We start from the raw sequence: 57,671 nt of genomic DNA on the forward strand, positions 1-57,671 counted from the left end.
AGACCTCGGCGAACTTCCCGAGGAATCCAAGTGGCTCATCAGGATATTGATTGGCGCCTGGGTACTGATCGGCGCGTACTTCTTCTATTCGAGGAAAAGTGGCAAGATTTCGAAAGAATAGTTTTTTCACCAATAGAGTGATATAATAGTCGGCGATAACAGATAACGGCAGTGAGCCAAGTGCGCATATAACAGCACAAACCCGGCAGCTGACCATTACAGGAGGAAAAAAAATTATGAAAAAGAAGACTATCGCAACATTATTAACACTTGCATTTGCTGTAAGCATGATCGGATGCGGACAGGCTAAGACAGAAGCTCCCGCAGAGACAGCTACAGAGGCTGAGAGCACAGAAGCAGCTGATACAGCAGAGACTGAAGAGAGTGCAGAAGAGACAACAGAAGAAGCAGCAGAAGAGACAACAGAAGCAACAGAAGAAACAGCAGAAGAGACAACAGAAGAAGCAACAGACGCAGCAGAAGACACAGAAGCTGCAGACGATGCAGAAGCTGCAACAGGCGATGTTATGAGCCATGATGATTTTGCTGCTGCTGATCTTGATGCAGAGGTTACAGTTGAGACCTATGTACAGGCTAAGCAGGGCTGGTGGGAGAAAGACGGCGTAGGCGTTGCTACTTTCTACACACAGGCTGAAGATGGTGCATACTTCCTTTACAACATGCCTTGCTCTGAGGAAGACTACGCTAAGCTTGAGCAGGGAACCAAGATCAAGGTTACCGGTTACAAGACAGAGTGGGAAGGCGAAGTTGAGATCATCGATGCAACTTACGAGATCGAGGACGGAAGCTTTGTTGCTGAGGCAGAAGATGTAACAGCTGACCTTGCAAGCGACTCTATCATCGACCACCAGAACGAGTTCGTATCTTTCACAGACATGACTGTAGAAGCAAGCAAAGATGCTGATGGAAACGAAGTTGCTTTCCTTTACAACTATGACGGATCAGGCTCTCAGGGCGACGACCTTTACTTCAACGTATCTGCTGATGGAAATACCTACACCTTCACAGTTGAGTCCTACCTTTGCGACAAGGACTCCGACGTTTACAAGGCTGTTGAGGCACTTAACGTTGGCGACAAGGTTGACATGGAGGGCTTCCTCTACTGGTACCAGGGCGTTAACCCCCACATCACCAAGGTTACTGTTAAGTAATAAAAAACCGAGACATGCAAATCGCTCAGACTTTGCAGTATTTTGAGGAATTTTTAATAGAAATTAAATAGTATTGGCATATATAAGGCGCTATCATAATATTGGTAGCGTCTTTATTTTTTTGAGATATATATGAGTTTGTGAAAAGACGCCATGAGGGGAAACACAAATGGATGCAAAAGTTGTCCAATTCAGCGACTATGTAAAAAAGAGAAAAAGTACGCCGATCAGAAGACTTCTGAGCTATTTCAAAAAACTGAAAAAGTCAGGCGCATTCACAGGCAGAAGCATCGCGTTTCTGATATTTTTTGTTGCGATGGCGTGCCTTATTTCAGGCTGTAAAGCGCCTAAAGGAAGGGGAGACAAGCTCCTTGGCAGCGAGATCACAGTTGGCTTCGCGCAAGTTGGTCACGAATCCGATTGGCGAATAGCGTCCACCAATTCGGTGAAACAGGCACTTTCTGAGGAAAATGGCATAAAGCTCGACTTCATTGACTGCGACAACGACACCGATGTTCAGATAAAAGCCGTTTCCGGCTTCGTTGACAAAAAAGTTGACTACATCGTCATTGATCCCATAGTTTCCACAGGCTGGGAAGACGTCCTTACAAAAGCGGAAGAGGCCGGGATCCCGGTGATTGTAATCGACAGAACCATTGATGATTCCGAGAAATACGTCACCTGGCTCGGGTCTGAATTCACAGATGAGGGCCTGGCCGCCGGCGAGTGGCTTAAAAACTATGCAGCAAAAAAAGGCCTCAAGGAGATAAATATTATAGAGGTTACGGGAAATGAGGGCTCTTCAGCGGAAAACGGGCGCTCAGCCGGTTTTCACAAGTATATCGAGTACGAGGCCTGGAACATCATTGACTCCCGGGACGGCGAATTCACCGAGGAGGGCGGAAAACGCGTCATGGATGAATTCTGCGAGGAATATAAGGGCGAGTTCAACGTGATCGTGGCCCAGAATGACAACATGGCCTTTGGGATCATGAAGAGCCTCGACGAGCACGGTATCAGCTACGGAGTTGGCGGCGACATGATAATAATTTCTTTCGACGCCTGCAAGAACGGACTTAAAAATGTACTCGATGGTAATATCAATGCAGACTTTGAGTGCAATCCACTCCAGGGCCCTGCTTGCCTTAAACTCATTTATGACCTGGAAAAACAGGCCAAAATTCAGAAGGAAACCTTCATGTCAGAGACCTGGTACGCCGCCGAGGACATCGTCCCCGAGATAACTTATTTCAACAGCATGGGTGAAGAAGTGACCGAACCGATCGTGGTTGTGGACAAGGCGGCAGTTGAGGCTGCTTACTAATTTGGTCTCCGATTTTTTTAAAAAAACCAAAATTTCATCAACCACAAAAACCATATTTGTGGTATAATACATTCATGGCAAACACAATATCTTGTGTTTTTGGGGAAAGCCAGATAATCTGCAATCTTGTTGGTAAAAAGTCACTTTTCTACTGAAAAAAGTTTTTTGGGGGAGTCATGGACTACGATTATCTATCTTCAATTGTTTCAAATTACAGTAATCTGACATCGCTTAATTCCATGTCCGGAGGACTGCTCGGAGGCAGTTCGGCTCTTGGAAGCGCATCCGCATTGGCGAGCATCGGAAGCTCACTTGATACAGCTGATGCCACAAGTGCTCTTGCAAGTGCCAACTCTTTTTCAAGCATACTTGGGATGGTTATGAAGTCGGATCTTCTCGGGCAGACAGCTTCTTCCGAAGATTCTGCAGAGGCCATTGTTAGTGACCTTTCGAAGGAGGCAGAGGATAGGCTGATAGGTATCGCCGGTGCCGCATCTGACGGCACAGCAGAGGGCGAAGCCAGAAGCAACCTGATTCTCCAGAATTACCTCTACACTGCGATGATGAAGGATTCTATCGACAATTCCCTTACAGATAAGGCGGATTTCACATCGGGACTCTTTTCTAATCTAGCTGTCGGATCCGAGGATGGTGAGGGCAATTCAGCACTCAGCGCGCTCACGGATACAGCACTTTCCGCAATCGGCAATTACTCAGGCTACAAGAGTTTACTTGATAACTCGTCAGAAGACCTGCAGAGCATAGTGCCATCAGTGGCATCCGGCTCGAACAATAGAAGCTCAGCAAATGCGATAAGTTCATCGCTTAGCTCAGATGTAGCATCTCTTGATACTTCTGATGAAGACAGCATCATCTCTTCCTACACCGGACAGGGATCACTTCTTCGCGAGATGCTAAACAGCCTCTCAAGTGATCTCATGAGCACCTCGGTTGCAAGCCAGGAGACCAGAACTTCTGACAGAAGCATCGACTCACACCTTAGAAGCGCCGACAATCCGAATACACACCTGAGACTTCGCTCAGCTTACGGCAGAGCATGATCAGGAATAGCATGCGACCTAGCGGCCTGATGAATTAAAATCGAGTCATACAAATTCTAAAAGAATGGCGTAGAAAACCGGTAACCACCTGATTTTATTAGGCGATTACCGGTTTATTAGTTATTTACCTATATTTCTTTATGAAGAAGCAAACGATATTTTTAAATTCACCTTAAATGCTGCGAAGCATTTCTTGTATGTTAACTTTTATTACAGATTCTCAAAAATACTTGTACTCTGATTCAGTCTCTCTGTAACCTTGTTATTCTCAATCATCGCACTATCGATACCCTGGATTTCACCAACAATCTCAGTAGAGTTCGTAGCGGAAAGACCGATGGCCTCTGTACTCTGCTTAACCGACTCAGTGATGGACTCAACGGAATCAGCCATGCGATCCATGATGGTATTGAGGTTGTCTGCCTTGTTCGAGAACTTCTCAAGCATGTCATCCATCATAATAGCAGCCTGCTCGTACTTGTCTCCGGTTTCCACGAAAGAATCATAGTCAGCGATAACGGTATTATTGATGAAATCGATAACTTCCAGAGCATTATTGGAAAGGCTCTTAACAGCGGTTGTCACCTCATTACTGATAACCTGAATGTTACCGGCTGTCTGGCGGCTGTTTTCAGCAAGGGCACTGATTTCTTCAGCAACAACGGCGAAACCTTTTCCTGCTTCACCTGCTCTTGCAGCCTCAATAGAAGCATTCAGAGCAAGGAGGTTTGTCTGAGAAGCGATGTCGAGAATGACATTGGTAAGCTCGTTGATCTGGGAAACCTTCTCACTATCCTTAACGGAAATCTGGAGAACCTCGCCAAGTTCTGTAATCTTCGCGCCGGTATTCTCTTTCTTCTGAGTTGCAGCGGTCTTGATCTCGTCTGCCTCATTCTTGATTGTGATAGCGGTCTGAGCACCTTCTGCAGCTTCTTTTCTGATCTCGTCCGCAGCGTCCTTAACTTCTTCAAGACGTCCGTTGATCTGATCAGCTGTTGAAGAAACAGTATCCATACTTGCAGACAGCTCTTCCAAAGCAGCTGAAGTATTTGTGATGTTATCACTTGCCTTCTGAATCTGGTCAGTCATCTCATCGGCAGAAGTACGAAGTACAACAGTACCGTCTTTTACATCCTTAATAATATCCTGAAGAGTGCCTATAAACTGGTTGATTCCATCCACAATTGACCAAAGCTCTGTCTTGGTCTGTGTTCTTACACGAGTGGTAAGATCACCTTTTCCTGCATTGATGTTGTCGATGATACCAACAACTTCATTAGAGATGGCACTGATCTTGTTACTGATTCTGACAATGCTAAGTACAAGACCTGCAACTATGCAGAGAATGATAATTATAATTCCGATAACAGCCTTTTTGGTACCATCGTTGAGAGTCAGCTGAAGGTAGGCACCTAAACCAACTGACAGCCCCTGTATTGATGCCTCGGCAGTATCGAAAGCAGCGTTCATGCTGGTCATATTTGGATAATAAGATGAAGAAAGAACAGCGAAAGCAGGCTCCATGTCCCTTGCCATGCAGCTTTCCATTATAGAGTTTGCATCAGCAAGAAATGCGTTAAGGGAGTTTTCAAGAGCTGCATATTGCTCAGCGCCATCAGCAACCTGAGTAACCAAAAGGCTGGTGCTGAGATACTCGGTGAGCTCAGGTATCTGTGCTTCTGCAGCCTTAAGAGTATCTGCGTATCCCTGCAAAGTTTCATCATCTACACTCTCCATAGAAGCTGCACCTATAAGTGCACTAAGACTACCGTCTATCTGAAGAGTAGCTTGTTTGAGTTTTCCTTCTGCAATAAGAGTGTCAACTTCATTTGTGCTGGCCGTAACCGCAGTATTCATCATGCCTTTCATACTGTTAACCAGAATGATGGTAACAATCACAACTGCTAACAGAATCACCAGGTTTACTGCAAGATTCTGAAATGCAATCGTCTGGAAAAAGGCACCTTTCTGTGCGGTCTTCATGGTTTCTGTTTCATTGTTCACATTTCTTTCGTTTGCCATTTCTTCGCCTCCCCATAAGGTAAAGTGATTACATGAATAATCTAACTAGCACAAGAGGATTTGCCTCTTGCGCATAGTGGTTTTTATATACAATTATTATAGCGCGTTATGGGGATTCAAATCATTAAATAAAAATAAAATAAGCGTGAAATCGTTAATAAAATAGAGGAAACTGTTGGAGAGATTCGTGTGATTGGCCAAGGATAAATCCAGATAGGGAAAGCTTTCCAAAAGTTTTATCTCGCGGGAGCTCTGTGCTGGCCAGAGATAACACTAATCGCGAACAATTGTTGTTCAGATTTACGCAAGGAAGCAAGTAAAAAGAAAAAGATAAATCCGGCAAGAGATAATCATCTATAAGTTTTATCTCGCGGGAGCCCTGTGCTGGCCAGAGATAACACCAATCGCGAACAATTGCTGTTCAGATTTACGCAAGAAAGCAAGTAAAAATAAAAAGATAAATCCGGCAAGAGATAATCATCTATAAGTTTTATCTCGCGGGAGCCCTGTGCTGGCCAGAGATAACACCAATCGCGAACAATTGCTGTTCAGATTTACGCAAGAAAGCAAGTAAAAAGAAAAAGATAAATCCGGCAAGGGATAATCATCTATAAGTTTTATCTCGCGGGAGCTCTGTACTGGCCTGAGATAACACCAATCGCGAACAATTGTTAGTAAGATTTACGTCCGGAGCAAACAAGAGCAAAAGAGATAAAACCGCCAACGGAAAATCCCTAGTAAGATTTATCTCTAGACCAAATGAGGCTTAAAGAGATAAATCTGCCAAGCCAAAAACCCTAGTAGGATTTACCCCCGGAGCAAAAAAGACCTTAAACTAGCCAAAGCAAATCAAGAGAAAAGCCTTATCCATCCCATCACATCAAATAATGGTCAATTATCCTCATAACCTTCTTAATATTCAGCGGTGTCGCAGCCGTTTCCCTGGTTATAATCAATCCATCACCCAGGAAAATTCCACTCTCTTCATACTCATCAATCTTCTTAAGCAAATTCCTCTCAACATAACCCGGATCATCAAGCCGCCCCAGATGCTCCCAGTAAACAACCTTCCTCGAAGGCATCTTCAGAATAGTAAAATCAGGATGCACCTTCACATCACCAAGAAATAGCGGACACTCATACTTGTAGGGAATCCCTGCTTTCATAAGCGCGTTGGCAATCATAACCTCAGACTTTGAGCGCACTTCCTCGCCCAAGTCCGTGTAATGCTTAGCCACACCGGGCTCAATCTCATAGGGCTCATAAGGCTCCTCCAGCCAACCCTTCACAAACTCTGAATCTGGTAAAAAATGCGGAGTGATCAGAACCTTCCTACCCGGATTTAAAGCATCATAAGTTTGCTCGTAAGTCTTGGCCGGCATCTTCTTTTGATAGCTGTGGATTGCCGAAAGCTCTCTGTTGACCGCGTCCAACGTGCGCGCATCGTAGTCGCGCTGAGCAAGCTGCTTAGCCTTGTCGTACTCACTGTTCCGAAGGTACTTAAGACGAGAATCTGCGCCGCCCCCACTAACATAATAGTAAGACTTCCCCTTATAATTTCTCACCTTGAGCCTCCCCGAAGGCGCCTTCTTAAGCTTGCTTTCGCAGACCTTCATAACCTTGTTAAGTTCTGCCTCTCTCTTTGAAAATTCCTTGTTAATATCAACCTCAGACATAAAATCTCCTTTCACTTAAACAACTTATAATTTGAGGAAAATCGCATTTTGAGTACAAAAATCAAACCTTAATGGGCGCAAAAAGGCCGCAAAAAGGGACAGATAAAAGCAAAACACATGCCAATATCTGAAAAAACCATATGTAACGGAATGGAATTTGTGGAATGGAATCCGTTGTCAAAATTTTTAAATGTTTTCAAAATGGAAAACGCAAGATGAAAAATCTTGCAAAAAGACATTCTCTCCGATAGAGATTGTATACTAACATAAAATCACATCATATGTCAAGTATTCAATATTATCGTAAAATATGAGCACCATAAAAATAAGCTATATTCTCTAAGCCTAAACATTAAGCCCAAAATTAAAGCCAATACCCCCCAGGATCTCCAATACAATGCTCTGGCATCTAATATCACTACAACACCTAACATCACTACAGCCCCTAACATAATCCTCCACAATACTTCACGCCCCACACACAGAAAAAATCCCACAACCCCGATTTTTCAGTTATTATAGATACAGAAAAAATAAAAAGGAAACCAAGTCAAATCATGACGACAAGTACTATCAACAATAGTAATAACGATAAAAAATCCATACAGCCCAAGCTGCCCATACCGGCAAGGATCACGGAATTCATCCTCACCCTCTACCCGGTCATCGGACTCATTATCGCGGTGACGCTCAGGCTCTGCTCCGTACAGCGCCCGTACTATGCCCTGATGACCATGGCGCTTGCCTTCGTGCTGCTGACCTTTCTGACAAACAAAATCCCGCCGCTCAGGCACTGCAGAACCCCGGAGTCCGGCACCAACCTGCACCTTCGCGAATTTGTAGTAAGGTACTGGCAGCTCACCCTGACCGCGCTCCTGTGCCTGCTCTACCAGGCGCTGCACCTCGGACGCTCGGCCAGAACACTGATCAGCGGCCTCACACTCTACCTGCTCATCTACTTCGGCTTTTTATATGGAAAAAAGTACACGAAAAGACCCGGCAGAACCCTGCAAATACTCGCAGTCCTTCTGGCGGTAACCTCAATCGTCGGCATCATCTGGTGGGTGCAGGGCACCTTCCCGCCCATCGCCATCAGCGAGGAAGCTGCCAAATACTTCATCTCGGCACCGCACCGCATGGTATCGGTGTACATACACCCAATAATAGCGGCCACCTTCATGCTGCTGCTGGTATCCATCGTGATCTTTTCTTTGGGGGAAAAATTCAATAGGTCAATCCCGGATAACATAATAAGGTTCATCCTGCTTTTCATTGGAATCGCCGGAATCTACGCAAGCTTCACAAGATCAGCATATCTTGTCCTCGCTGCGCTCCCGATATTACTGTTACTCAGACTCCGCAACAACAAAAACAGGACAACCAACGCACCCGGAACCACAGCAAACCAAACCGGTTCCACCCCCAAAAACTATAAATCAACCAAAAGCATCACCGCATCAGGCAAAAAGCCCCTACCCACCGTCACCAAAATCCTCCTGATCGCCATCACCGTAATCCTCGTCCTGACCCTCCTCTACATCACCGGAGTGGCAGGCACGATCTACGAGAGATTCTTCGGAATCAACTGGCGCGAGGATCCCTCCTACACCTTCCGCATCGATACATTAAAAGTCACAGCGGACAGCATGCGCGAAGAGGGAATAGGACGATTCCTCTTTGGAAGAGGCCAGGGCAAAGGCGACAACATCCTGAAGGAAACTACCTGGCTTATTGAAAAATACGAAGTAATACCCGCCATCGACAACTCCTTTAGCACCATGCTGCTGGACCATGGAATCTTCGCCTTCATCCTGTTTGCAGCGCAGCTCCTGATAGTCCTGAAAAACAGCCTGAAATCCAGAAATCTCATCTACTACCTGCTCCTTCCCCAGCTCGTCATGGCCATCACATTTGATGCGCAGACCTGGCCAGGGACGGAATTTATGCTCTTTGTCATGATAGGAATTGAGATGGCAGGCCGCCGCTACCCGCACCCAGGCTTTAGCAAAAATCGCCCGCTCATTATAAGCGGTAGAATCTTCGCGCAGCCTGTCACCGGCGTTCAGCGCTACGGCATCGAGATCATCAAACAGATCGACAAAATGGTGGAGCCCGGCGAAGCCATCCTCGCGCTCCCGCAAGGCGAACTGGTGACGACGCCTGACTTTAAGAACATTGAGCTGGCAGTCATAGGAAAAGGCAACGGCAACAAGTGGACCCAGATATATCTGCCGCTTTTTGCCTATAAAAAGAGAGGAACCATCCTCACACTCGCCGGAATAGCGCCCGCGATTAAGCCGGATTACGTGGCAACTCACGACATATCCTTCATGCGCTACCCCGACTCCTATGGAAAAGCCTTCCGCCTCATGTACCGCTGGGGCTACCTCATCACACTCTACAGATGCAAGGGCATCATCACCATCTCGGAATTTAGCCGCGATGAGCTCATAGCCTTCTATGAACTCGATGAGGACAGATTCACAATAGCCGGGAACTCCGCTGAGCAGATCCTTGAAAACAGCAGATTTCACGCCGCTCCTGAAAATAAAGAATCAGACAATTCTCGTGAAACCAGCAAACAGAACACTACTATAGAAGAAAAACCCGCAAGCCTCACAGATACCGCCACCCTCGCAAAATGGGGACTTACCCCTTCCGAGCCATACTACCTCAGCGTCGGCAGCAAGAACCTTCACAAAAACCAGAAATTCATTAAGAAGCTTGCGAAAAAATACCCCGACAGAAAATTCGTGGTAGCAGGCGGCAGCGCAGCAAGATCCTTCGGCTCATCGGGAGATATGACCATAGACGACACAGAAAACAGCGTACCGGCAGGAACAACACCCGGCAAGGTTCCCCACAACCTCATCCTCACCGGTTACATCTCTGACGAAGACCTGCTCACTCTGTACGCCTACGCCCACGCCTTCATCTTCCCTTCATTATATGAAGGCTTCGGCATACCACCCATGGAGGCCATCCTCTCAGGCGTAAAGCACATTGCGCTGGCGGACATACCCGTTCTTCGTGAGATATACACCAAGGGCTGCTACTTCTTTGATCCTAAGAATGTTGATGCGTTTGACATAGACAAATTAAATAGAGAAAAAAGTAGCATAACAGAAGAGGACAGAAACTTCTATATAAGGACATACTCCTGGAAGAACTCAGCAAAAAGAATTCTCGGAGCAATACGATAACCACAAAGCAACTATTAGGCAACCACAAAGCAACTACAAAATAACCCCACTTTTCAAATCCATAAAAATGCGCTATGATATTAAATTGTCTAACTATGTAAATTAAGAAGTATCAAAAAACAAAGGAGATAAATAATGAAAAAGGCACTTATCACAGGTATCAACGGTCAGGATGGTTCATATCTTGCAGAATTCCTTCTTGAGAAGGGCTATGAAGTACACGGCACAGTTCGTCGTTCTTCCATATCTAATACAGCCAAGATCGACCACCTCCTCGCAGAGAACAAGATCAAGGTACACGACGCAGATATGTCTGATTCTTCATCACTTTTCAGACTTATCCACGAGATAGAGCCTGACGAAATATACAACCTTGCAGCTCAGTCTCACGTACAGGTATCCTTCGATGCACCTGAGTACACAGGAGAGGTTGACGCTATCGGCGTCCTCAGAATCCTTGAGGCAGTAAGAGCACTCGGACTCACTAAGAAAACAAAGGTATATCAGGCATCCACATCTGAGCTCTATGGTAAAGTTGAGGAGCTTCCTCAGAAGGAGACCACACCTTTCCATCCCTACAGCCCTTACGCTGTAGCTAAGCAGTACGGCTTCTGGATGATCAAGGAGTATCGTGAAGCTTATGACATGTTCGCAGTAAACGGAATCCTCTTCAACCACGAGTCAGAGCGCCGTGGTGAGAACTTCGTTACAAGAAAGATCACACTGGCAGCAGGCCGCATCGCAGAGGGACTTCAGGACCACCTTGAACTCGGTAACCTTGATTCCAAGCGTGACTGGGGCTATGCTAAGGACTATGTAGAGTGCATGTGGCTCATCATGCAGCAGGATACACCTGATGATTTCGTAATCGCAACAGGCGTACAGCACACAGTACGCGACTTCACAGAGAAGGCATTCGCAGCAAACGGCATCAAGCTTCGCTGGGAAGGCACAGGCGCTGATGAGAAGGGCTACGACGCAGAGACAGGCAAAATGCTTGTATGCGTAAATGCAGAGTGGCTCCGTCCCACAGACGTTGACAACCTTTGGGGAGATCCCACTAAGGCTAAGACAACACTTGGTTGGAACCCTCAGAAGACAAGCTACGAGCAGCTCGTAGAGATCATGGCTAAACACGACAGAGAACTCGCTAAGCAGGAAAAGAAAGCAAGGGCGTAATGAGAGTAGCAATCGTACACGACTGGCTTCCCTTCATGGGCGGTGCGGAAAACGTAATAATAAATATGCATGAAGTGTTTCCGGACGCTCCCATCTTCACATCCATGTGCAACAGGATGAACATGACGGGAGCCCTTCGTGACGCCGATATTCGCACAACTCATCTTCAGAAGACGGAGAAAAAGCCGTTAAATCACAGGAAACTCTTCCCGTTCATGCCCACCGCAATGGAGAGCATCAACTTAAACGGCTATGACGTAGTCATAAGCAGCAGCACAAGTGTTGGCAAGAGCGTAATCACAGGTCCCGACACACTTCACATCTGCTACTGCAACACACCCATGAGATACGCTTGGGAGCAGAGATTCAACTACATCGGTCCCCTGACGGGCAAGGGCGCATTCAAACAGAAAATGATCTCATATTTCATGACCTTCATGAGAATGTGGGACTACGTAACGGAAGCGCGCGTTGACGTATTTGTTGCAAACTCCGTCAATGTCGCAAGGCGAATCCACAAACACTACAGAAGAGACGCCTACGTTATCCATTGCCCTGTGCGCATGAGAATGTTCCACACCTCCGAGGAGGACGGCAACTTCTACCTCTGCGTATCAAGACTTCAGGAGTACAAGGGAATCGAGCTCGCAGTCAGAGCGGCTACTAAGGAAAACCTGCCTCTCTACGTAATAGGAACAGGCCCCATGCGTGAGAAACTTGAACAGATGGCAGGACCCACCGTTAAATTCCTTGGCTTCGTTCCGGATGAAGAGCTTCTTGATTACTATGCAAAATGCAAAGCCCTCATATTCCCCGGAGTAGAGGACTTCGGAATAACTCCTCTTGAAGCTCAGGCCAGCGGCAGACCCGTAATAGCCCTTGGTAAGGGCGGAATCCTTGAAACCGTAATCGAGAACGAAACAGGTGTATTCTTCGACGAACCCACACCCGAATCCCTCCTCGATGCGATTCACAGATTCGAGAAGATGAGCTTTGATAAGGAAAAACTCCGCGCCCACGCTATGGAATTCGATGAGAGCGTGTTCAAGGAGAGACTTAAGAGATTTGTCGACGAACAGTACGCTATATTTGTAACCAAGCAGCTCGAAGGTGTAACAGTATATAAATAATAAGATGATATACAGAATAATCAGGATCAGTAAAATGGTTCTGATTATTTTTTTGAAAAACAAGTTGCAATTTATAAGAAAAATATTGCAAAATAAAAAACAAAGTGCTACATTTAATTATAGAAAAGGATGATGATTCTCATTGTATGAGAATCTGTTGCGTTGCAACGGATATGAGAGATGAATAAGTTTATAAAGAATATTAATATTTATTTGAAAGAAAGAAAAATTAAAAATGCTTACATTACCCTGGTTACGGGGTGGGAGAAGAGCAAGGTTAGTAGAGTGTTAAGTGGTGAAGCTGATCTTAAAATGGATGATGCAGAGCTATTGGCAACATCGCTTGGAAAAGATATGAATTTCTTTCTTGGCTCGCCGGATGACATGGTACTATCAAGTGCCGGAGGTGAAAGCTTAGCATTTTATGCAGGGAAGCTTGGAAAGAACGATAAAGAGATTGCGCATAGTCTGCTCGACATGTTTAAGTTTTACGATGCACTTACCAATTTGGAAATATGAGAATCCACTACTAATCGGTAGTGGATTTTTTGTGCTTGGTATGAAAAAGGAGTAAAAAATGGAAAGAGAACGATTTTTCTATATTTTGAACTACATTAAGACTAATGCCAGAAGTATTCAGGACAATTGTAGAAAATTTTATGACTATATGCATAGAGATAACGCATATGTGATTCCTGATATTAAAGCTGCGTCAAGAATAATTTTTCAAAAAGAGGGTTTTAAGTTTCTGCATATACCTATGAAAAGTCACGAGATAGGCGCTTTTCAGCTGGCACTTAATGGCAATAAATATCTTGTTATGAATTCTTCCATGAGTCTTGCTAACAATAATTTTGCTGTTGCGCATGAACTCTATCATTTGATTATCCAAAATACAAAAAATGAAAACGGAGCGGAATTTTATCTTAACAATTATGAGGAAAATGATGATGAGATGATGGCCAATGCATTTGCCGGAGCAATCATGATGCCGGCTGAAGATTTTATCAGCACTGCAAGCATGCTTAGAGATGTAAATGATGCATCAGAAAGGATGGATGATTATTATCTGGAGAAAATGCTGGAAGTTCTAACCCTTATGGAATACTATAAGACGACATACATGTCAGTTGTTATAAGGGCTTATGAACTTGGCGTTTTTGACCGTGGAGATTCGAAACTTATTGATTTTTTCCTTGAACATAATGACGAAAAAGTTTTAATGGAGATTTTTAAAGGTTTGGAAAGCAAACTTGGAACAGAGTCAATAATGGAAGCAACTTATGAGGATGATTTTGGATCCTTGCTCGAAGATGCAAAAAAGCAAGGGCAGGAATATCTCAAGTTGGGGCTTATAACCGAAGAAGATTTGGAGTACAGGATTAATGGCATGGAAAATGCATACGAATCCATAAAGGAGGGAATGCATGGGGGCCACTGAAACAATCAATGCCATTAAAGCTGAAATAGCAGACATCTCAATTCAGGACTGTGATGAGGTTCTGGATAAAATTTTGAAGGCAAAAACAGTTTTGTTTTTTGATACGGGATTTTTTGAAAAGGCAGCAAAGTATAGTAAACGCGCGAAAATTATTGAAATTATCAAGAGAATGGAGGCGGATATAACCGGTATAACAATAGTTATGTCTGAACTTGTTCTCTATGAGCTTAGAAGTGTTGATGGGTTGGGGCTTAATCCGGTTGATGCTGATTTTTTGAAAGCTTTATATGATGAGGGCTTTTGTATTACGATTCTATCAGAGGAGAATCTGTGTGATTCTATGGATAAGTATATAAAACGTAGTGCCACAGAGAAGAATAGCCAACTGGTAAAATTCATTTATGATAATAAAGCAAATTTGACAAAGCTGTGTGGTGTGATAATCAGGGATGGAGACTTCCCATATATTGGTATGCTTGAAAATGGATATAAGGTGCCAAGAGAACCAAACTACGTCGCTGAGGTTATAAGCGCGATTATAAGAAGGAAGCAGGATAGAGACAGCCTTGCCGAAGAACTTATAACTCTGGCGTTGTTGTTTTTACTGGAATTACCAGGCCGTACAAGATATATGTTTTGTACTAATGACTACGCTGCCATAACAAGATTCAACAAAGCAATGCAGACATCTGCAGGTAGTAACGAATCTCGAGCGGCGTGTGTTAGTTTTCTGTCATTTGTTCAATATGCTATACAGGAAAAGATTTTTTTGAACGAAGATAAGCAGGATATATTGAGACTGCTTAGATGTTCTGTTGGTGAGGAGGTCTTGGTTCTGAGGGATGATAAATTACCTATACATAAAACATGGGTAACACTTAGTATAGAGAGTGCCGCCGAAAGACTGCTAAATGGGGAGAGATTTCTGGATATGACACATAAAAAATAATCTACTCATTTATCACACTTTCCAAAAATTACAAAATAAGTTACAATAGTGTGTCGAACCAAATTTATTACTCGTGAGAGTGTGGAAAATACTCATTGCCTTCCCCTTGGGGGGAAGGTGGCGCGAAGCGCCGGATGAGGGGAAGAAGGTAACTATGAAAAAGGTTCTAATCTTCGGCGTCGGTGGTTTTGTAGGAAGCTACCTCGCAGCAGAATTCAAAAACAATGGCTATGACGTATACGGAAGCGACCGCATCGGCATACAGGATTCGCCCGACATGGACGGAACCTTTGTTGCGGACCTTTCCGATTCAGACAGAGTTAAATCTATAGTTGCGTCAGTAAGACCTACACATATTGTAAACCTTGCAGCTATCAGTAATGTTGGACTATCCTGGAAGATACCGCGCACAACAGTTGAAGTTAATGTTAGCGGAGCCCTCAACATCCTCGAGGCAGTACGTGACAACGACCTTGATACCAAGGTTCTCCTCATAGGATCCAGTGAAGAGTACGACATCACAGATAAACCCATGGACGAGAACACCAAGCTCAATGCGTCTAACCCTTATGGAATATCCAAGGTAATGCTTGAACAGTTCTCAGCAGTATACCGCGACTACTATGGCATGAAAGTATACCATGTTCGCGCCTTCAATCACACAGGTGTTGGACAGAGCGACAACTTCGTTATCCCTTCCTGGTGCAAGCAGGCAGCAGAGATATCCTGCAGCGGCAAGCCCGGAACCATGAGAGTCGGTAACCTTGAAGTAAGCCGCGACTTCAGTAACGTCAAGGACGTAGTTAGAGCTTACCGTATGATAATAGAGAGTGAGAATTGCAAGGAGATCTACAACGTCGGTAACGGAGAATCCGTTCCGCTTAGAAAACTCCTTGAGTACATAACGAGCCTTTCAGACCAGCCTATCACAATAGAGACTGATCCCAAGCTCGTACGTCCAGTTGAGAACCCCGTTATCTGGTGCGATCACTCCAAGATCACCAGAGATCTCGGCTGGGAACCCGAATACAACATATTCGACACAGCAAAAGAACTTTTCGACTATTATGTTGAGATCGAAAACAACAGAAAATAAAAAAATCCCATCTAGCCTTCCCTTGGGGGGAAGGTGGCGCGAAGCGCCGGATGAGGGGAAAAAGAGGTACAATTTTGGCAAAAACAATCGACCGTGTCCAGGAATTATATGACTACAGACAGATGATTTTCAGTACTGTCCACAGAGACTTGCGTGGAAGATACAAGGGTTCAGTACTCGGATTTATGTGGACCTTCCTAAACCCGCTGTTCCAGCTCCTTGTATATACCCTCCTCTTCTCAGTAATCATGAGAAGTAACATAGAGGACTATTACCTCCATCTGTTTGTGGCACTTGTTCCGTGGATCTTCTTTAGTACATGTATGAACGAAGGAAGCGGATGCATCCGCGATTCAGAGGGAATAGTTAAGAAAATCTACTTCCCCAGAGAAGTCATACCGATATCCTACGTTACCAGCCAGTTTGTAAACATGCTATTCTGCTTCATAATTGTGCTTCTGGCACTGTGGGTAGACGGACGCTTTACAAACCCCATTGTTTACGTATATCTTCCCCTTATTATGATAATCGAATACGCCATGGCGCTTGGACTCACATTTATTCTCTGCGCATGGAACGTATACCTTAGAGACGTAAAGTACATCATGGGTATTCTCTGCATGGCATGGCAGTTCATGACTCCTATTATGTATTCCGTAGATCAGTTGCCGCCCAAGCTTATTAAGATCTTTTACTTTAATCCTATGACCTCTGTCATAGTTGCTTACAGAGATATACTGTTCTACCAGCAGACACCTGAACTTGACACCTTGGGAATTGCCTGCTTTATGGGTATCTTTTCCCTCATAGTCGGATGGTTCCTGTTTGACAGACTTCAGCGCGGATTCGCTGAGCAGATGTAATTATAGAAAAGTGGTAAGGATAAAATGAGCGAACAATACGCAATTGAAGTAGAAAACGTAAAAAAGGAATTCAAAATATATCATGACAGGGGGCAGACTTTAAAGGAGATGTCTCTTTTCAAAAAGAGAAGAGCCTTTGATAAAAGAACTGTTCTAAAGAATATCAGCTTTAAAGTCAAAAAGGGCGAGGCCATCGCACTTATCGGACATAACGGCTGCGGTAAGAGTACTACACTAAAGCTATTGACCAAAATCCTCTATCCCGATGAAGGAAGCATCACCATGAGAGGACGTGTATCCAGTCTTCTGGAGCTTGGTGCCGGCTTCCATCCCGACATGACCGGCCGTGAGAACATCTATAACAACGCATCAATCTACGGACTTACGAAGAAGGAGATTGATGAGCGTGTTGATAGTATAATCGCATTTTCAGAGCTTGGAGAATTCATTGACCAGCCGGTAAGATCCTATTCATCAGGTATGTACACAAGACTTGCTTTCGCGGTTTCTGTTAATGTGGATGCCGAGATTCTTCTAGTGGATGAGATTCTGGCGGTAGGTGATGCCAATTTCCAGGCCAAGTGCTATGACTACATGCGCGGACTTAAAGAAAAGGGCGTAACAATAGTAATTGTTACACATGCGCTTGGAACTGTTAGAAGCTTTTGCGAGAGAGCTATCTGGATTCATGGTGGAGAAATTCGTGCAGAAGGCGAGTCCAACCCCGTTGTAGATGAGTATCTTGCTTACATGAATGCTGAGAGGGCCAAGGCAGAGGGCAGACCCGTTGAGCAGTCCGCCGACTCCAATCATTATGGAAGCGGAGAAGTGGCTATAGAAGCCTGCGAGATTATTAATTCCAAGGGTGAGGTTACCAGAGCACTTGATGCAAACGAGAACTACACCATGAGGGTAAAATACAACGTGGTTAAGCCTGTTAAAGGCTTCATCTTTGCCTACAGTATCTTTGACGGTGATCAGAGATGCATTTTTGGTATAGAGTCAACCAACAAGAATCTTCACCTGAATGGAGATAAGGTTGGCAAGGGCACAATTGAGATTGACTGTGCGCCCCTGAACCTCCTTACAGGAAAATACAGACTTCAGGTTTCCATAACAGACCTTAGCAGAAGTCCCCTTGATTACTACAGGGAGTACTGTAAGATCGATGTGATTAATCCTGTCAGCGAGACCGGAATTATCCACTATGACACCACTTGGAGGATTGTCTGATAGCCGGATATTAGTACCAATGATGATCCGGTCATATCGGATTTATTGAAAGAGATAACTCAATCGGAGAGAACATGAGTCATAAGAAAATAAGCATGGAACAGCTCATACAGGAGCTTGAAAAAAGCGAAGAGCAGCGCGGATATTCAGCTAACATACCCGATTTTAGTGACGTGGTAGTTGATGACATGGTAGTGCTTGATGAAAATTACAGTTTCGACCGTCTCAGACAGCTCATGGAGGATTTGAAGAGAGGCTATAACGTATCTGTGGATACGCCTATTCCTGGAGGTGGAGCAAAGGGTTTTGTGAAAAAAGCTTTGAGAAAGCTCTTTCTTCCCGTTATAAGACCTATGAACGAGCAGCAGGTTGCTTTCAACCTGGCAGTTGTTCAGTGCCTCAATCAGATATTCCTCTACATAGAGCAGAATGGCGGAAGTCTTGCCCCTAATGATGAGAATGTTGTTAATAGCAGGGCAGAGCTTTACAAGAGACTTGATACGATTGAAAAAGCCGAAGAAGAGCTTGCTACCAGATTGCTGGTATTGGAAGAGAATAATAAATGAAAAAGATTTGTTTTGTAATACAAAGATACGGTACAGAGGTCAACGGCGGTGCTGAGACGCTTTGCAAGCAGCTTGCGGAGCGCATGACTGACAGATACGAGGTTCATGTTCTCACCACCAAGGCCATTGACTACATGACCTGGAAGGATGAATATAAGGCGGATGAAGAAGACATAAACGGCGTTAAGGTTCGCCGTTTTTCTGTAAAGAAGTGTAGAAACATCCGCATTTTTAATGCAATAAACTGGGTGTTCCTTCACAGGATGCTCTCTCCTGTTCTGGAGAACAGATGGATAACCGAGCAAGGGCCTTATGTTCCCGAGTTATTAGACTACATAAGGGATCACAAGGATGACTATGAGGCATTCATCTTTATGACCTACCTCTATTATCCTATCGTTAAGGGAATAAGCATTGTACCTGAGAAATCAATAGTGCTTCCCCTTGCTCACGATGAGCCTTTCCTTAGGATGAGGATATTCGATGATGTATTTAATCTTCCCAAGGCATTTCTCTTCGAGACAGATGAAGAGAGAGACCTTGTAAGAAGAAAATATAACAACTATCACATTCCCTACAGACTTGGCGGAGCTGGAGTCGAGGTTCCGGATAGAGTATGCGGGGAGGATTTTAAGAAGAAGTACGGCCTTGATAACTACATAATCTATGCCGGTAGAATCGATGAAGGCAAGAATTGTAAGGAACTATTTGACTTCTTCCTAAAATACAAGAAGGATCATCCCGATGACATAAAACTCGTGCTTATTGGAAAGCCGGTAATAGAGATTCCTAATCACCCTGATATCGTGCCTCTTGGCTTTGTCAGCGAGCAGGATAAATTTGATGGAATGGCAGGCTCCAAATTCCTCGTTCTTCCTTCGAAGTTCGAGAGCTTATCTATAGTTGTGCTTGAGGCATTTAGCCTTGGCAAGCCTGTCCTTGTAAACGGTGAGTGCGAAGTACTTAAGGGCCACTGCGACAAATGCGGCGGCGGCTTCTATTACACCAACTATTACGGTTTTGAATCCAAGAGCCTACAGCTCCTTCGAAATCCTGAACTTCGCGACGAAATGGGAGAAAAGGGCAGAAAATACGTCAACACAAGATTCAGATGGAACATCATTTGCGGCAAACTCGCAGAACTCATAGAGTATGTAGATACTGATGTACTGAATGGGGATGAAGATCAATAAATTGCCTTCCCCTTGGGGGGAAGGTGGCGCATAGCGCCGGATGAGGGGTCCGGAAATTAAGAATACGGAGAAACTAAATGAGAATAGTACAAATTCTTCCTACAATCACTATGGGTGACGCGGTAAGCAATGAAACCCTGGCTTTCTACCATGCCTTAAAGGAGGCAGGCTACGATACTGCAATCTACGCCCAGAATATAGGTGACAAACTCCCTAAAGGATTCATATATCGAATTGACGAGTACAAGGATGATGCTGACTTTATCATCTATCACCTCTCTATCGGCGGCGAGATCAACAACAGACTCATGGGCTACAAGGCAAAGTGCCTTATCGTCTACCACAACGTAACTCCAGAGGAATTCTTTGCTCCTTACAGCATGCAGAGTCAGATGCTCTGCAGAGAGGGCATAGAGGCCGTAAAGATGCTTTATCAGACCCCAGTTATGTGTATCGCTGACTCCGAGTTTAACAAGCAGGACCTCATCAGATTGGGTTACACCTGTGACATCAAGGTTCTGCCCATTCTCATGCAGTTCGATGACTACGACAAGAAACCCAGTCAGAATGTACTTAAGAGATTTAAGGACGACGGCTACGTGAACATACTGTTCACAGGACGTATCGCACCTAATAAGAAGCAGGAGGACATTATCAGATCCTTCTACTACTACAAGACTTACATCAACCCCAAGTCAAGACTGATACTTGCAGGCTCCTATCAGGAGCAGGATATCTATGCCAGGAAGCTTCGCAAATATATTAAGCAGCTTGAACTTGATGATGTGATAATGACAGGCCACATCCCCTTCGATGAGATTCTGGCCTACTATCACCTGGCAGATGTATTTGTTGTTCTTAGTGAACACGAGGGCTTCTGTGTACCACTTGTTGAAGCCATGTACTTCGGTAAGCCAATCGTAGCCTACGATTCCACCGCCGTTGGCGAAACCCTCGGCGACGCCGGAATCCTCCTTAAGGACAAGGATCCTAAGCTTGTCGCAGAAGCAATCGACAGAATTGTCAAAGACACCGACCTTCGCGACTACTTCATCCAGGCCGGCAAAGACAGACTTGCTACTTTCGCTCCTGAGAAGGTTAAGAAACAATTCATCCAGATCGTAGAAGAAGCAATAAAATAAAAGTGTCCTAAAGCCTTCCCCGTGGGGCGCTCGACGTCCGGGGGACGTCGGCTTAGCGCCGACCGGAGCGGAGCGGAGACAGGTGGCGCGAAGCGCCGGATGAGGGGATGATACAACAAAAGCACCATATTCGGCGCTTTTTTTGTTGTATTTACTGTGTTTTAAGGTTCATCCTTGCCTCGCGGGAGCCCTGTCTCGGTCATAGATAACTCCAATCGCGAACAATTGTCTCTGAGATTTACGCATGAAATCAAGAAAAAGGTAAAAGATAAATCCCCATAGCTGAAACCATCCATAAGTTTTACCTCGCGGGAGTAAAAAAGTGGTTGGAGGTAAATCCAGTCGCGAAGAATTGTCTCCGAGATTTATGTATGAAATCAAGTAAAAAGAAAAAGATAACACCACAGGGCTGAAATCGCTCAGAAGTTTTATCTCGCGAGAGTAATGTGTGGGTTAGAGATAAATCTGATCGCGAAGAATTGTTTCCGAGATTTACGGATGAAAGCAAGTAAAAGAAAAACGATAAAACCCCCAGAGGGATTTCTCAATGTGGATTTACGAATCGAATCAAGTGAAAGAAAAAAGATAAATCCAGCTAAGTAATAGTCTCCAAAAGTTTTATATGTTGGTTATGAAGCCACTTCATTACGTCATCAGAATCCGGAAGGATTATTATGGGGCTCTGCCCCATACCCCGGCCGCCTCTAAGGAACTGGCTATTTGCTAGAATAATTCTCGGGAAGGTTTCAATGCTATGTGGCGAAAGACAAAATTTCAGAACAATGGTATAATTAATACAAATAAATTGATAAACGAAGGAAATAATATGAGAAGTGATTCCGGTTATGATTCTCAGTTAGATGATATAGTACCGGTAGAGAACAGAATTACAGAAGCAGTTATTGATAATCTGGCCAAGCCTATATTTGTTACTATTCAGGACGATTCAATTTCTGAGTACATATATTCTTACTGTAAGCATCTACTTAAGTATTCGATGGAACGGCATGAATCAAAAGAAGTTGCATATGCAATTAATCTTAATACGCTTGATTTTGTCGGTGCAGTTTTTGGTACTTCCAGAACGGTAGATATTGAGGAACTAATATCAAAAATGGATGGAAGTGAATATATATTTATTGTACTTCACAATCATCCTAGTAATAGTACTTTTTCACCGAAGGATCTAAATACTTTTTTTGAGGCTATAAATATATCAGTTCTGGTGGTGATAGGTAATTCAGGCGCTATTCATGTAATAGAGAAGACAAAACCAGTTTCTGAAGAAAATTATTTGTTGATAAAAAAGATTCTTATAAATTATAGGAAAGCATTATGCGACTTCGATGAAGCGATAAGTGGCTTGCAAGAATTTGGAGTAATATATAGCAGTTTCTGAAAGGAATGGTGGCAAGTATGAATGAATTTATTATTGAGAAGCCAAAGCTTGATAAACCTTATGAAGCGCCATTTTCATATACGAAGAGTGATATGGACAGAATGAATCGTAAGCGTGAACGCGCAGCTGAATTGGGAATAAAATTATTTATTCTTGATAGTGAAGATTCAAATGATAGACTTAGGGAACTTGAAGAAATTATAATAGATGACTATATTGATATGGATAAAGATGTTCCTGAAGAATTGAAAAAAGAGTATCTTGAGCTAAAAAAAGCATTTGAACAGAAGAATAATATACATTAAAACAGGAACCATCATGGTTCCTGTTTTAATGTAAACAAAGTATACAGTCTGAAGCGTTAGTAGGATGTATGGATGAAATAGTCCTAAAATGTTTTTATCAGTAGGATATGGTTGAGAGATTAGGTCATTCCGTTCCTCGTCAGTCAAGGGACTTTCGCGGCATAAATCCTCGCACATAGGATGTGCCACGGTTTATTCCACGGTTCCCTTGACTGACTTGCTTTCCTGCGTATACAGGCTGTGCCGATAACGGGGAACTGGATATGAGCCATGGATATCCGTTATCGGACATTCATTGTACGCAGGAAAGTCACTTCATTATGTCATCAGAATCCGGAAGGATTATTATGGGGCACTGCCCCATACCCCGGCCTCCTCCAAGGAACTGAATATATGTTTCTACCTGAATCAAAATATACCCGAAAAAGTCAAAATGAAATTGCCTAAGAGAACGGGAACCATCACTCGATGGTTCCCGTTCTCTTAGCAATATATAATCTTACAGAAGCTCTTGAAGCTCCTTTACTTGTATCAGGAGCTGCTTTATGTACTTGGTAGTTAGTATCAAGATCTCCATATCTGAATTCAAGATATCTGGTGGTATCTTCCTCTACAACACTGTAATCATCATAGAATCTGACAGCCTTAACTTCAAAGAAGCCATGCTCGTGGAGCTTGAATCTGATGGATCTGTCACTCATAAGGTGACTATAATAGCCGTCACCATGTGTCATGGCGTCAAGTTTGTAGGCATCGGCACCGCTGAGAGTCCAGGAATTGGTTGTAACCTCCAGATCTCTTATGGCAAATCTCACAGCCTCTCCTCCTGTAACCTCAGACCTATAAGGCACTCCTATATAGGAGAAAGTAACAGGGTTATAACCGGGCAGTAGGATAAGATCAAGGCAAACCTCAACAGAAGGCTTATCCAGAATGACATCAACATTATTCTGTGCCTGAGCTATCACGAGCTCGGCATCGATATAGCTTATAATCTTAAAGCTAACACGAGCCCTTACAGTATCGTCAGTATTATTCATTAGATAAATGGCAGCAGTCTCTCCGCCTGTCGAATATCTCTCACAATAAATTCCTGTGGGATCAAAACCCCTCCAGTGTTTGTCAAATACTACAGAGACAGGAGCATCTGATCCCGGTAATACAGGCATAGTGAAGAGAAGAGAGTCGCGGATAGACTTAGCTGTTCTGCTCAGTTCCTCTTCGTAAAGTGTAAAGTGTATATCCGAAGGAGATGTGATAAGCACATTATCATAAGTATCAACTTCATCAACATCGGAGAGGATATCATACATTGCTTTGGAACCTGGCATCATCTCTCCGGCAAAATCCCCGATATGAGCATTCACAGGAGCGGCAGAATCTTCATCATCAGAAGCATTACCAGAGCCATTATCATCACCTGCACCACCACATTTATATTTCCCCTCAAGATACTGTCTCAAAGCATCCATCTGGCAATTATTCAGTGCAGAAAACTCTGCATCAAAAGGTGATATCTCCGGTACAGGATACTCTGCATCGCAGGGATATTCAAAACGGAATTCTAAAGGCTTAGAAACAGGTTTCGAATCCTCTTCCGGCGAAATCTTCCTGCCAAGACGCTCAATAAAACCGGGCGCCTTATGAAGATCACGAAATTCCTCTATATTTGCGATCTGTAGCCCAATACTCTCGCAGCGTTCCTGGCATTCGGGAGAGAGCGCAACAGAGGAAAGATATAGTTTCCTTGCCATTCCTTCTGATAGCAGATTGTCAGCATGAAACAGCTCATTAAGACCAGGTACTCTGCCAAGTAAATCCTTGTAACATGCAACAACAAAATCAGAATCGCTTGAATATATATCAGTATTTAATAGATAATTGAAATCCTTTGTCTCGGACATCTCTAAACTCCTTCAATTAATTATTCAGCATCTCCCACACTCTCTCAAACTCAAATGGAATAAGCACATTGGGGCCTGCATGAAGCTCCTGCTCACCTGCATCAACCGCACGGATAAATTCCTTCAGCTCCTCAGGATGAAGCGGATAAACCCCGGGAATACCCTTTAATTCCTTCAAATTCTCCTCATCCGGCATAATACCATCAAGCAGCGCCACTGTAGGAATCCCGCTGTAAGCAGACTCGAAGATAATGGAAGAATTACCGCTTCCTATAACCATATTGTGGGAGGAAATAGCATCATACACAGTAACTGAGGAATCCAGGAAGGTATAGCCCTCCTGAGACAGAATCGGCATAATCCCATTATCACCAAAGGCCATCTTGATAGGAATATCAGGACCTATATTATCGCGAAACCACTGCGCGAACCCCTCTACTCCAAGCTTGTTATAGAAATTAGGCACATTACTTGGGAAAAATACAGGCTTACATCCGCCAAGCCCTGTGGGTACGGAAGTCTCTTGTCTCTTCTTGATCCAGCCCACAACCTCTACCTGCTTGCAGGTCTTACGAAGCTTGTAATACATATTATTCCTGTAGGGAACAAGCACCAGATCAAACTGATCAATAAACGGAATCTCACTCTCATGCATGAAAACACCCATATCATGAGGATAATAAACCGTCATGTCAGGATGGAATTTATCAAGAAACTCCAAGGGAGCAATAATATTAGGATCCGGATGGTGATTGGAAAACTCATAGGTCTTGGAATCAAACCACAGATGGGATGATGTGATAAGAGTAATGGAATATACCTTGGAGAGCTCATCCAGGCGGGTAACCATCTCATCCCGCTCATAAGGAATCCTGTGATCATCCACCAAAATAGCAGAAGCACCCTTACTCACAAAATAATCAAAAAGGGGATGGATGGAGTTCTCTCCGCCATATCCCAGAAAAACAAAGTATTTAGGCTTTGTACTCATAAAAGCTCCCTTCAGACCCCACCTCAAAGGTGAAAATCAATAAGTACCTAAGTACTGAAATAATCTAATAATCTATGATATAATATAATGCACGAAAATGACAAGGTTTGGAGAGATTACATCCCAATGGCAGAGATGGAAAATATAAATTCCGAAGAAATTGAAGAGACAGAAGAATACATCATAACCGACAGAGTCAGAGGCATCTGGGCTGCAGAGCTTAACATGCTCCGCATCTTCATCGACATATGCGACAGACATGGCCTGACTTATTATATCTGGGCAGGAACCCTTCTTGGAGCAGTAAGGCACAAGGGCTTTATTCCCTGGGATGACGATATCGACGTAGCGATGCCCAGAGCAGACTATGATAAATTTATGGAAATAGCCCAGTCAGAGCTTGATAAAGCCGAAATGGGCAGATACTTCTTACAGAATGACCACACGGATTCCGGCACTTTTATGGGCGGCAAGATGAGAATCCGTGATAATAACACCACCGGAGCTGAAGTCTTAGACCTGACTAGACGCAGTAACTGGGGTATCTGGATCGATATCCTGTGTCTCGACTACGTACTTGAGGACGAGGCAAGGCGACGCGAACAGATCCGCCTCATCGCCAGATACAAGAGACTTTGCAAGACACAGACCTACGGTGAGACAGTTCTTGAATTTCAACAGCTGACAAGTAAACAGAAATTAATATATCACTTTTATGTGAAAAAGCAGGGCAGAGAGGGACTCCTTAAGGGATACAAAGATGCCTGCACCATGTGCCCTAAAGAAGAGGGCAGACTCCTCTTCCCCTTTACAAATTCATTCAATCCTAACGGCTACAGAGTCTACTTTGCAAACGACTTCAAAGAGACAGTAGAGTTGGAATTCGAGGACCTCAAAGTAAAAGCCCCTATAGGCTATGACAGGATTCTCCAGATGTACTACGGAGATTACAACGAGCTTATCCCTGAGAGCCAGAGAAAGCCCAAGCACCTCGGTGTTTTTGATCCGAAGGTACCTTTCCGTGAATACCAGCACAGAATGATGGATATGTTCAAGGGTGTAGAAGACAAGACCCTGGTACTCTTTGGAGCCGGAAATATGGCAGGAACCTACCTTGGGAGACATAGAAACCACAGACCCGCATTCCTGGTGGATAACGGTGTTAAGACCTGGGGAAGATTTGTGGACGGACTACTTGTCTGTGGCCCCGATAAGCTCCTTGAAATCCCTAAGGATAAGCTGCGAGTTATCATTTGTAATATCTACTACCCGGAGATTGCCAAGCAGCTTCAGGAGATGGGAATAGACGACTACTACCTCTTTGCAGAGGACCTGAACGTAGTTAATCAGACACTTTTTGCTGAAGAGCGAATAAATGCACAGATCTGGTCCAAATCCAGAAATAATCAATGAGAGGACTGACAAGTTGAAAAAAGTTATTACATACGGATCATTTGACCTGTTCCATGAAGGACACTACCGCATACTCCAGAGAGCCAAGGCCCTAGGAGACTACCTTATCGTGGGTGTAACCACCGAGAGCTACGATGCCACCAGAGGCAAGCTCAACATAGTAAACTCCCTCATGGAGCGTATAGATGACGTCAGGAAAACCGGCTTTGCCGATGAAATCATAGTTGAGGACCACGTCGGCCAAAAAATAGAAGACATCCAGAAATACCACATAGACGTCTTCGCCATAGGAAGCGACTGGCTCGGTCAGTTCGAATACCTCAAGAAATACTGCGATGTCGTATACCTTGAGAGAACTAAAGGCGTATCCAGCACCCAGAAAAGGGCTAGGAACTACGAAATCGTCCGAATGGGAATAATGGGCACCGGCAGAATTGCTGATAGATTCATCCCTGAAGCCAAGTATGTAAGCGGACTCGACGTCAATGCTGTATATAATCCGCATATCGAAAGCGCCAGATCCTACGCAGAGCGTCATGAGCTCGGTATATTCACAGATGACGAAGAAGAATTTTACAACAGCGTAGATGCAGTCAACATCGCGACACCGCACGAGACTCACTATCAATATATCAAAAATGCCTTAGAGCACGGCAAACACGTCCTTTGTGAGAAACCCATGGTCATTCAGAAGGCACAGGCAGAGGAGCTCTATAACCTTGCAGCTGAAAAGCACCTCATCCTCATGGAAGCCATAAAAACAGCCTACGCACCCGGATTCATTAGACTCCTTAGCCTCGTAGAGACCGGAGTAATAGGTGAGATCAGAGACGTTGAATCCTGCTTTACAAGACTTACTCCAGACACAGTTCGCGAGATGAAGGACACAGTATACGGCGGAAGCTTTACCGAATTCGGAAGCTACACACTCCTTCCCATCGTGAAGATCCTCGGGCCTAACTACAAAGGCGTGAGATTCGAATATTACTCCGCCCCTAACGGTGTGGATGTGTATGCCAAGGCCTTTTTCCGTTATGACAACGCCATGGCGACCTCCAAGACAGGACTCAAGGTTAAATCCGATGGACACCTTCTCATCTCAGGAACCAAGGGCTACATCTTTGTGCCTGCACCCTGGTGGAAGACCACGGAATTCGAGATCTGCTACGAGGACTTCCAGCAAAACGAGAAGGTCTACACCAAATTCCTCGGAGACGGCCTTCGCTATGAGCTGAGCGACTTTGTGTCCGCCATAAACGGTTTCGACAAGGGTGAATTCAAACTCACCAAGGAAGATTCCGAAGCAATTGCGGACATCATGGACAGATTCCTCAAGTGGAGAAAAAGAGTCGGGGCAATTAAGAAGAGCGAGATGTAAATACTGCGGACACCTTGTAGTCATCCATGACGAGAAGATAGACAGAACCAGATGAGACTATGTGCTGAGCTTGGGGTGGACGCGGTTATAAGTAATTACCCCAGCAGGGCGACGACGAGAATTTTGTGGGGGTGTCATGAAACCAATAAACACAACAATATCGACATTCAAAAATCTTATAGAAGCAGATTATGTATATGTTGATAAAACTGAATATATTTACAATATGGTCAGAGAACCTTTTGGGCAGTATTTCTTTTCTCGTCCAAGAAGATTTGGAAAAAGCCTGACTGTAAGTATATTAGAGGCGATTTTTTCTGGGGAAAAGGAGCTTTTTAAAGGGCTCTATATTTATGGTACAGATTATAGTTTTGAGGAATATCCTATCATTCATCTGGATTTTGGAAGAAGTGATAGTACAAATAAAAAGAAATTAGAGGATTGGATAAATAGAGAACTCAGGGAAATCGCGGATAAGAATGAGATTTCAATAAAAGGAAGTAGCCCGGCTCTGTTATTTGGTGAACTGATAAAGGGATTATATAACAAATATGGGAAAGGTGTTGTCATTTTGATAGATGAATATGACAGACCTATTACTAATAATGTTGAAGAGGGAAAAAGAGTCCATGAAATAAGAATTATGATGGAAGCTTTTTATCAGATGATTAATGGCTATGAAAGTATGGAAAGATTTGTATTCCTTACAGGAATAACAAGGTTAAGCCAGGTTTCCATTTTTAGCAAACTCAATAATCTGGATGATATAAGCAGAAAAACAGATTATGCTGGAATGGTTGGTTATACGAATGACGAGCTCGATAGGTATTTTGCAGAATATTTGGATGATGGGGCAAAGAAAACAGGTTGCACAAAAGAGGAATTGAAGTCAAAGCTGGCATACTGGTACGATGGTTTTAAATTTACATTTAAAGATGAAAAGGTCTATAATCCTGTTTCTATAGGACAGTTTTTTAATAATAACTGTGAGTATAGAAATTACTGGTATGCAACAGCTACGCCTACAATGCTGGTTGAACAGGCAAAAAAACAAAAATTGTCTGTAGAAGATATTGAAAATGCTTTTTTTACAGAGGTGTCATACAGTTCATTTGACGTAACTACATTGTCTGGAGATGAACTTAATACACAGATGCTTATTCAGCTATTGTTCCAGAGCGGTTATCTGACATTTGGTGAAAGGATAGAGGGAATTCCTACAACTGCCTATAAGCTTGTGTATCCGAATTATGAAGTTCAGATGTCGTTTGAAATGGAGCTTGCTTCAATTTATGTAGGGCAGGGAGTTCAAGAGATTAATTCTGTGTCTATCATGATTCAGCAGGCAGCAGCGATTGGTAATGTAGCGAAGATGATGGATTTATTAAAAAGTCTTATAGCGGGAATTCCATACAATATTCAGGTGAAACATGAAAAATATTATCAGTCAATGATTTATTTGATATTCAAAATGTGTGGAATGGATGTTGAATCTGAGTGTGTTACCAATATAGGTAGAATAGATGCTGTCATGAGGGCAGCCAACAATATTTATATCATAGAATGCAAATTGGATAAGTCGCCAGAGAAAGCAATCGAGCAGATATATGATATGAAATACGCACAGAAATATCTGATTGAAAAAGAAAAAGGGAAGTCATTAGTAGGAATTGGGATTGATTTCTCCTATGCTGACGGGATAAAAAACATTAGAGATTATAAAGAAATTGAGCTATGATGTTGAGACGGGCTGGATTATGAATAAAGTTATAAAAGAATAGTACAATTGGAATTATTTGTAAGTAAATGAAAGAAAAAACCTACATTAAAAAGCGAATACTCAAGGGAAAATGTCAGAGCTTAGCATTCTACCTCTGCCGAATATTCCCTATAGATAAAAACCTAATAAGCCTATGCACCTTTGAAGGAAAAGGTGGATTTGGGTGTAACCCTAAATATATAGCAGAGGAACTTCACAGAAGAAATCCCAAATACAAATTCGTATGGCTTGTTAATGATGAATCCTGGGAAAAAGAATTTCCGGATTATATCAAAAAAGTAAGAAATTCTTCTCTCTGGAGCAGGGCTTATTGGCTTACCAGATCCAAAATATGGATCGACAATTACAGAAAGCCCCTGGGTACAGTTAAGAGAAAAAGACAGTATTATATTAACGTCAATCATTATACTGTCGGAATTAAGTGCACAGGACTCCTTAGAGGAGCAGGATTCTCCAAGATGGCATATATTGTCAGCAAGAACGATTCCGACATGATAGATGAGCTTATAATTGATTCTAAATGGTGTGAGCAGTGCTTTGATAAGGCTCTGGTATATCATGGACATATGCTGAAAACCGGAGCTCCAAGATGCGACGTCCTCTATGGAGACAGAACAGAGCAGAAGCTGAAATTCAGGAAAAGACATGGCCTTCCGGAAGATGCAAAAGTCTTAATGTTTGCGCCGACTTTCAGAGAAGGTGCTAAAAACGGAGTACGTTCTGTATATTCGGAAGTATGGACAATTGACTTTAGGCGCCTTATTGCCAATCTTGAAAGCAAGTTTGGAGGTGACTGGTATATCTGCGTAAGGGTTCATCCTCAACTTGCTCCAACCTTTAAAGAATACAAAGATGAGGAATTAAAGGATCGTATCATAGACGAGAGCCAGGCAGATGATTTTTATGAACTATTAGCCGGAATGGATGCATATATAACTGATTATTCAAGTGCAATCTTTGAAGCTGGGTTTGCGAAAATCCCATCATTTGTATATGCAGACGACATGGAGAAATACTCGCATGACAGAGGTAGCCTTTACTGGAATCTTACGTCAGATCCGCATGACCATGTAACAAATAATAAAACAGCGCATCCGAATATGGATCTGGTATTCCCGTTTCCCATTGCTACAGACAATGATGAGTTGGAGAAATTGATACAGAGTTTTGACAAAACAAACTATGAAGATGGACTCGACATATTCCACAAAACCATCGGGCTTATATTTGAAGGGAATGCGAGTCAGAAGCTGGCGGATAGGATTGAAGAAATGATTAACTTGAAATGAATAAAAGTTTTAAAAACAAGGACAATTCTTGATTTTTTGTCCTATTTATTCTAAAATTCATATATTTTTAATGGTTAATCCTATAAGAAATGGTTAAAATAAAATTAGATAAGTATGTGGTTACTGCAGAAGCAGTGGCTTGGAGGTGATATTTATGTTGCAGAATAAAGCATATACAATCAATCCCGAGAAATCGAAGGAATTTTTTGAAATGCTTTCAAGAAGTGCACCAAGCAAAAGCGATTGGAAGCGGATAAAGAAAGAAGCACAAGTATTAGATAAAAAAAGACTGGATGCTCTTTTTGAAAGAAGAAATAGCAAATGATTTTTGAATTTATTCCTATAGACAAGACGCTTAAAACTGTGATACAGGAATTTGATTGTGGGACGGATACATATAATTCATTCTTAAAAGAAAATGCTCTTGATTGGATGGCCAATGGCTATGCCACAACTTATGTTGCTGTAGATAGTGATGAAAATGCTGATGGGAACATATCAAAAATATATGGCTATGCTTCAATTAACGCAACCGGATTACTTGGCAAGAATTTAGATAAAAAGAAGTATCTTTCATGTGCTGAAATCAGATTGTTTGCGGTAGCTAAAGCTCTTAGAGGGGACGAGGCTGTAGATATTGACGGAGTTAGATATAGCTACAAAGTGTTTCAGGCATTGATGCAAGAATTATTTTACATAGCAACATCTACAATTGGGTTCTGTGCGGTCACACTTAATTCAAATGATGATGGGTTGGACTTGTATACAAAATTTGGATTTGTCCATTCGGAGGATTACTTACTTCCTGAGGATGAAGAGAAAATAGATATAGAGGATTGTACACCATTAGTTTTCTCTTTCTTGGGTGAAGATGCATTGTACAAATTATTTGAATAAAGAATAAGAGAGATTCTAAATTTTTACGTTTCGCTTAAGGAGTCTTGGTGAGATGGTTTAGAATCTCTTTTTTGAAAGTAAGTGCTTTTTATTCAATCATGCGGTGTTGGATAGGATATTTGATATGTCTAGAAAGGTGAGCTAAAAGGATTAGATGATAAGTGTAGAGAAAAATAGAAAGTTCTATTCGTCCTCAATTGTCCTTATTGGGGATTTTTCTCCAATGATGTTTCAACCATATTGGTTCAAACATTGTGAAATTTTAAATGATGAAGAATTTAATGCTATCAAGGAAATGGGCAAAACAATAATTTCTGATCATTTGACTGTTTTTGAAACGGAGAATTTGGCATTTAATATAGAAGAAAAGAGGTTTACTATTATTGCAAAGAAGGAGCCGTTTGAGATTATGTTAGATACTTTTGATCGCATTCAGGAAAAACTTGACTCTGTTCTGATAAAAAAATTCGGTATTAATTTTTCTTTTCACGTTGATCTTGAATCAATGGAGAATTTTAAAACTTTCGGCGATGTTATTGCGCCTAAACAGTATTGGCACACTTTGTTTGAAGGTGATAAGGATACTACAGAAACGACTAATGGTTTGGCTTCTATTACCATGCGTAAACAAACAGACTTTGGTGTCATAAATGTCAAATTGGAATCATCTGCTATTTTTACACACGCAGTTTTTTTTAATTTTAATTTTCATTTTGATGTGGATACGAAGGAATCATTTGATATTTTGGATGTTAATGATTGTATTGGTGAACAATATGTTGATTTTGCAAATTATGCAGATTATATAGCGCAGAAACTTCTAGAGGAGGTTCTTGCTGATGGCAAGTAAAACAATATCAAGACTTTTGAATAGATCTAACAAGAACATATACATTAGTTCATTTAATGAGGATAATAAGGTTGCGGATTCTTTTGCGTCTTATTGTTTTGATGAAATTAAATCTAATATTTCATTGGATCATGATTACGATTCGACAGAGAAAAAGTACGAAGAACAGAGTGAAGAAGAGTCATTTTTTGTGAGCGAAAAGGTGATTTTTGAGCATTTTGAGAAAGAAAAAAAGCTTCTGGGAACCATTGCGAGTGTTAACTATGCGGAACATACTTTTTCAGCAATTTTAGTATCGACGGATGATGGCATTTCTCGAGATGTAGTGTTTTCGTTAGATGATTTATCAGAAGAGCAAAAGGCATTTGTTGAGGTTGGAAGACGCATTATATATATATATGGAAAGCAATATCGCAATGGAACAGTAACAAATGTTTCATGTATACATTTTAGGAATAATTCTAGATGGACTCAAAGAGAAATTGAACTGAAAGAGAAAAGGGCGATGGAACTTTATAACTTACTTAATGATGGAATGTAATATGCTCGAAATAATAGTATTTGGAAAAGGATATGGCGAAGCAATATTAGTCCGAGTAAATGAAAAATGGATTGTTATTGATTCATTTATTGAGCATAAATCCATGCAACCCATAGCCTTGAAGTATTTTTCTGATAAAGGATATGATATTGAGGACATTGTTGGAGTCATATGCTCGCATTGGGATACCGATCATGTGAAAGGTATAAGTGAAATAATTGAGCAGCATAGTGATGGATTGTCAGTTTGTCTCCCTATCGCATATAATGATACCCGTTTCACAGAGTATGTTTTATTTAATGCGGATGAAACTATTGGAATCACTAGTGAATTTCTAAAGGTACTACGGCTTATTAAGAAAAAGAGTGGGAATAGGGTATATGCCATTTCTGATAGGAATTTGTTTCAAAAGGAGATAGGTGATCCAGAGGTATGTTTAAAAGCGCTATCACCAAATGATAATCAGTATACAAAATTTTTGGATTCGATATCGATACCAACAAAAGGACAAAGGAAAACTCATATTTCGCTTGAAGAAAATAAGATATCAATAGTTGCGTATATCAAAACATGTATTGATGCTATATTGCTCGGTGGGGATATGGAAAATTCTCAAGATGGCTGGGAATCAATTTGCGACAACTTTAATGATGCTAAATGTCATGTTTTTAAAATACCGCATCATGGAAGTCAAAACGGTTACAACGGAAGTGTGTGGGGACGTATTGTTGATAGACCGATATCTATTATTACACGGTATAATCCGAGCAACTTGCCTACTGATGAGATGGTTGAAAAAATTGCAAAAGAATCATCATCTGTTTATGTAGTTGGATCGCGTCCTAAAAAGGATAGAAGCACTATAAATATAGTGAAGAAATATGGGGATCATGGTACGATAAAAACAATGTCCATGTTGGATGCTGATTATGGATATGTAAGGATTTACAAGAAGACAAAGGATGAGCCTTGGGACATTGAAACATATGGGGCAGTTGAGATTCATTAGGAATGCTCATTTCTCAGATATAGATCTAGTAACATGGCTGTTTTGTTTGCGATATGCTTAATGGAGCACTGTATTACAAGGATGAAAGGCTTCAGTGCAGAATTATTGATGAAAGCCAGGCGGATGATTTTTATGAGATTCTTGCCGGAATGGATGCCTATATAACGGATTATTCCAGTGCAGTATTTGAAGCAGGATTTGCAAAAATACCATCCTTCATATATGCGGATGATATTAGCAAGTACTCGAACGACAGAGGGAGTTTGTATTGGAATCTGACAACTGATCCCCATGACCATGTAACCAATAATAAAGCAGCGCATCCAGATATGGATCTGATATTCCCGTTCCCAATAGCTACGAATAATAATGAGATGGATTCGATAGAAGTAGTTACGAAGCTGGACTTGATGAGTTTCATGAAAAAATAGGACTTGTTTTTAACGGGAAGGCGAGTGAGAGGCTGGCAGACAGGATAGAGGACATGCAATAATATTATAGTTTATAGTACTAATATTTACACCAAAAGCAAAATAATACAGTTATTGTTGAAAGTTTATGATAAATAAAAGTATAGCAATCAAATCAGTTTGAGTAAAATTTTAGAAGTATATGAAATGAAAATAGTTAAAACGTAGCAGAATAGAATGTTTACATTGAATTATGGATTTATTGTACTTCAAAGGAAAGAAAAATCTATTATTCCAAAGTGTCAATTGATAAAGTTGAGGATGAAATTTATGAAAAGAGAAAAGAAATCAAATATGATATCAGAGATGCTGTGATTAGAATAAATATTATTAATCTAGAGAGGATTTATAACATGAACATTTATATTTGGGGAACAGGACGCTTAACAGGCAAAGTTGTAGATAGGCACATTCCACTAAATCGTATTACAGGATTTGTTGATAATGATGCATCAAAGAAAGAATACATGGGAAAACCAGTATATACACCATTAGAGGTGGCTTCCATGAATTATGATGCCATACTTGTATGTAATCTCTATTCAGATCAGATACTTGAGCAGTGTAAAGAAATAAAAATAGATCGTAATAAAGTTATTTGTCTATATAATAATTGCAAAATTGATGATGTAAATATTGATTATGAATTTGTGAAAGCTGTTGTAGGCGAAGAATATGCAAAAGTAGTAATGGATCGCTATAAGATAGTACGAGGTGTAGAGGCATATGGAGATTTATTCCTTGAAAATTGTGAAAGACGAGATATGCTTCAAGGATACATGCGAACAGATTATGTGCGCATAAAGTGCTTTGAGCTGGCAGTAAAAGAGATTCGCAAAAGGAAAATAGGTGGAGCAGTAGCAGAGCTTGGAGTGTTCCGAGGTGAATTTGCTCAATTCATAAATGCTGCGTTTCCAGATAAGACCTTGTACTTGTTTGATACGTTTGCGGGATTTAATGCAAATGAGGCACTAGATGAAAAGAAAAAAGGTAATTGTAGCGAATCTTTTATTGAAGCATATAAAAAAACAGATATTAGTATAGTCTTAGATCGTATGACTAACCTCGATTCTGTGGTTATTAAACAGGGATTCTTTCCGGAATCACTAGGACAACTTGAAGAGAAATTTGCTTTTGTATCACTAGATGCAGACTTTGAGGAGTCTATTTATCAAGGTCTTGTGTATTTCTACCCAAGACTAGAAAAAGGGGGTTATATCTTTATTCATGACTATTCTAGCGATCTTTTGGGGGTTGAAAAAGCTGTTGATCGCTATGAAACCGATAATGATATAAAAATGTGTAAAGTACCGCTTTGTGATGCAAATGGTACTTTAGTAGTAACTAAGTGATGAAGAATATTATTTAGAAAAAGAGATTTGATTCAATGGATAAAATAAGAGTTTTGCAATTTCCTATCGCTAATTCATATGGAGGGATTACCCATTATGCATTAGATAATTGGTATCGAATGGATAAAGAAAGGTTTCATTGCGATTTTGCTACTATGAGTAAAGGACTAACCTTTGCTGATGAGGTTGAAAAGACAGGTGCTCGAATTTTCTATTTGTCTTGTTATCCTACGGAGAATGAGCAGCAATTCAGAAGAGAGTTCAATGCAATTTTGGATAACGGATATGATGTAGTACACTTGCACACAAAGCAATGGAAGAATTTTATAGTAGAAGATATATGTAAAAAAAGGAGAATAAAAAAAGTCATTGTTCATTCTCATTGTACTAGATGTGATAATAATGATCAGGAGATAAGAAGGCAAGAGACTATTATTCATGAGGAAATAAAGAAACAGTTTTCTGAAGATATGGCGACAGATTTTTGGGCGTGTTCTTCTGATGCTGCAGATTGGTTATTTGGAGAGCAAATACCAAAAGATAGAATAAAGATAATGAAAAATGCCATAGATGTAGACAAATTTTTATACAACGAAGAAATTAGAAGAAAAGTGCGTAACGAACTTGAAATAGCAGATGATGAATTTGTGATAGGAAATGTTGGGAGGCTATGTTATCAAAAGAATCAGGGAATGCTTATTAGTGCTTATGCGGATATGCTTGAACGGGGAAGAAAATCTAATTATTCTCAAGTAGGTAAAACAAAGTTGATAATTGTTGGCGAGGGGGATTTTAGAAAGGCTATAGAGCAACAGATACAGGAGTTGGGTTTAACTGATAAAGTAATACTATTGGGGTTAAGAAATGATACAAATGAGTTATATCAGGCTTTTGATCTTATGACAATGACTAGCAGATTTGAAGGATTGGGAATTGTATTAATTGAAGCCCAGTGTAGTGGTTTAAAATGTTTGGTTAATGCTACTGTACCTAAAGAAGCGGAGATTACCAAAAGAGTAGTATGGGTTGAAAATGATATAGATTCATGGAGTAAGGCACTTGTTTCTAATTTGGAAAAGTGCGATAGAGAAAATATGAAATCTAAAATCATGATTAGTGGCTACGATCTTGATTCACAAATTAAGATAATAGAAAATGAATATGATTGTAAGTTTTAAATATTTGGCGTAATCTGAAATGCAATTATTCCGGTATAAGGTGTTGCTTGTGGTTAAATATAACCAAAAAATATTGAGGTTTATATGAGTAAAAAAGTAAAAGTATTACATCGAGTTTCTAGTTCTGGAGTTGGTGGGATGGAAAAGTATGTTTTTGAACACTGTAAGAAAATGGACAGAGATCTTTTCCATTTTGATCTGCTTTCAAGAAATTGTGAGTTGACGAAAAATAAAAATGTGCAGGATTTGGGAATGAAAGTTCGTTCATTTTCTATACCAGAGTTTCAGGATAGAGATTTGCTAAAAAGGCAAATAGGAGAAATTCTTGATGATGGATATGATGTAATACATTTAAATACATGTATGTGGGCAGGCTTCCTAATAGAAGAAATGGCTATGGAGAGAGGTATTTCTAAAGTTATAGTGCATTCTCATAGTAGCGGTGTTGATAGTGTTGATGCTTTAAAGAGAAAGCAATTTATAGAGAGGCATGAATATTACAAAGCAAGATTTGGTAAAGAGTATGCCACCCATTTTTGTGCATGTTCCTTAAATGCAGCAGAATGGCTTTTTGGGCCTCAGATTCCAAAAGAAGATATACATATTTTGAAAAATGCAATCGAGGTTGAGGATTATTTATATAACGAAAAGATAAGAAAAGAAGTTAGAGATGAACTGGAACTGGGAGATGCATATGTAATAGGAAATATTGGTAGATTTGCTTATGTAAAGAATCAATCTTTTTTAATTGATGTATTCTGTGATGTTCATAAGTATAATCCAAATAGTAAGCTAATCATTATTGGAGGAGGGGAACTGGAAGAACAGTTATCACGAAAAGTATCAGAATTAGGGCTTGATTGTTCGGTATTGTTATTAGGGTGGAGAGACGACATTCCAAAGCTATATCAAGCCATGGATTTGTTTGCACTACCATCATTTTTTGAAGGACTTCCAATTGTTGGTATTGAAGCTCAAACATCTGGGCTTCCGACACTTATGAGTAATCATATAACGGAGGAAGCTATAGTGACTGAAAATGCTAAATTACTACCTTTGGACAAAGATGCATGGACTAAAGAGATAATTTATTTTATGAGTAGAGTAAAGCGCAATAACATGGAAAAGATTATTACTGATGCTGGGTATAATATTAAATATGCAGCAAAAGAACTGGAAAGAATATATTTAGAGTAGGCTGTACTAATTGCTTACTATGCAAGGAAGTAGTTTTATAAATGATTAAGGATGATGAATTATTATGCACATAGTATTTGTAACACCTGAATTGGCTACAATAGATAACGCTTCTGGTGGTCTAGCGACGTTTACATCCAATATTGCAAGATTGTTTTCACAACATGGCCATTTTGTGGAAATAATTCTTGTGACGACGAAAGAAGAAAAAATAGTATTTGATAAAGAAATTAAACTGTATAACGTTAATGTAAAAAAAAGTGAGTGGGAAGTGTATGACTCTATTTCGAGATCTATTGCTATTAGTGAACAAGAAACTAAGGAAAAAAGAGTATTTTTGACAAATATTTATAAAGCACATAAAGTAAAAGAACTAATTCAAAGTATTCATAGAGAAAATGAAATTGATTTGATTCATTTTTGTAATCACGGATCATATTCATTATTTATGGATAGATCTATCCCATATGTTATTAGGGTTTCTGGGTTCATGAATATATTGTTTCATGGGGCAGATATAGTTGGCGGTAGTGTAAAATATAAAGATAATGAGTTAGCCTTGCGCGACAAACTTGAAATAATGGATATGAAAAAGTGTGGATATATCATATCACCAAGCTATTTACTTGCAGAGATAGCTAAAGACGAGTTGAGTCTAGATTCGACTATTATAGAGAGTCCATTTATACTTAACAGCAAGAGTTGGAAAGAAGATGCATATATAGAACTTGAGGATAAGAATTACATTCTGTTTTATGGTACTATGCGTATTCTCAAAGGAATACATGTAATAGCTAATATAGCAAAGGGATTGCTACAGAAACATAAAGATTTGTATATAGTGTTATGCGGTAAAGATACAATACTGTCAAAAAAATCATTAAATATGCATGGGGATGAGGAAATCCAAGCATCAAAGTATGTGAAGAGCATGGCAGGAAACTATGCGGATAGAGTAATTGTAATGGGGCAGTTGTCGAGAGAGTATTTGTATCCGGTGATTAATGGAGCAGAGCTGGTAATTCTACCATCACGAATTGAGAATCTTTCAAATGCATGTATTGAATCCATGGCGCTTGGGAAAATAGTGGTAGGGACGAATGGTGCAAGTTTTGAACAGCTTATAGAAAATGGAGTAAGTGGATTCCTTTGTGAACGCGATAATTCGGATGATTTTCTTTCCGTTATTGAAAAAGTACTTAGTCTAACTGAAGAGGAAAAAATTAGTATAATAAAAGCTGCAAAGGAGAGGATACAGGAACTTGAACCAGAGAAGGCATATAAGAGATTTTTGAATTACTATAATAATGTAATAGAGAAGTGGAATAATGAAGCATAAATACATATCTGTATGCAATGCGGAATATTACATTTTTTACATAATGGTGGTGAGTAGTTAGCGAAACTCACAAGAACTCTGATTTTATAGACCTACTTAAAAAACTTGATGGCTTGTACCCCAAAGGGGATGTCATTAGGATTATATGTGATAATCACTCTGCTCATAAGTCCAAGGAAACACGCAATTATCTTGCCACATGCCCGGAAGGAAGATTTGTTTTTGTGTTCACTCCCAAGCATGGATCCTGGCTAAATATGATAGAGAGTTTTTTTAGCAAAATGACCAAGCAAATGTTAAAAGGCATTCGAGTAGCGGTATGCTTCAGACATATATAATAGCACATCTGTCAAAGATGTGAAGGAAGAAAATATGATAATAATATGGGGAACAGGAAAAAGAGCTAAAGAATTTGTATCATTATTAGAGAAGTATAGATTGGTACTTCCTCAAAGCTTAAAAAAGATAATACCTGAAATAGATTTTTTTATTGATTCCAATTCAGATTCAGGTGTTTTTTTTGGTAAGAAAGTTAAAAATCCTAAAGATATAAAATGGGATGAAGATGGCTTAAAATGCATAGTTGCCATTGCAGCATATAATTCTATTATAGAATCTGCGATTAAAAAATATGGGATAGAATTACATAAGGTGTTAGTGCCTTACGATCGTGAAATGGACAGAATAGACAGACTTTTAATAGAAGAATATCGAAAAAAGCCATTTCCGGTGAACGATGATATTTTTTTGCAGACATTAAAAATATCTAGTAAGCTTATATCATGTAAAACGAGTAAAGAGTTAGCAGTTAAGTTAGTTGAATTAAAAGAGCATTACAGAGCAGCGCAGATATGTCATGCGTTATTCTTTTTGTATCATAATGATACGAGAGAACTGGTTAATGCTATGATGCTTATTAAGTCTCAAAAACTAAAAACAGTAAATCATGTTTGTATGGTGTGTGCGGTTATGCGTAATGGAGGCGCAGAAAAAGTTGTGTCAAATCTTATGCCAATTATTGTAAATGAAGGGTATAAGGTTTCTTTGATTACTAAAAAAGAGGAAAAAGATGAATATCCAATATGCCAAGTAGTAGATAGGTATATTATAGAGGATAGTTTTTATAAAAGTTCTTTTTCTTTTTGTGATAAATATGAAAAAATTATATTGGATAACAAGATAGATGCTTTATGTATACACATTCCATATTTTGGAATTGAGTATGAATATCTAGTAATGTTATGTGTGTTGCTCGGAATAAAAGTGTATACACAGAATCATACAAGTATTGATGTTTTTACAAGGCGGTATGGAAATATAAAAGAATGCGCTCATATATATAAATTGTTAGATTATTTAATTACGCTTTCTAAGTATGATGAAGAACAGTGGAATAGTATAGGAATAAATGCAAAATGTATTACTAATCCTGTAGGGATGGAAAAGAATATAAATATTTCTGGTAAAAATAATAGGCATAAGATTATTTGGGTTGGAAGAATAAATAACACAGTAAAAGCAGTTAATTCATGTGTTTGGATTATGCGAGAATTAAGGAATTTAGGTTCGGATGCAACCTTAACTATCTTTGGGGCAGTAGATGCACAAAAGGATATAGAAATATTAAAAAAACTAATACATGAGAATGCGTTGGAAAGTATTATTTGCATTAATGATTTTGTAAGTAATCCAGATGAAATATATGCGGATGCAGATGTGATGATCATGACATCCCCAGGAGAGGGATTTCCTATGGTATTACTTGAATCAAAGGCATACGGTTTGCCTACAGTGATGTTTGATCTTCCATATTTATATTTTGTTGAGGAAGGAAAAGGAATTATAACAGTAACGCAAGGAGATCATAAACAAATGGCAAATGAGATTTTCAATCTTTTCCAAAATGAAGAAAAATATAAAAAGTTGTCAAAAGAGGCTCTGGAAAGCTATAAAGAGTATTGTAAGATTGATATTGGGGCTAAGTGGAAGGAAATATTGAGCTGAGGTATAGATAATTATGAAGGAATGTATCGATTTCTTTAGATATTATGAAAAACACATTATTCATATAAAGAATTCAAAAAACTAAAGCCAGAAATGAAATGGTTATATTATTATCGAATACTTCATAATCGAACAAACAGTAAGTATACATATAAGTACTACAAGAAGAAATTTCAGAAACTATCACTTATTACGGGTATACAAATTCCATATAAGACAAAAATTGGCGAGGGTTTTTACATTGGACATACTGGAAGAATAATTATTAACCCGGAATCGATTCTTGGGAAAAATATAAACATTGCTACTGGAGTGACAATAGGACAAGAGAATCGTGGGAGACGGAAAGGTGCACCTGTAATAGGCAACAATGTATGGATTGGTACGAATTCAGTAATTGTTGGAAGAATTACTATTTGAGATGATGTACTTATTGCTCCACTAAGCTTTGTGAATGTGGATGTTCCATCTCATTCAATTGTAATAGGCAATCCGGCAAAGATTATTCATAGAGACAATGCTACTGAGGGATATATTAATAGGACGTTATGATATTACTGAAGACCAAGGATAAGGATATAAAATATGCATATACTATTTGTTACGGATGAACTGGCAACAGCAGATAAACCATCAGGGGGATTGGCAACGTTTACAGCAAATATTGCCAGATTATTTCATAAAAAAGGGAATAAAGTTGGGATTATCGTTGTTACAATAAAGGAGACAGATATTATTTTTGACCCTGGTATTGAGATATATAATATATGCGTTCCAAAACTTGAATGGGATGTATTTGATTAGATAGCTGGGTATAGCGTGATATCACATGAAGCAAGGGTGGAAAGAAAGGGAGCCTTATTTAATATTTATAGGGCTCATAAGGTAAAGGAGTTAGTAGATACAATCAATAAGACGAATCATGTGGATTTTATTCATTTTAGTAATCATGGATCTAATTCATTATTTTTTGATAGAAGTATACCATATACTATAAGAACTTCAGGGTTTTATAATATTTTGTATAATGGTGCAAGTAAAATAGGTGGTAGTTTACAATATTCTGACAATCCAGAGAACGATAGACAGAAATTAGAAGTGATCGCGATGAGAAACGCTAAAAGTGTAATTGCTCCTAGTAATTTACTTGCAAATATCGCAAACAACGAATTGGGTATAAAAACAGATGTCCTAGAAAGCCCTTTTGTTTTTAACAAAGATAATTGGAACAGTACAGTTTACGATACCATTTCTATGGATGGGAAAAAATATGTGTTGTATTATGGAACATTTCGTATATTGAAAGGAATACATATAATAGGGCAAATTGCGAAAGAATTATTAGGGAAACATCAGAATCTGAAGCTAGTTTTATGTGGTAGAGATGAACAAATAAATATCTGCGGTGAAATGATGGCATCTGATTATGTTAAGGAGATGGCAGGCGAATATGCTGATAGAGTAGTTTATGCCGGACAGCTTACCAGGGAATATCTTTATCCGGTAATTGAAGGGGCAGAAATGGTTATTCTGCCATCAAGGATAGAAAATCTATCAAATGCATGTATTGAATCTATGGCCATGGGCAAAATTGTAGTAGCTACAGATGGAGCAAGTTTTGAGCAATTAATTGATAATGGGAAAAGTGGATTTCTATGTGAGAGAGACAATCCAAATTCATACTTGCAGGCTGTTGAGAAAGTACTTGTACTTACATCGTGTGAAAAAGAACGAATGGTAAATACAGCTAAGGCTCGAATTAGTGTCTTGGAGCCAGATAATTCATATAATAGGTTTTTGGAATACTATAATAAAATAATAAAGGAGTGGGATAATTAATATGTATTTTATGGCAGGGTGTATTATAGCTTATATTCAATAGGGGGTATAAGTCAATGATTAAAATGAAAATAGTAAAGTGGTTTTAAATAGGAGTATGGCATATACTGGGCAAGTACGAACTGAGGGCGAGTAATAGCTGTACCTATATTTTTGAGTATAATTATAGGAAGGAGCAGAAATTAGTAAAGCGAATTTTTTGCGGAAACTAAGCGAAAGTTAAATTATGGAAATGATACAAAGAGTGAATAAGAAAATTATGGTTTGGGGAACCGGCAATTATGGAACCAAGTTTATGGAAGAGATAATGCATTTACGAAAGGCGATTCCTGAAGAAAAATGGTATGTTCTTCCTGAAATAGTAGCGTTTATTGATTCGAACAGAAATACAGGTGAAGAGTTCTATGAGATTCCTGTGTATAATCCGCAGGATGTTGATTGGGATAATCCCGATATTACTTATGTAATTGCGGTATTAAAAAATGATGATATATATACGGTACTAAGAGAACATATTAGTAATAATTTTGATCAGAGGGTTCTGTACATTGATCAAGAATTGTCTATGATATATGATGAAATACTATCTGAGTATAGAAGAAATCCTTTTCCAATAATGGATGATGAGTTGGGAATTTCTCTTAATATAAGAAGTATATTTGACATGTCAAATGAGGCTGAGGATACAATAGAACAGCGCAATAATCTCATACGTGAAGCATGTAGAAAATATGGAGCTGCTGAATTTTTGAATGCTTTAATACATAACAAATTCAGTATCCAGTATTTGATTAAGACATTTAGAGGCTATGAGGAGAGGAGAACAAATAAAATCAAGACAGTTGCACTGACTTGTGGAATGTATTCTAAAGGCGGAGCAGAGAGAGTAATATCGAATCTGCTTCCTATTTTACAAGAAAAGGGATATGAACTGGTTTTAATTACTGGGAAAAAAGTCGAAAATGAGTATCCTATTGTTCCAGGGGTAAAGAGATTTGCATTTGTCAATGATTTGTCAAAGCCGTTAGAGTATTTTAGGGAACTTGAAAAAATAATTGCCGAGAATAATATAGATGCTGTTTGCATACATATTCCGTTTTTTGGAACACAGTTTAATTATATGGTTATGTTATTCAAATTGCTTGGCGTATATACTATAGCAGTGAATCATACGAGTATTCCTGTCTTTTCAGGAATATTTGGAGATATAAGAGATTGTTCACAAATATATACTTTATTAGACTATTTAGTTGTGCTTTCTCATCATGACGAAAAACAGTGGAAGAGTATAGGGATTAATGCTGTATGCATAACAAATCCTATAAATATGCCGCCGGTGGAAAGTCGATCTCGAAGAACAGAAATGAGAAACAATCTTTTATGGGTTGGAAGAATCAGTAATTCTATAAAAGGTGTGTTTTCTTGTGTTTATATTATTGAAGCAATCAAAAAATCTATGCCTGATATACAATTAAAGATAATTGGATATCCTGAAACACAAAAGGATTTAGATGAATTAAGAAGTCTTATTATTGAACATGATGTTCAAGATAATATAGAAATCTGTGGATATAATAGCAATCCAAGTGAGTTTTATAAAAAGGCGGATTTGATGATAATGACTTCCCCTGGAGAAGGATTCCCGATGGTTTTAGTAGAGGCAAAGGCGTACGGATTGCCTATAGTAATGTATGATCTTCCATATTTGTATTTTGTAGAAGATGGTAGAGGCTTAATAACTGTACCACAAGGTGATTATAACGGACTGGCATCTGAAGTCACAAAAATTTTGCTAAGTGATCATGAATATAATAAACTTTGTGATGAATCCCTAGAGAGTTATTTAGATTATATTAGTATTGACATTGGGGATAAATGGAAGGAATTATTTGATTCATTGGAAAATGAATAATGAGTAGTAGAACATCTATGTATAATAAAAATGATAAAGAAATATTTGTTTCTGTAATTGTTCCGGTTTACAACTCAGCAGAGACGATTGACAGATGTTTACTAAGCATCTGTAACCAACAGTATGGAAAATTAGAAATTATAGTGGTAGACGATGGTTCAACAGATAACTCAACTAAAATAATTAGTAAATATCTGGATGGAGCACCTACAGTTAGTCTTATTAAACAGGAGAATTCTGGATCATTTAATGCCCGTTGTACTGGAATACAGCATGCAAGGGGGAAATATATTGCATTTGTTGATAGTGATGATTGGATAGATGGTAGTATGATTTCCAATCTGGTTAAACACATGGAAGACTGTGATTTGCTTTCCAGCGGATTTTTTAGGGACGCAAGAATTGTTACAGATCATTTAAGTGAAGGAATGCACTATGTTGATAACGAGGATTTTTGGAAAAACTACTTAATTAGTGAATCCGACTATGAAGATGGCATAATTGGGGGATTGACTAATGCTCTTTGGTGTAAATTATTTAAAAGAGAGCTATGCCTGAAAGTTATAAATAAAAGGTTGGATGTGAGTGCAAAAATAAATGAGGACTTTTATTTTTTGCTATTATATCTTTGTGAATGCAAAAAGATAAAAGTTACTTATGAATCTTACTATCATTATATCAATAATCCTAATTCAATTACTCAAAAAGTGTATTTTGATTTTTTGAGAGATTACACAGAGATTTTTTATAGCATTATTGATAAAACTAAGGGTTATGAATTCGCAGATGTCATTCGTAAAAATCTTATTAGAAGATTTTTATATGAGATATCTGTATGGGGAACACAATATATGGGAGCTGGAATAATTGATTACAGCAAAGTATTTCAGCTATCCTTTCCTAATCTGGATTCACTAAATAATAAAAACGTTGTGCTATATTGTGAGAAGGAAGTATGGTCATGTTTTGATTATATCTCCGAGAATCATAGAGACATTAATGTAGTTGCAATTATATCTTCTAGTTTAAATGTTGATACTTACTTTGGTATACCGGTTGTGAATTTGCAAGAGTTATCAAGGATATCGTGTGATTTTATTGTATTGACTATGGGGGATGAAGATTTAGCTAACGAAGCAACAAAAGAGCTGTGTCAAATGGGAATAGAAGACAATAAAATATTGAGGAGACCACCAATTTTAAAAAATTTATTAGCAGAAATACTGTTGTCGGACGCTTGATAGAATAACTTTATAGAAATAATTGGAAAGGGAAGCAGGTAATATAAGTTTTATGCATGATTTATGGAAGAAAAGAGAGGGAATAGCATCAGATATGAGAGTACCAATAGTTATGGCATCTGATTATAATTATCTGTTTCCCACATGTGTTACAATTGTTTCATTGTTGGAAAATTCTTCTTCTGATACTTTGTTTTGTATTTACATTTTAGTTGATCCTAAGAACGTGGGTATGGATGATGGGGTTTTCGCGGCAATAACTGCAAAGTATAGTAATGTTACATTTTATTATTTACCAATAGACTTGAATTTTTATAAAGAAGTCCAATTGGGCAATATTTCATCTGTTGCATCATATTACAGATTACAAATCGTATCATTGTTGAATGAATATGATCGGTGCTTATTTTTGGATGGAGATCTTGTAATTAATTGTGACATTACTGAATTGTTTGATATAGATATGCAAGATAACTATGTTGCTGGTGTTAGAGATATGGGAATGCAATGTGGAAAATCTCCATTTTATACAGAGCATGCTCGTAGAATAGGGTTAAAAGATCTAGACTCATATGTTAATGCCGGAGTTATGGTATTTAACCTAAAAAAATTAAGGGAAGCAGATATTACTCCAATTTGGAAGAGTGAAATAGCTAAACATTATCCTATAGACGACCAAGATATAATAAATGTTTCATGTGATGGGAGAATTACATTATTACCTTCAAAATATAATGTTTTTAATAGCTTTTTATATTCAGATGATTTTATTTCCTCTTCAAACTATACTGAAAATGAAAGGAATAGTCTGCTACGAGGGGATATTTCAATAATTCATTTCGCTAGTTCAAAAGATAAGCCCTGGAAAAATCCTTATACAGTAATGGCAGATGTATGGTACTCATACTTGTGTCACCTTCCGCAAAATGAGTGGTTGAATGTAAAAGAATTGGACTTAGATACTGTCAGAAAAGGTTTTTTGCTTAGTGATATAAGGAACGAATGCGATAAGTCTAGCACAGTATATATATATGGATTTACTAAAAGTTCATTTTCATTTTATGATAAGTTACATAAAGATGCTGTAAGTTGTTTTATTGACAATGATGTAAATAAACAAGGAAAGAGTTATAGAGGCGTGGTTTGTAACGCGCCTTCTTTTTTGCTGTCAAATATTCGTGAAAATGATCTTATTATAGTTGTTGCTAAAAAAAGTGATGATGCGATAATTCAATTTTTATTATCCAACGGAATAAATAGAGGGCAAATTATCAGCTTTAAGGAAAAAGATGAACAGTTTTATAAGTCGTTAGATAACAGTAAGTATTCTATAGTATTAGAAGATATTTATAATGAGATTGATGACAGTATAAACCTTGGAAATGAGGATTTTGCTAAATATGTTTCTAATGTGCAGTTTTATATGGAAAAAGCGGATTTACTTAAACCATATTATTTTGACTTGTGGATTAACAAAAGCAATCCACTAATATCTATTATTATACCGGCTTATAATTCAGCGAAAACAATCAATCGATGTCTAAAATCCATATCGAATCAAAACTATTATAATTGGGAATGCATTATTATTAATGACGGATCAAATGATTCTACTTTGGAAATATTGAATTCATGGGCAAAAGAAGATACCAGATATAAAATAATATCTCAGGACAACAAGGGTATGGGATATGCTAGAAATAAGGGCATAGAGCATGCATGTGGTGAATGGATTACATTCGTTGATTCAGATGATTGGATTGAGTATGACTATCTATATGAATTATTACATAATGCAATTCGGTCTGGTGCTGATATTTGCAGGGGCAACTATTACTTTGTGGATTATGTAAAGAATAATCAACTAACTAATGCTGGTATTACAGATGATATTGATATAGCTGAGCATAATACATATCTTAATCCTAATGTATGGGGAAGTATATATCGGAAAAATATTTTTGATAGGACAAAGATTAGAATGCCTCAAATAGTAATGGAGGATTTGGCTGTTTTTCCGCTCCTTTTATTGTCTGCAAATAGAGTAATAAGTATTTCTAAACCACTGTATTATTATCAGATTAATGTGGGAACATCTGTGATGGATAATTTAGAAAATGTTCGTTTTCTTCCAGAAGCAGTATCGTATATGCTTTCTGAGGCGAAGCGCCTTGATATCTATGATTGTCAGAAGAAACTTTTCTTTGATTTAGTCATGGATCATTATAGAGGAGCGTTAGAAGGCCGGGCATCAAAGCTATCTGCGGAAAAGTACAAAGAGATCGAAGCGATGTTCAAATTATCTTTAGAAATAAATTTTCCCGAGTTTTTCTGTGATTTCAGTGCTTGGATTTTTGGGAGCTATAACTTATGCAGAATCTATTCACATTGTGGTAAGAATCAGCTTGTTCCATTTAAACTGGAGAATGAAAATCTAAAAAGGTATTATGGCTTTTCTAGTATCTCTGTTATAACGAAGCAAAAAGAAAGATATGTTCTTGACAAGAATATTACTGACAACCTGATGAGACAGGATATGATTATAAAAGAAAAGGAAAGATCTTTCTGGGATATAAATATAAGCAAAGAAGAGTTTTTGATATTGGACTTGTTGGAAGAGCGGTATGATCTTTTAGAGTTTGAAGAAGGAGATATTGTAACAAAAAGTGAAACATATAATGACTTTTTTTCAAATTATAAAATTATTAGCTGCTATGAAAGATATATAAGTGGGCAATGGAGAAATGATTTATCTTGTTTTGCAAAATTATTAACAAAAAAAATCCTACCCAACCATATTATTATGGTGGAGAATTATTTGACTCCTAAGTATATAGATGGAGATAGAGAAGGATATTGGTATGATGTGACCGCTATTAATAATATATTAAAAGAGTTTTATGGTTTCATGAAAGAAATTATTCCAGACATGAATGTGATATCATTGCCCATGGAGTATTTTTATACTGATAAAAGGTTAAAATATGGATATGCGCCGAGTTATATGAATGAGAGTGCATATACCGAATTGGCGCAAAGAATATCAATGTTAGTTAATAGAATAAAGCATGGTTCAGAGTATTATCAGTAATAGGCCACTATTTGAATCAATTTGATATGGAGATAGGAATGAAAGTAAGTGTGTTAACACCTCTGTACAAAGCATATGATTATTTCGATGAGACAGCAAATACTGTATTATCTCAAACTTTTAGTGATTTTGAATGGATTATAGTAGATGATTGCGGTAATGATGGATCATTGGAAAAAGCGCTAGGATACCAACAAAAAGATTCTAGAGTAAAGGTCATTCGAAATGAATATAACATGGGAATTGCGGCATCTAGAAATAGAGGACTTGATTCGTGCCAAGGAGAGTATATTGCTATTCTTGATGATGATGATTTAATGATGCCTGATCGATTGGAATTGCAAGTTGAATTTTTAGATTCACATCCGGAAATAGGCGCTGTAGGTGGAAATGCACAGTGGATTGGAGCTGACGGGGAACTTGTTAGGGATATTATTTATTTAGAGACAGAGCCAATTCGGATAGAGATGTTTTTGTGTTTTAGAAATATAATAAATAACAGTGAGATGACATTCCGCAAAACTATAGTCGAAAAGAATAATATTAGATATATGGATAATTGTTTGGGCATGGAAGACTATCGTTTTTGGATTGATTTTTCAAAGGTTAGTGCTATTACCAACATAGCTGAGCTTGTATTAAAAAGAAGGATGTATGAAGATAGTACGACAAGTTTGGCAAAAAAAAAGTTTGCTGAAAAAAGGGCGAACAAGTATCTTGAGATTCAGAAATATTCATTGGAAAAATGCGGCTTCGTATTAGATGAAGATGTTTTAAAAGGAATAAAAAAATATCTTGGCGAAGAGCATTATGTATGCTCAAATCTAGAGGAACTTGTCGAATATGTAGGCTTAATGACAAAAATACTTATACAGTGTCGGGATAAAGAATTGAAAATTTGGAAAGATATGTCCGATTGGTTTTATCAGTTGATAGTTTGGCAGGTAGGAAATGTATGGAAATCAATCTGCCCAGGCTACACAACGGAATTGGAATGGCTAAGAGGTCAGCGAGAAAATTTACTTAGACAAATTCAAGAAAATATAAACAACAATTGAAATTATGTTTGAATTTGAGGTTGAAGATGTGTAACAGTACCTATAAGTGTCCATTCAATTTACTAATAACGGAATATGCTTATAAGGTTGCGACAGGATTTTGCATAAAGTGGATGAGTAGTTGCAATATCAATATTAGGGAGGAAAAACCAAACAATGGATACATCATATAAACGAATAACAACATCAAAATTGTATATATTTATTCAAGTGATGCTGATGGGGAGTTGGATTGCTCAGCTTATTAAGAGCGATGCATATTATGTGTGCTATGTACTATTAGGAATTATCATTAGTATATGTACATATATCAATATAACTAATGGTGAAGTATTATTTCGAAATAAACATGGCAGATATATAGATGTTGTAATAAATGTGTTTTCTGTCTTTTTTTCATGTATGGTAGCATTCGCAAATTATAAAATAATTGCTTATACGGTAATACCTGAAGGGTATGGTATCACATTTGACAGGTTATTCGTTACCCTTATGACGATTATTTTTTTTGCTGGAGGATATTGTGCTTTTTGGAATGTATTTATTCTAACATATAACAAATTGACACTTATTTGTTGGAAAAAGAGAAATGAAAAGTTAGTTAATCCTACTGTTTGCTTTTGGGTTAGTTTTATTTTGCTTGTTTTATCAAGAGTAATCGTCCTTTATTTCAGTCAATATCCAGGAGAACTGACCAGTGATAGTATAACTCAAGTTATACAGACGAAGTCAGGAATATATACAAATCATCATCCGTTTTATCATACAATGGTAATAAAACTTTTTATGGACCTTGGTATGATGCTGTTTAATGATATTAATGCTGCAGTTGCAACATATAGTTTTTTCCAGATTTTATCCACTGCCTTTTGTTTTTCCTTTGCGGTTAGTACTATAACTAGGATGGGATTACCGATAGAAAGCATTATTATGATAATGATGTTTTTTCTTTTGATGCCATATCATATTATGTATGCTTTTACAATGTGGAAGGATGTAATGTTTGGTTGCTTCGTTCTTTTGTTGGTTACTTCAATATTTAGATGTATGAATAATATCGGGAATAATATTATCAATTATATAATGCTATTTATTTCGGGAATAGGGACTTGTTTATTTAGAAGCAATGGTTTTTTTGCATTTATTATTTTGACAGTTTTGTTTTGGGTATTATTTGGAAAAAAAGAAATTCGAATTTTTTTGATGTTTGTAGTTATGATACTAATCTGCTTCACATTGAAGCATCCGGTACTAAAAGCGCTAAAAGTTGCTCAGCCGGATACAATAGAGTCTCTATCAATACCGGCACAGCAAATTGCGAGAGTAGTATATGAGGGATACGAATTGACAGAATCAGAAACTATATTATTGAGGCAGGTAATGGATATAGACCAAATTCCAGATACTTATAATGCTCATATATCAGATCCAATTAAAGCATTGGTGCGCACAACAGGGAATCAACAGTTAATTGAGGATAATAAATTTGAATATATTAAGTTATATATTATGTTGGGATTAAAGTATCCGTTTGCTTATGCAAGAGGATGGATTGACGAAACACGTGGTTATTGGAATGCTGGTTATGAATATTGGATTTGGAGCAATGATGTACATGAAGACAACGCGTTTGGAATAAAAAGAATAACAAATAGTGATTCATTCAATAGAAGGCTTAATGAATATTTATGGCTATTTAGAAATGTAGAGATATTAAAATTATTTTTATGTATTGGTCTTTTTATTTGGGTGGATATTTATATGCTAATAATATCATTATTGAGGAAAGATAGAGAAGGAATATTGGCGTCATTACCAATATTTGTAGTTGTATGTTCGTTGCTCGTTGCAACTCCAGTTTTTTCAGAATTTAGATATATTTATGCGGCGTTTTGCACATTACCGATGGTTGTTGTTATTGCTCTTAGACCAATTGAGGGTAAGGAGGATGAGACGAGAAATGGATAAAATAGCAGTTCTTATTCCTTGTTATAACGAGGAAAAGACAATCGAGAAAGTGGTAAATGATTTTAAGTGCAGTTTACCTGAAGCAGTAGTATATGTCTATGATAATAATTCTTCTGATAGAACTACTGAGCTTGCGAAGAGGGCAGGAGCAGTTGTAAGGCATGAATATATTCAGGGAAAAGGTAATGTCATCAGGCGAATGTTCAGAGAAATTGATGCAGAGTGCTATATAATGACAGATGGTGATGATACATATCCTGCAGAGTATTCTAGGAAGATGACTGCGCTTGTTTTAGAAAAGAATGTTGATATGGTTGTAGGAGATAGACTTTCATCAACATATTTTTCTGAGAATAAGAGACCATTTCATAATTTTGGCAATAGTTTAGTAAGAAAGAGCATTAATCTTCTTTTTCATAATGATATAAAAGATATTATGACGGGGTATAGGGCTTTTAGCTATGAGTTCGCAAAGACATTTCCAATATTATCTGAAGGATTTGAGATTGAAACAGAAATGAGTATTCATGCTGTAGATAAGAATATGTATGTTGAAAATGTCGTGATTGATTATAGGGATAGACCAGAAGGTAGTGAATCCAAACTTAATACATATTCAGATGGATTAAAGGTTTTAAAAACTATTATAAAGATGTATAGAACATATAAACCGTTGAGATTTTTTGGGATGATTGCTACGGTGTTAGCTTTGATATCTATATTATTTGTTGTTCCGGTATTAAGAACATTTATTCATACAGGAGAAGTACCAAGATATCCGACTTTGATTGTCTGTGGTTTTACTATGATTGCTGCTATTCAGTCTTTATTTGTAGGACTACAACTTAATACTGTTGTACATCAGAAACGGCAAGATTTTGAGTTGAATTTACAGAATGTTAGAACATTAAAAATTTTGTTGAATGAAGTTCAAAAGTATGCTGTGAGTCAAAATCATTAAGGTAGAGTGTTTTTTGCAAGCAGTTTTTTTGATATTTCAATTATGCTATAAACAGGTAAAGAAATGAAATTGGTAAAAAGAAAGAAGAAACTGGCTTGTTTGATTATTGTATTTCTTGCGTTTGCTGTAGAGATAGTAGCAATAGTGAATTATAGCAAAGGATTGATATTCTCTTCACTATCAGATTTTTGTAAATTTAATGTTTTGAATTTGCTGCTTATGGGATTGGGACTATTTCGTTATATCTCAGAAATAGAATTCTTCACAAACAAGGTAATAGATTTTGTTTATCCAATAATACTGGCGATTGCTGTAACACATATGATTGAAATAATGTGTTATCAACCACGAGCCAGTATTAAGTATGGTTTATTTATATTAAACGCTCTATTTATCTTAATATTGGTGTATGGTTTGATTTTGCTATTTGGAAACCATGTTGTGAGCTATATATTCATTTTGGTTTCGGGGTGGATTTTTGCTGCCATATGCCATTATGTCTATGTTTTTAAAGGAGTTCCGATCTCGCCGGGAGATTTTATTGCATATAGGACTGGTTTAAGTGTTGCAGGTGGATACGAGTTTGAACTTAGTAACGATCTGCTGTACGGAACAGAATTGTTATTGTGGGGTACGACTTTTCTTCTTGTGTTTACACCTAAAACATTTAAAAGTTATGAAAAGAAAAGACCTATCTTCATTACTGTTGGTTTGGCCTATTATTTTTTGTTTGCGCTATTGTTTAGTAATATAAGTATTATGGAAATAACCGGAATTGATGTGGCTGGCTGGGAAAGAACTGACATTATTCAAAAGTCAGGTGTTGTTATTTCTTTGGCTGAAGAAACACAGAGACTTAAGCCAGATAAACCACAAAACTATTCGGAACAGAGTGCTAGAGAATTATTGGTACAGGACGAAAATGATGAAGTAGAAACTACCAACAATGATATATTGCCTAATATTGTGGTAGTGATGAATGAGTCATTTTCTGATTTATCAGTTTTGGGTGAATTTCAATCAGAAGAATATATGCCATATTTTAATGGGATAAATGATTACATACAAAAGGGGTATGTTTATTCATCAGTTATGGGTGGGGGAACCTGTAATTCTGAGTATGAATTTGTTACCGGAAATAGTGCCGCTTTTGTGACTGGGTACCCATATATGCAATATAATTTTGCTAATAGTAATAATATTATAAAACTTTTAAATGAATACGGATATCAATCAGTTTTTTTTCATCCCGCCTCTATTGAAGCGTGGAATAGGAGAGACGTATATGGGATGATGGGAATTAATAAATGCTATTCATGGGAAGATGTGAATAATCAAATTGAATGGGAAACAGTAAACGGATTTCTATCAGATAAGAAAAATTATGAATTTGTAGATTTTTTATTTAATGGTTTGGATAGTCCATTTTTTATTTTTAATGTTACTATGCAAAATCATGGTGGATACAATATAGAGGCACTTGAGGATAATGTTGAACGGATAACAATGGGGGATGAGTATAGTGGTTTTCCTGAGACTCAGGCATATTTATCTTTGATGCGAGAATCAGATAAGGCAATTGAGGAATTGATGACTTTTTTGAGAAAGCAAAATGAACCAACATTATTACTAGTGTTTGGAGATCACCAACCATATTTGTATGATGGGTTTAAGGATTATATAACGAGTCCTGATGGTTCTATAGAAAAAACAGAAAGTTACTATATGACACCATATATTATTTGGACAAACTATGACACAGGAACGAAAAAAATAGAAAAGGACATAAGTATAAATTATCTGGGGGAAAATTTATTACAATATACAGGAATAGATAATGAGTACCTCCGATATTTGAGAGGGTTGGAAAAAGATATTCCGGTAATAAATGCTTTGGGGTATAAAACAGCAGACGGCAACTGGCATTCATTAGATGAAGAAAATGATCAGTTAGAAAAATATAGAATGGTTCAGTATTATGAGTTATTTGATTACTCTCCGGAAGGGTAGAACTATATAATAATGTTGATGGGAGTTTTTTAAATAGTATGGAGAATATTTTTGATACATATTTTAATAACAAACTATACTTTGTGCTATCAGAAGATGGTTGCAGCGTAGATAAAATGGTCAGACATGACGTGGCAATAATTGTGCATTTGTTTTACGAAGACATGGCGGACTATTACCTTGCAAAACTATCTGAATACGCAAGGTACTTCGATGTGTATGTTATTACTCCCAAGAAGACAATTGAAGAAAAAGCGAAGAAATCTGATTTGAATGCTGTATTGAAGGATATTAGAGGTCGAGATATCAGTGCCTTTTTGGTTGCAGCAAAGGATATTCATTCGCATTATAAGTATGTTTGTTTCACGCATGATAAAAAAGAGCATTCGGAGTCACCCGAGGAAGGAGTGGCTTTGTGGAGGCAGAGTTTATGGAGCAATGTGGCTGCATCTACGGATTATATTTTTAATGTAATAAGTTGTTTTGAAAATAATTACGATATAGGCGTTTTATCTGTTCCGGAGCCAATCGGATATGAGTGGACTATATGGGGGAAAAATCTTTGGCTGAATAATCGTAAAGTGACAAGAGAGTTATTCCGTAAACTGGATATAGATGCTGACTTTGATGAGAACAAGCCACCACTTACAATAGGGACTTCTTTTTGGTTTAGGACTGATGCACTTAAAAAATTGTTGGATTATCCGTGGAAGTATGAAGATTTTCCGGAAGAGCCTATGCCGTTGGACAGTACTATTAGTCATGCTATAGAGAGAGCTATTGCATTTGTGGCTCAGGATGCAGGCTACAAGACAGGTATTATCAGTTGCAAACAATATGCAAAGGAGCAGCTTTTGTTTTACTCAAAATGCTTTGGCGATATTATGAGTACAATGATGGACTGCAGATTGTTCCCCAATTATTCATCATTTTGCGATTATAAACAAAAGATGAGACTGCAGATTATGATTAATCGCGCAAAAGAAATATATATTTACGGAGCAGGGAAAATAGGACATCAGACATACGATATGCTTAAGTGGAG

46 protein-coding genes and 1 pseudogene (1 of these 47 running past the window's edge) are annotated in these 57,671 nt (G+C 38.7%); 43 read left to right on the forward strand and 4 right to left on the reverse strand.

The window, feature by feature from the left end; all coding sequences use genetic code 11:
* Nucleotides 1–236: 236 nt before the first annotated feature.
* The 3 genes from BMW61_RS14250 (at nt 237) to BMW61_RS14260 (ending at nt 3,557) form a co-directional block, all read left to right on the forward strand.
* Nucleotides 237–1,172 (forward strand): hypothetical protein, encoded by a 936-nt coding sequence (locus tag BMW61_RS14250; RefSeq protein WP_175475220.1) that lies wholly within the window; start codon nt 237–239, stop codon nt 1,170–1,172.
* Nucleotides 1,173–1,341: 169 nt separating this feature from the next.
* On the forward strand, nt 1,342–2,496 hold the full coding sequence (locus tag BMW61_RS14255) for an ABC transporter substrate-binding protein (RefSeq protein WP_049946189.1): 1,155 nt from the start codon (nt 1,342–1,344) through the stop codon (nt 2,494–2,496).
* 176 nt (nt 2,497–2,672) lie between these two features.
* Nucleotides 2,673–3,557 carry a hypothetical protein gene (locus BMW61_RS14260; RefSeq protein ID WP_091823167.1) on the forward strand — a complete coding sequence of 295 codons (885 nt, stop codon included), beginning with the start codon at nt 2,673–2,675 and terminating at the stop codon, nt 3,555–3,557.
* 210 nt (nt 3,558–3,767) lie between these two features.
* Here the strand turns inward: BMW61_RS14260 and BMW61_RS14265 are convergent, their stop codons facing one another.
* Nucleotides 3,768–5,579, reverse strand: a complete 1,812-nt coding sequence (locus BMW61_RS14265) for a methyl-accepting chemotaxis protein (protein ID WP_091823170.1) — start codon at nt 5,577–5,579, stop codon at nt 3,768–3,770.
* Nucleotides 5,580–6,454: 875 nt separating this feature from the next.
* Complete coding sequence (locus BMW61_RS14270; protein ID WP_091823173.1) at nt 6,455–7,255, reverse strand: PDDEXK family nuclease; 801 nt, start codon at nt 7,253–7,255, stop codon at nt 6,455–6,457.
* A gap of 557 nt (nt 7,256–7,812) precedes the next feature.
* On the opposite strand from BMW61_RS14270, the gene BMW61_RS14275 reads away from it, so the two are divergent.
* The 14 genes from BMW61_RS14275 to BMW61_RS14340 all read left to right on the forward strand — a co-directional run bounded on the left by BMW61_RS14275 (nt 7,813) and on the right by BMW61_RS14340 (nt 22,954).
* On the forward strand, nt 7,813–10,458 hold the full coding sequence (locus BMW61_RS14275; protein ID WP_091823177.1) for a glycosyltransferase family 4 protein: 2,646 nt from the start codon (nt 7,813–7,815) through the stop codon (nt 10,456–10,458).
* Between the two features lie 132 nt (nt 10,459–10,590).
* The gene (gene gmd, locus BMW61_RS14280) at nt 10,591–11,637 is read left to right on the forward strand and encodes a GDP-mannose 4,6-dehydratase (protein ID WP_334292848.1); all 1,047 of its coding nucleotides are present in this window, start codon (nt 10,591–10,593) and stop codon (nt 11,635–11,637) included.
* Nucleotides 11,637–12,767, forward strand: coding sequence for a glycosyltransferase (locus BMW61_RS14285; protein ID WP_026499056.1), 1,131 nt, complete (start codon nt 11,637–11,639; stop codon nt 12,765–12,767). Before gmd ends, BMW61_RS14285 begins: the two co-directional genes overlap by 1 nt.
* 180 nt (nt 12,768–12,947) lie before the next feature.
* Nucleotides 12,948–13,286: a hypothetical protein gene (locus tag BMW61_RS14290; RefSeq protein ID WP_091823183.1), complete on the forward strand. Its 339-nt coding sequence runs from the start codon at nt 12,948–12,950 to the stop codon at nt 13,284–13,286.
* A gap of 169 nt (nt 13,287–13,455) precedes the next feature.
* Entirely contained in the window at nt 13,456–14,208 is a 753-nt protein-coding gene (locus BMW61_RS14295) for an ImmA/IrrE family metallo-endopeptidase (RefSeq protein ID WP_175475221.1), read from the forward strand.
* Nucleotides 14,195–15,157, forward strand: coding sequence for a hypothetical protein (locus BMW61_RS14300; protein WP_091823190.1), 963 nt, complete (start codon nt 14,195–14,197; stop codon nt 15,155–15,157). The genes BMW61_RS14295 and BMW61_RS14300 overlap by 14 nt, the downstream gene beginning before the upstream one ends.
* A gap of 154 nt (nt 15,158–15,311) precedes the next feature.
* On the forward strand, nt 15,312–16,253 hold the full coding sequence (locus BMW61_RS14305) for a GDP-mannose 4,6-dehydratase (RefSeq protein WP_091823193.1): 942 nt from the start codon (nt 15,312–15,314) through the stop codon (nt 16,251–16,253).
* A 74-nt stretch (nt 16,254–16,327) separates the two neighbouring features.
* A complete protein-coding gene (locus BMW61_RS14310) occupies nt 16,328–17,116 on the forward strand; it encodes an ABC transporter permease (RefSeq protein WP_330388533.1) in 789 nt (262 codons plus the stop codon).
* A 24-nt stretch (nt 17,117–17,140) separates the two neighbouring features.
* Nucleotides 17,141–18,349, forward strand: a complete 1,209-nt coding sequence (locus tag BMW61_RS14315; protein ID WP_091823196.1) for an ABC transporter ATP-binding protein — start codon at nt 17,141–17,143, stop codon at nt 18,347–18,349.
* Between the two features lie 74 nt (nt 18,350–18,423).
* Nucleotides 18,424–18,915: a hypothetical protein gene (locus BMW61_RS14320; protein ID WP_091823199.1), complete on the forward strand. Its 492-nt coding sequence runs from the start codon at nt 18,424–18,426 to the stop codon at nt 18,913–18,915.
* Nucleotides 18,912–20,108 (forward strand): glycosyltransferase family 4 protein, encoded by a 1,197-nt coding sequence (locus tag BMW61_RS14325; RefSeq protein ID WP_091823202.1) that lies wholly within the window; start codon nt 18,912–18,914, stop codon nt 20,106–20,108. Before BMW61_RS14320 ends, BMW61_RS14325 begins: the two co-directional genes overlap by 4 nt.
* Before the next feature lie 77 nt (nt 20,109–20,185).
* Complete coding sequence (locus BMW61_RS14330) at nt 20,186–21,250, forward strand: glycosyltransferase family 4 protein (RefSeq protein WP_091823205.1); 1,065 nt, start codon at nt 20,186–20,188, stop codon at nt 21,248–21,250.
* 754 nt (nt 21,251–22,004) lie between these two features.
* Entirely contained in the window at nt 22,005–22,649 is a 645-nt protein-coding gene (locus BMW61_RS14335; protein ID WP_091823208.1) for an MPN domain-containing protein, read from the forward strand.
* 17 nt (nt 22,650–22,666) lie between these two features.
* Nucleotides 22,667–22,954 carry a hypothetical protein gene (locus tag BMW61_RS14340; protein ID WP_091823211.1) on the forward strand — a complete coding sequence of 96 codons (288 nt, stop codon included), beginning with the start codon at nt 22,667–22,669 and terminating at the stop codon, nt 22,952–22,954.
* Nucleotides 22,955–23,415: 461 nt separating this feature from the next.
* Here BMW61_RS14340 and BMW61_RS14345 read toward each other — a convergent pair whose 3' ends face one another.
* Nucleotides 23,416–24,858, reverse strand: coding sequence for a hypothetical protein (locus tag BMW61_RS14345; protein WP_091823213.1), 1,443 nt, complete (start codon nt 24,856–24,858; stop codon nt 23,416–23,418).
* 16 nt (nt 24,859–24,874) lie between these two features.
* Nucleotides 24,875–25,849: a hypothetical protein gene (locus BMW61_RS14350; RefSeq protein ID WP_091823216.1), complete on the reverse strand. Its 975-nt coding sequence runs from the start codon at nt 25,847–25,849 to the stop codon at nt 24,875–24,877.
* Nucleotides 25,850–25,975: 126 nt separating this feature from the next.
* Between BMW61_RS14350 and BMW61_RS14355 the strand changes: the two genes are divergently transcribed.
* The 26 genes and pseudogenes from BMW61_RS14355 to BMW61_RS14480 form a co-directional block, all read left to right on the forward strand.
* Nucleotides 25,976–27,262: a LicD family protein gene (locus BMW61_RS14355; protein ID WP_175475222.1), complete on the forward strand. Its 1,287-nt coding sequence runs from the start codon at nt 25,976–25,978 to the stop codon at nt 27,260–27,262.
* 13 nt (nt 27,263–27,275) lie between these two features.
* The gene (locus BMW61_RS14360; RefSeq protein WP_091823341.1) at nt 27,276–28,640 is read left to right on the forward strand and encodes a Gfo/Idh/MocA family oxidoreductase; all 1,365 of its coding nucleotides are present in this window, start codon (nt 27,276–27,278) and stop codon (nt 28,638–28,640) included.
* A 136-nt stretch (nt 28,641–28,776) separates the two neighbouring features.
* A complete protein-coding gene (locus BMW61_RS14365) occupies nt 28,777–30,378 on the forward strand; it encodes an AAA family ATPase (protein WP_091823222.1) in 1,602 nt (533 codons plus the stop codon).
* A 68-nt stretch (nt 30,379–30,446) separates the two neighbouring features.
* On the forward strand, nt 30,447–31,709 hold the full coding sequence (locus tag BMW61_RS14370; RefSeq protein WP_091823224.1) for a CDP-glycerol glycerophosphotransferase family protein: 1,263 nt from the start codon (nt 30,447–30,449) through the stop codon (nt 31,707–31,709).
* Between the two features lie 154 nt (nt 31,710–31,863).
* A complete protein-coding gene (locus tag BMW61_RS21990; protein ID WP_175475223.1) occupies nt 31,864–32,034 on the forward strand; it encodes a hypothetical protein in 171 nt (56 codons plus the stop codon).
* Nucleotides 32,031–32,606, forward strand: a complete 576-nt coding sequence (locus BMW61_RS14375; RefSeq protein ID WP_091823227.1) for a hypothetical protein — start codon at nt 32,031–32,033, stop codon at nt 32,604–32,606. The genes BMW61_RS21990 and BMW61_RS14375 overlap by 4 nt, the downstream gene beginning before the upstream one ends.
* Before the next feature lie 154 nt (nt 32,607–32,760).
* On the forward strand, nt 32,761–33,456 hold the full coding sequence (locus BMW61_RS14380; RefSeq protein WP_139176341.1) for a hypothetical protein: 696 nt from the start codon (nt 32,761–32,763) through the stop codon (nt 33,454–33,456).
* The gene (locus BMW61_RS14385; RefSeq protein WP_091823232.1) at nt 33,446–33,997 is read left to right on the forward strand and encodes a hypothetical protein; all 552 of its coding nucleotides are present in this window, start codon (nt 33,446–33,448) and stop codon (nt 33,995–33,997) included. Before BMW61_RS14380 ends, BMW61_RS14385 begins: the two co-directional genes overlap by 11 nt.
* A gap of 1 nt (nt 33,998) precedes the next feature.
* Nucleotides 33,999–35,006, forward strand: coding sequence for an MBL fold metallo-hydrolase (locus BMW61_RS14390; protein WP_175475224.1), 1,008 nt, complete (start codon nt 33,999–34,001; stop codon nt 35,004–35,006).
* Between the two features lie 53 nt (nt 35,007–35,059).
* Nucleotides 35,060–35,437, forward strand: a complete 378-nt coding sequence (locus BMW61_RS14395; protein WP_091823237.1) for a CDP-glycerol glycerophosphotransferase family protein — start codon at nt 35,060–35,062, stop codon at nt 35,435–35,437.
* Nucleotides 35,438–35,829: 392 nt separating this feature from the next.
* Complete coding sequence (locus BMW61_RS14400) at nt 35,830–36,828, forward strand: TylF/MycF/NovP-related O-methyltransferase (RefSeq protein ID WP_175475225.1); 999 nt, start codon at nt 35,830–35,832, stop codon at nt 36,826–36,828.
* A gap of 35 nt (nt 36,829–36,863) precedes the next feature.
* Nucleotides 36,864–38,006: a glycosyltransferase gene (locus BMW61_RS14405; RefSeq protein WP_091823243.1), complete on the forward strand. Its 1,143-nt coding sequence runs from the start codon at nt 36,864–36,866 to the stop codon at nt 38,004–38,006.
* A gap of 84 nt (nt 38,007–38,090) precedes the next feature.
* Nucleotides 38,091–39,203 (forward strand): glycosyltransferase, encoded by a 1,113-nt coding sequence (locus BMW61_RS14410; protein WP_091823246.1) that lies wholly within the window; start codon nt 38,091–38,093, stop codon nt 39,201–39,203.
* 64 nt (nt 39,204–39,267) lie between these two features.
* The gene (locus BMW61_RS14415; RefSeq protein WP_091823249.1) at nt 39,268–40,542 is read left to right on the forward strand and encodes a glycosyltransferase family 4 protein; all 1,275 of its coding nucleotides are present in this window, start codon (nt 39,268–39,270) and stop codon (nt 40,540–40,542) included.
* 53 nt (nt 40,543–40,595) lie between these two features.
* Nucleotides 40,596–40,856 (forward strand): annotated as a pseudogene (locus BMW61_RS14420) (transposase); the annotation flags it as partial.
* A gap of 58 nt (nt 40,857–40,914) precedes the next feature.
* Nucleotides 40,915–42,546 carry a glycosyltransferase gene (locus tag BMW61_RS14425; protein ID WP_091823252.1) on the forward strand — a complete coding sequence of 544 codons (1,632 nt, stop codon included), beginning with the start codon at nt 40,915–40,917 and terminating at the stop codon, nt 42,544–42,546.
* A 585-nt stretch (nt 42,547–43,131) separates the two neighbouring features.
* Nucleotides 43,132–43,350: a hypothetical protein gene (locus BMW61_RS14435; RefSeq protein ID WP_091823254.1), complete on the forward strand. Its 219-nt coding sequence runs from the start codon at nt 43,132–43,134 to the stop codon at nt 43,348–43,350.
* Between the two features lie 36 nt (nt 43,351–43,386).
* Nucleotides 43,387–44,385, forward strand: coding sequence for a glycosyltransferase family 4 protein (locus BMW61_RS14440; RefSeq protein WP_091823257.1), 999 nt, complete (start codon nt 43,387–43,389; stop codon nt 44,383–44,385).
* Between the two features lie 226 nt (nt 44,386–44,611).
* The gene (locus BMW61_RS14445; protein WP_091823260.1) at nt 44,612–46,297 is read left to right on the forward strand and encodes a glycosyltransferase; all 1,686 of its coding nucleotides are present in this window, start codon (nt 44,612–44,614) and stop codon (nt 46,295–46,297) included.
* Nucleotides 46,297–47,538, forward strand: a complete 1,242-nt coding sequence (locus BMW61_RS14450) for a glycosyltransferase family 2 protein (protein WP_091823263.1) — start codon at nt 46,297–46,299, stop codon at nt 47,536–47,538. The genes BMW61_RS14445 and BMW61_RS14450 overlap by 1 nt, the downstream gene beginning before the upstream one ends.
* A gap of 52 nt (nt 47,539–47,590) precedes the next feature.
* Nucleotides 47,591–50,629 (forward strand): glycosyltransferase, encoded by a 3,039-nt coding sequence (locus tag BMW61_RS14455; protein ID WP_091823266.1) that lies wholly within the window; start codon nt 47,591–47,593, stop codon nt 50,627–50,629.
* A gap of 38 nt (nt 50,630–50,667) precedes the next feature.
* On the forward strand, nt 50,668–51,687 hold the full coding sequence (locus tag BMW61_RS14460; RefSeq protein ID WP_175475226.1) for a glycosyltransferase family 2 protein: 1,020 nt from the start codon (nt 50,668–50,670) through the stop codon (nt 51,685–51,687).
* A 156-nt stretch (nt 51,688–51,843) separates the two neighbouring features.
* Entirely contained in the window at nt 51,844–53,655 is a 1,812-nt protein-coding gene (locus BMW61_RS14465; RefSeq protein WP_091823272.1) for a DUF6020 family protein, read from the forward strand.
* Complete coding sequence (locus BMW61_RS14470) at nt 53,648–54,616, forward strand: glycosyltransferase family 2 protein (protein ID WP_091823275.1); 969 nt, start codon at nt 53,648–53,650, stop codon at nt 54,614–54,616. Before BMW61_RS14465 ends, BMW61_RS14470 begins: the two co-directional genes overlap by 8 nt.
* Before the next feature lie 63 nt (nt 54,617–54,679).
* Nucleotides 54,680–56,626: an LTA synthase family protein gene (locus BMW61_RS14475; RefSeq protein ID WP_091823278.1), complete on the forward strand. Its 1,947-nt coding sequence runs from the start codon at nt 54,680–54,682 to the stop codon at nt 56,624–56,626.
* A 38-nt stretch (nt 56,627–56,664) separates the two neighbouring features.
* Nucleotides 56,665–57,671, forward strand: the 5' portion of a protein-coding gene (locus BMW61_RS14480) for a rhamnan synthesis F family protein (RefSeq protein ID WP_091823281.1). It continues 220 nt past the right edge of the window; the window shows 1,007 of its 1,227 coding nt (coding positions 1–1,007); it begins with the start codon at nt 56,665–56,667; its stop codon lies beyond the right edge, outside the window.

This window comes from Butyrivibrio sp. ob235, from assembly GCF_900109475.1.
GTDB lineage: Bacteria > Bacillota > Clostridia > Lachnospirales > Lachnospiraceae > Butyrivibrio.

Coding starts and splice junctions, on each gene's coding strand:
- BMW61_RS14250 (WP_175475220.1), top strand. CDS start 237: ATGAAAAAGAAGACTATCGCAACATTATTAACACTTGCATTTGCTGTA.
- BMW61_RS14255 (WP_049946189.1), top strand. CDS start 1,342: ATGGATGCAAAAGTTGTCCAATTCAGCGACTATGTAAAAAAGAGAAAA.
- BMW61_RS14260 (WP_091823167.1), top strand. CDS start 2,673: ATGGACTACGATTATCTATCTTCAATTGTTTCAAATTACAGTAATCTG.
- BMW61_RS14265 (WP_091823170.1), bottom strand. CDS start 5,579: ATGGCAAACGAAAGAAATGTGAACAATGAAACAGAAACCATGAAGACC.
- BMW61_RS14270 (WP_091823173.1), bottom strand. CDS start 7,255: ATGTCTGAGGTTGATATTAACAAGGAATTTTCAAAGAGAGAGGCAGAA.
- BMW61_RS14275 (WP_091823177.1), top strand. CDS start 7,813: ATGACGACAAGTACTATCAACAATAGTAATAACGATAAAAAATCCATA.
- BMW61_RS14285 (WP_026499056.1), top strand. CDS start 11,637: ATGAGAGTAGCAATCGTACACGACTGGCTTCCCTTCATGGGCGGTGCG.
- BMW61_RS14290 (WP_091823183.1), top strand. CDS start 12,948: ATGAATAAGTTTATAAAGAATATTAATATTTATTTGAAAGAAAGAAAA.
- BMW61_RS14300 (WP_091823190.1), top strand. CDS start 14,195: ATGGGGGCCACTGAAACAATCAATGCCATTAAAGCTGAAATAGCAGAC.
- BMW61_RS14305 (WP_091823193.1), top strand. CDS start 15,312: ATGAAAAAGGTTCTAATCTTCGGCGTCGGTGGTTTTGTAGGAAGCTAC.
- BMW61_RS14315 (WP_091823196.1), top strand. CDS start 17,141: ATGAGCGAACAATACGCAATTGAAGTAGAAAACGTAAAAAAGGAATTC.
- BMW61_RS14320 (WP_091823199.1), top strand. CDS start 18,424: ATGAGTCATAAGAAAATAAGCATGGAACAGCTCATACAGGAGCTTGAA.
- BMW61_RS14325 (WP_091823202.1), top strand. CDS start 18,912: ATGAAAAAGATTTGTTTTGTAATACAAAGATACGGTACAGAGGTCAAC.
- BMW61_RS14330 (WP_091823205.1), top strand. CDS start 20,186: ATGAGAATAGTACAAATTCTTCCTACAATCACTATGGGTGACGCGGTA.
- BMW61_RS14335 (WP_091823208.1), top strand. CDS start 22,005: ATGTGGCGAAAGACAAAATTTCAGAACAATGGTATAATTAATACAAAT.
- BMW61_RS14340 (WP_091823211.1), top strand. CDS start 22,667: ATGAATGAATTTATTATTGAGAAGCCAAAGCTTGATAAACCTTATGAA.
- BMW61_RS14345 (WP_091823213.1), bottom strand. CDS start 24,858: ATGTCCGAGACAAAGGATTTCAATTATCTATTAAATACTGATATATAT.
- BMW61_RS14350 (WP_091823216.1), bottom strand. CDS start 25,849: ATGAGTACAAAGCCTAAATACTTTGTTTTTCTGGGATATGGCGGAGAG.
- BMW61_RS14355 (WP_175475222.1), top strand. CDS start 25,976: ATGGCAGAGATGGAAAATATAAATTCCGAAGAAATTGAAGAGACAGAA.
- BMW61_RS14365 (WP_091823222.1), top strand. CDS start 28,777: ATGAAACCAATAAACACAACAATATCGACATTCAAAAATCTTATAGAA.
- BMW61_RS14370 (WP_091823224.1), top strand. CDS start 30,447: ATGAAAGAAAAAACCTACATTAAAAAGCGAATACTCAAGGGAAAATGT.
- BMW61_RS21990 (WP_175475223.1), top strand. CDS start 31,864: ATGTTGCAGAATAAAGCATATACAATCAATCCCGAGAAATCGAAGGAA.
- BMW61_RS14375 (WP_091823227.1), top strand. CDS start 32,031: ATGATTTTTGAATTTATTCCTATAGACAAGACGCTTAAAACTGTGATA.
- BMW61_RS14380 (WP_139176341.1), top strand. CDS start 32,761: ATGATAAGTGTAGAGAAAAATAGAAAGTTCTATTCGTCCTCAATTGTC.
- BMW61_RS14385 (WP_091823232.1), top strand. CDS start 33,446: ATGGCAAGTAAAACAATATCAAGACTTTTGAATAGATCTAACAAGAAC.
- BMW61_RS14390 (WP_175475224.1), top strand. CDS start 33,999: ATGCTCGAAATAATAGTATTTGGAAAAGGATATGGCGAAGCAATATTA.
- BMW61_RS14395 (WP_091823237.1), top strand. CDS start 35,060: ATGCTTAATGGAGCACTGTATTACAAGGATGAAAGGCTTCAGTGCAGA.
- BMW61_RS14400 (WP_175475225.1), top strand. CDS start 35,830: ATGAACATTTATATTTGGGGAACAGGACGCTTAACAGGCAAAGTTGTA.
- BMW61_RS14405 (WP_091823243.1), top strand. CDS start 36,864: ATGGATAAAATAAGAGTTTTGCAATTTCCTATCGCTAATTCATATGGA.
- BMW61_RS14410 (WP_091823246.1), top strand. CDS start 38,091: ATGAGTAAAAAAGTAAAAGTATTACATCGAGTTTCTAGTTCTGGAGTT.
- BMW61_RS14415 (WP_091823249.1), top strand. CDS start 39,268: ATGCACATAGTATTTGTAACACCTGAATTGGCTACAATAGATAACGCT.
- BMW61_RS14425 (WP_091823252.1), top strand. CDS start 40,915: ATGATAATAATATGGGGAACAGGAAAAAGAGCTAAAGAATTTGTATCA.
- BMW61_RS14435 (WP_091823254.1), top strand. CDS start 43,132: ATGCATATACTATTTGTTACGGATGAACTGGCAACAGCAGATAAACCA.
- BMW61_RS14445 (WP_091823260.1), top strand. CDS start 44,612: ATGGAAATGATACAAAGAGTGAATAAGAAAATTATGGTTTGGGGAACC.
- BMW61_RS14450 (WP_091823263.1), top strand. CDS start 46,297: ATGAGTAGTAGAACATCTATGTATAATAAAAATGATAAAGAAATATTT.
- BMW61_RS14455 (WP_091823266.1), top strand. CDS start 47,591: ATGCATGATTTATGGAAGAAAAGAGAGGGAATAGCATCAGATATGAGA.
- BMW61_RS14460 (WP_175475226.1), top strand. CDS start 50,668: ATGAAAGTAAGTGTGTTAACACCTCTGTACAAAGCATATGATTATTTC.
- BMW61_RS14465 (WP_091823272.1), top strand. CDS start 51,844: ATGGATACATCATATAAACGAATAACAACATCAAAATTGTATATATTT.
- BMW61_RS14470 (WP_091823275.1), top strand. CDS start 53,648: ATGGATAAAATAGCAGTTCTTATTCCTTGTTATAACGAGGAAAAGACA.
- BMW61_RS14475 (WP_091823278.1), top strand. CDS start 54,680: ATGAAATTGGTAAAAAGAAAGAAGAAACTGGCTTGTTTGATTATTGTA.